The sequence below is a fragment of the Bacteroides sp. MSK.20.12 genome (assembly GCF_019052435.1).
GTDB lineage: Bacteria > Bacteroidota > Bacteroidia > Bacteroidales > Bacteroidaceae > Bacteroides > Bacteroides xylanisolvens.
In genome coordinates, this window is the sequence record NZ_JAHQVH010000046.1 from 1 (window position 1) to 49,711 (window position 49,711).

Here is a 49,711-nt window from a genome sequence, read left to right on the forward strand (position 1 = left end):
GTCTTGACTTTCTTATTTACCGGGCGTAAAAAATCTGTTTTTTTATATACCTTTGCAATATACCAATTAGCTGACAACAGATATGATATATACAAAAATAAAGACATAAAGAGATTTTTCAGAAACATAAATATGTTTCTGAAAGAATAGAAACGGGGTGAAATCTGCATAGATTTCACCCCGTTTTGTTTAATATATTCGCGTTTTATTAGTGAATTACCCAAAATATCGTTTATTATAAATGTAAGACCCGTTTATAATAAACTGTTCCCCATTTTATTATAAACGTCTCATGAGTTTATTAATGTCTTGTATAAGAAAAAGAAAATAACGTAAAGGTAGTAATGGTATCAACGAGACAAACACAAATATATCTACACATTTATAGTAATGAACGACCTTTACAATTTGATTCTTTTTTATAGTTTATTCCTTTGGATATCGAGCGTAAAAGAACCGATCTTAATGGGAATTATTTAGTTAATGAACGAATACATTCCACTTCTTCCGCCCAACCCAGTTCACGATCAATAGTAACCGGATCAAAAGTATCTGCCTGCTACATCTCCATTTGGTTGATTGCCGTGCTCGGAATAAAATCACACCCACGAAGCCATCCCCATTGCTTATACCACTCATTAGCCTGCTCTTTTGTCCAAACTTCACGAACAGAAACAGTTTTCTGACTACAGGCAATCAACATAATACCAATAAAAAATGAGAGTAATATCTTTTTCATATAATCGTTTTACTTCAATACAATTACAAGGAGTCAATCGTATCACTTCACCGGCTTTTTCATTTGCACGATATTTTGAAAATAGCAACGCACCTTTGACAAGGTTATCTTGTAATCTCAAAAGGTACCCGAACTGAAACACCCGTTTTCATTAGTTCAGTGATATTAGGAAGAACGCGTTTCTTAAAGGATTCCCAACCACGATTGTCCATTTGTGTCCAACCTGCTTCTGCCAGTGCAAAAGCACGTGGATATGTCATGTATGTAGCACGATTTATATCGATAATGGCTTCCCCCCATAATGGTCCCATTACTCCCCAAATATGCTTCTGTGCCTCCAAAGGACGACCATATCCAGGATCTAATTTATATGCACGTTCTAATGTGGTAATAGGCATCCCCCAATTATTATATTCCGGTAATTCTCCCTTATATTGTGGATAATCAAAATATGTATATTCGCTAGGGGCCATAATTACATTGTGTCCTTTCTTGGCAGAAAAATCCAGCCCTGTTGGAGTCATACCTTCACGCCAATTGACTAACGTTACATCTTGAGGATATGGGAATAGATAATCGTCAGCAGGCGGATACACATTGTTCAATTCAAGCCACAATATTGGTTTCTTTCCATATTTGCGAACAGATCCTAAAATATTTTCAAAAAAAGGAATCATCAACTGAGAAGGCTTGGTATATTTTCTCTTTTCCATCAAAGTACGACACAAATCACACTGTGCCCAATTCTTAGGTATATCAGCCTCATCACCTCCTAAATGAATTAACGGAGATTTAAACATCTTAGCAACTTCTCCAATTATATCATCCATCACAGCATAAACCTCCTCGTTACCGGCACAAAGCATCATGTGACCTGTCTTACCTATAATTTTTTCAGTTTGACGCTGATGAATACAAGCCAAATTTGGATATTTTGACAATAAAAAAACCGTATGTCCCGGCATATCTACTTCTGGAATCACTTGTACATGACGCATAGCTGCATAATCTACCAATTCCTGAATATCCTTTTTGGTATAGAATCTTGCACCTGCCAGACTAGGATGACTTTCAATCCAAATACTCCAACCGTGATCATCTGTCAGATGAAGTTGTAATACATTAAATTTGTATTTAACCATTTGGTCAATATAGAATTTAATATCATCAATAGGTAAAAAGTTACGTGCCGGGTCAAGCATCAATGCACGATAATCAAACCTCGGACAATCATCAATTTCAACAGATGCTATTGTTTTTTGTTTTGTAGCACAAATATCACCCGCCAAAATCTGATCCAAAGTCATCAATCCATAAAATACAGCAGCAGAAGTAGCTCCTTTAATTACCAATCTCTTTTCATTTACACTCAATTGATAATGCTCTTTTGTTTTTAAAGATTTATCAATCAATAGCTGTACTACTGATTTTGAGCTCTCTGTAGAACGTTTCACATTGATTCCGAATCTCTTATTAAAAATAGAAGAAAGCGTATTCAACTCAAACTCCAAACTATCAGTCTCAATATAACAATTGACTTGATTCTCTAACACCAACACCATGTCTGAATCTGATGTGACCTTATTGGGCATCGGAATCAATGCAGAAAGATTATCTTGTGCATAGATACAACAAGGTATCATCAAAAGCAGAAATAAAGCCACATTCAGAAACTTATTTTTCATAATACTTAATAAATATTTTTCCATTTATTCGTTGTTGTAAATTCTTTTTTAATTATCAGAAAAAGACGACAAATTTTATTGGGTGTATTATCTTTCTCTTATTTCAATAGTCCTTCCACCATTACAGGAAAATGATCTGAAGAGTACTTATTATACTTTATATCATCATCAATGGTGTGATAAGAAAGTATTTTTATTTTTGGAGTCACAAAAATAAAATCTATGCGCTTAGCTGTTTTTCCAGTTTTGTCATAGGCATAAAAACTACCGGACGGTCCTTTAGGAGGCGTCAGAGTACATTCATACGAATCCTGTAATAAACTATCTTTCAGGAGAAGTTGTATCGGTTCTTCGTCCGGAGTGGCATTAAAATCACCGGTGCAAAAGGTTGGTCTACCTTTTGCGATTTTCCTTACCTGTTCCAACAACATGAACGAAGATTGTCGTCTTGCTTCTGTTGCTTCATGATCCGTATGCGAATTAAACACATAGAATTTCTTCCCAGTCCGGAGGTCTTTAAAATATCCCCAAGTGCAAATCCGACGACAGCGTGCTCCCCAACCATAAGAAGGTATATCCGGAGTTTCCGAATACCAGAAATCACCATGTTTCAACACCTTAAAGCGATCTTTTTTATAGTAAATGGCACAATGTTCTCCTTTATTATCCCCGTCACGGTCACGACCGATATAAGAATATTCGTTCAGAATCATCATATCCTTTAATTGAGAGGTACGCCCTTCCTGTATGGCAAACATATCGAATTTATTCCGTCGCACAACATCTACCAATGCGTTCAGACGGACTTCCCAAGCCTTATCCCCCTTGTCTCCTTTGGTACGGATGTTATAAGATGCAAGGCGAATAATATCTTCTGGTTTCGTTTTGTCTAAGTTGAAAGATTTTGCCGGAAGACCTCCGGCAAAAAATAAAATCAAAAGTAGAAAATAATATTTCTTATTTATAGAACACTTCATATTACAAATCATTAAATATCAATTTATTTACTCCATTTAAATACCGGATAGCCGTTGCCTCCTTCTTTCCAAAGAGAAGAATCCCAGTTTGTGACAGTGTTTTTCAGCTCGTTAGCAGATTTAGCTACTCCCTGAAAACTACTACCGGACGGTGATGTCTCATCTGATACGGTAAATATAGTTTCTCCTGCTTTCAGAATCATACCGTCATAAGCATAGCAGTTTTCAGCAGTAACATTATTGTTATGTCCTCCCACTATACGTCCTATTTTTGCCTGGTTTGAATTGTTTAACAAGGTATTACTCCATGCCACACAATTCTTGATATTTAGTGTTCCGCTATCCATATTACCGACTATACCTCCAACCCAGCCGCCTTTAGTAGCACTGATGTCACCACTTACATAACAATTTTCAATATATGAAGTCGTGTTGCCAGCATGGAACCTTCCGATAATTCCACCTGCTTTGCCGTTATCAGTATTTATCTGATCAATAATAGTAGCAGTGGTATAGCAGTTCTCAATACGTCCATTACCGCCGAAGATACCACCAATTCCGCCTGCTGCTCCCGACCCTTTCAGTATTCCGGTAGTATAACAGTTAATGATTTTACCTGTGAATCCTACCGCACCGCTATTTAATCCTACATAACCGGCTATAATACCGATACCTTGGTTAGTAGATGAGATATTTGCATCGACAAATCCTACATTCTTACATTCTCCACACAATACGCCAAAGAAACTGGGATAAGAACCGGAGTCACAAGTCAGATTTCTAATTACATGATTGCGTCCATCAAAAATTATCCATTTCTCGTACGGACCATCTCCATTTAAAGGCGTCCACTTGATCCCCTGCATATCAATATCCGCACTCAAAACAAAGTAGGTCGTTTGTTTTCCAATAAGGACTTTGCTCATGTTCTGAATATGGGTGGTATTAGCAATCACATAAGGATTATTTTGAGTCCCGTCTCCACTAGCAAAATCACCTTCTGGTTCATTGTCATGTCCTCCATAACTAGCATAATCTCCTCTATCCAGTTGCCACTCCAAAATAGGGAATCCCATATCTATATTCCCAACATTATGCCATGGAGTCCCCCAATTGGCAATTCTATTCTGCAAAGTCAGGACACTTTCGCCTACTCCATCATATTTTCCTGCCGAAACGGAACCTGCATTATCCTCCGGAGCAAATCCTGTACAAATCATATCCTCCCATGCATAACATTCAGATGCGACAGGATCCGCCTGATGCCCACTTTCACCTTGAGACAAAACTCCACTAATACGTCCTGATTTGGCAGCGGGTCCCGTTATTTTCCAGTTCCAGGCAACACAGGCAGTTATTTTTGCTCCTTCGGAAGGAAGGGCAGCAATACCACCCACTGAATTGGCACCAATTAATACACCTGTAGAGTAGCAATACGACACTTCGCTGTTTTCATACATAGAACCTACAATACCTCCACATTCATCTCCTGTAGATATAACCTCTGCTGTAGAATAACAGTTTTTGATATAACAAATCTGTCCTCCATACGGTCTACCCATACGGGAAGCTATTCCACCAGCATACTTTCCTTTCACTTTTCCGGAGACGTAACAGTTTTCCACCTGCCCTGTCTTCTCTACAGCGTTCGGAGCTTTCACTCCGATATAACCGCCGATAACCCCTGCCCCACTATTAGTAGCTGCTTCTACATGGGCATTATAGAAACCGACATTTTTACAAGTCCCGGCCAAAATACCAAAAAAACTAGCATACGCTTTGTCTGTACAGGTGAAATTCTTTATAATATGGTTATTTCCATCAAAATAGATATAATAGTCACCGTTTGAGTTCAATGGTTCCCAATTAGATACAGACTTCATATCAATATCAGCCCCCAACTGAAAGTAAATCATCTTTCCTTTCACCAAGGCTTCACTCATATTCTGAATCTGTATCACATCCATAACGAGGTAGGGTTTGTTCATTGTTCCATAACCTTTTTCAAAAAGCCCGCCTGCTCCGTCACCCTCATCTCCGTCATCTATGTCTGTGTTTCTATCCGGCGGAATACGGCTATAGGAATCCATCGGATTAAAATCAGAGCATGAGAAAGATAAAACAGCCATCCATAAAATGGTCCAATATCTCATTACCGAATATGTACTTATATGATAAAATTTGTTTTTCATAATCTTCATTTTTATTTTAGATTTCTACTACAATCACCATAGGATAATGATCGGATAAAGAACTGACAATAGTGCGGGTAGAAAGCACCGTAGCATGTTTCACAAAAATAAAATCAATTCTGGTCTTTTTAGAAGGAAATGTAAAAAGAGCACCATGCTGAATGGTTGCTTCCCGATACGCATCTTTCAATATACCACTTTGGCAAATCGTAGTGGCTATTTCGGGAGCATCAGGAGTCGCATTAAAGTCGCCGGTACAAAATGCGGGAGTATTGTCTTTTGCTTTATCGGAAACTGCATCCACCAGCATTTGACATGCATGTTTTCTGGCATTATCAGCCAAAGGCATGTGAGTTTCAAAAAGATAAAATTCTTTTTGAGTCTTGCTATCCTTGAATTTTCCCCATACACAGAAACGTTTGAAATTTGTTTCATCCCATCCGTTGGAAGGAATTTCCGGAGTTTCGGAAAACCAGAAACGTCCGGCATCCAGTAATGTGTAGCGGCTCTTCTTATATAAAATGCCACTCATCTCTCCTGCCTTATTATCGTCATTTCCAGTGTCACGACCATAAGCGAGAATCTGATAATCACTCGCAAGTTGAGTTCCTAAGTAGGAACGTTGTTCCCAACTGGCTTCTTCGAATCCACAAATCTCAAAATCGTAGTCTTTGATTAATTGTGCCACACGTTCCCGTCGGTTAGTCCATCCTGTACCAGTCTCCACCTGTAAGTTATAAGTTGCTACACGCATGGACGTTTCAGTCACGGGGTCTTCGTCTTCCTCGCCATCTCCTGTATCCCACGTGAAATCAGGATAGTACAATGAATTGTCTTTATTATCTTCACAACTGCTGGCGAAAACAGAGAATATGAAGGTAATCAATGTGTATATTACTATTTTTTTCATAAATCTATTATTTATATCTTTTATACTTGTTATTCATTCCATCCCGGATTCTGGGTTACGACACCATTAGATAAGGTTATTTCCTGTCTTGGTATCGGATATAGATAATCACGGTTCTCATTCCAGGTACGGTCGATCCAACTGTAACACAATAAATTGCCATAATTACCTTCTGACAATGAGGTGCCGCTTCCATCGGAAGCCAATTTTACATACGTCACACTTCCAACATTGGGTTGCGAAGATGTGGTGTAGAAACAGACATCATTTGTTCCGTCTCCATCGATATCATACGCTTTATTGATAGCTGTAGCAGGAAGATAAAATCCTTTAAAAGATTGGGCCATACATTGCCCCTCTTTCCAGCGCATCAAATCATAATAACGGAAGCCTTCCATGACCAACTCTATCGCACGTTCCCGTCGGATTTCCAGAATCACCCCTTTATTATCTCCTGTGATATTCACATAACCGGTTTCCGGAGCACACATATAAGGGTCCGGAGAAAGGTTTGCTGCGTTCATATTCAGTTTTCCCGTAACTCCTGCACGTGTCCGCAATTTGTTTACCGTATTGTCGATATCAGTTTGCGTCAGTGTTCCTAATTCTGCCTTTGCTTCGGCATAGTTCAAATAAACTTCTGCCAATCTGAACAGAGGAAGGTCATTGCTTGAATCACCTGTATAGCTCATATTATCATTTGCATATTTCAGCAGGTGGTATCCGGTCATCGTGACATTCATATTTATATTTGAAGTACGGATTGTTTGCGCTAAACGCGGATCACGATTGACTATTTCATCCTTGAACTCCATTGTTGCATAATTGGGTTGGTCGGTGAAACGGTTGCCATTCTTCATTAAATAATAATTGACCAGTTTTTTCGAAAGTCCGGGACGGCCTAATGTCGGAGAATTCTCAAATGCCTGTACTTTATGAACCAGACTCAAATCATTATTATAATCCCTTGCCAATATGATTTCCGCATCAATCGCATTCTCTGATTTAAAGAGATTACGATAGGACTGTGAGCCGGATTGATACAATGAATATCCTCCGGAAGCAGTCATAATTTCATTAGAGGCACTTACACAGTCATTCAAGTATTTCTCATAATCACCCAATCCATGATATTTACGATAAGTACCTTCAAATAATCCTACACGTGACTTCAATGCCTGGGCAGTCCACCAGGTTACACGATAAAGTTCTTTTGTCCGGTTGGTTTCTTTAAAAACCTCTATGGCAAAATTAAGATCTTCCATTATCTTTCCCATCACAAATTCGCGTGAATCCCTGGCTTTGTATAAATCGGCATCATCCGAGCCGAGTACTTTATCGTACCAAGGTACATCTCCAAAACGTTTCACCTTTTCAAAATAGAAATAAGCACGGAAGAAGCGTGCCAGGGCTTCATATTTGTCGCGCACTTTCTGGTCTTTACAGTTTCCCAGATTATCCAATAAAAAATTAATAGATCGCAGTGCACTCCAACTCCATCCTCCACCCGTTTCCGGAATGACACGTTGTCCGCTAACTTCATCGTCCAAAGGTGATACGATCAACACATCAGCATTATCCTTGTAAATATCGCCATCACCCGGGAAGTTATTCAAATAGAATTGATTACTGTACAACTGTAATTGCTCTTCATTCGTAAAATAATCCTTAGTCGTCAAGCGATCTTTCGGATTTATATCCAATATGTTTTCACAAGAAGCAAATAACAACGACAGACCAACAGTCGCCCACAATGTATATTTCATTATTTTCATACTATATTCCTTTATATTCGTTATTATCAGAATGTTATATCTACACCAAAAGAGTATGTCTTTGCCCAGGGATAAATATTTGCGTCACTTTTACTTGTTTTCCAGCTGTTACTTGCCGATGCTTGTTCCGGATCAATATAATCGGAATGTAGCTTAGTAAATGTCAGCAAGTTCTCACCACTAAAGTAAACACGTATTTTCTCGAAACCTATTTTAGAAAGCCATTTATCCGGCAATGTGTAACCAATAGAAAGATTCTTCAACCGACAATAAGCGAGGTTCTGCAAATACTTAGTATTAACCACTGCTAATTCACGATTACTTCCGAGAGCCACATATCCTCTGGGACGTGGGAAATAAGCATCTGTATTTTCTTCACTCCATACCTGGCTCATAAAGTCGGAAGGAATAAAACTAGCGTATGGTCGGGAATAAGGTCCCCAAAACATGGACGTTTCAGCACCAGGATACCAATTTTGTTTGCCAATGCCCTGAAAAAGAACTGAAAAATCAATTCCATACCAATCTGCAGAGATTCCGAAATTATAATTATAGCGCGGCAATGAGTTACCGATCACTTTCATGTCTTTCCGGTCATTAGCCGATGTTGTCTGCTCAATCTTGTTGTTACCATCCAAATCGACAAATTTGAGGTCACCGGCATGAAGTCCATTATCCAAAGCGCTTGCATTAATCATTTGGTTAACGAACGATTGGTCTACTTTATAATTCCTTGCTTCTTCATCCGTTTTAAAATAACCGTCTACTACGTATCCCCATATTTCGCCTAACTGCTGTCCTTCGTAAGGATCGGTCAGCGTCCGGTTGGGATTATCATATTTTGTCACTTTGGAGGTGTTATCTCCGATACCAGCCATTACCCGGTAGTTGAAAGGCTTGCTTGCCAAAGTAAAACTATCTCCCCAAGTAATAGATGCTTCCCACCCTTTCGTACGCAAGTCTGCCACATTCATTCTGGGAGAAGAGGCACCATATACGCCAGGCAAAGTCTTTCCTGCCATCAACATATCTTTGGTATCACGAATATATGCATCAAAAGATACATTCAAACGATTATTAAGAAAACCCAAGTCCAAACCTATATTTTTTGTGATTACAGTTTCCCAGGTCAAATCGGTAGAGTTCGGAGCTGACTCATAGGCATAATCGCCTTTCGTAGTATCTCCGAAAGCATAGTTCATTACCGCTCCGGTATTAATCAGTTGCAGATAGTCATAATAGCCTACTGTTTTCTGATTTCCCAATGATCCGTAAGACAGTCTTAGTTTCAGATTACTTACATAGTTTTTGGCTTGTGTAAAGAAGGCTTCTTCACTGACACGCCATCCGGCAGAGAATGACGGGAAGAAACCGAAACGATGTCCTCGACGAAAACGGGAACTACCGTCATAACGTCCGCTGGCTTCAAATAGATAGCGGTCTTTATATCCATAATTCAAACGATAGAAAAAACCAAGAATCGCATATTCCTCTTGTCCTCCGGTTATGGATATATCATCACCTTTTGCCAGGTTAAAATCATCGAGAGATTCAGAGAGTAACCCGTTACGTTTCATTCCCAGTTTCTTGAAATACTTATAATCATAGTTACCTCCCACAATGACCTTTACCGAATGTGCATTTGCGAAGGTATTGTCATACGTTCCGTATAAGTTGAAAGTTTGGCGTATCTGGTTGTTTTGTATTTCCGACAAATAATTGCCTCTGGTACGTCCGTTATCCATTGTGATTGTTTCTCCCGGATTTCTGGAGTATAATACATCTACGGAACGATTCAAATTCTGCTGGTTGTAATGTGCCCAGCTGTAATTTGCACGAACCTCAAAATGCTTGATGGGTTTCAATACGGCTTCGAACGTAGTTACAAACTCATATTCACGATCCTGGTTATGGTGGCCGCCATTCAATAATACGGCACTAACACCATCTGCCACTTCTCCTGTATCTGTCAGACCTGTTCTATAAACCAGGGTTCCATCCGGATGCATCGGCACAATACTTGCCAAAGCATGCCGCCCGGCTCTGGTGAAAACGTCATTTACTCCCGATAGCCCCGGATAAGTATATTCAGAATGATAATAAGAAGTATTGTTACTTAATTCAAACCAGGAAGTAATATTGGCAATGATCTTTGAACGGAACGTATATTTCTTAAAACGGTCCGGATCTATTCTGATAATTCCTTTCTGATTATAGTAGTTGCCTGATAGCATGTACTTCACTTTTTCGGTTCCTCCTGAAACCGTCAAGTTATGTTCCCAAGTGGGGCGGGTATTATCAAACAAACAATTATACCAGTCAAAGTTGCCATAATATTTATACTCTCCGTTTTTTTCTACCACCCATGGTCGGGAAGGATCTTCCACTTTATCATTACGGCGAATCCATAATTCATGGTAATCTTCTTGGGTATAATGTGTATAAGGGACGCCCTGATATGTTTTGTAGAACATATCATTGATACCGGCCGAATAATAACCACGCGTCTCAAAATCCGTAGAAGTTGTCGTTTCACCAAAACTAAAACGACCGTTATAGCTGACATTGGTCTTTCCTATCTTTCCATTCTTGGTTGTAACCAAAATAACTCCATAAGCAGCACGGGCACCATATACGGCAGCAGCCGAAGCATCCTTCAAAACGCTGATGGATTCTACGTCATTGGGGTTTACCTTATTTATATCTCCCTCGATTCCATCAATAATAGTCAGAGGTGCTGCATCCGCACTAATGGAGTTGACTCCACGGATATTGAAGCTTCCCCCTTGTCCGGGACGTCCCGAACTAAAGTTTACGTTCATATTCGGTACAGAACCTTGCAGAAGCTGTGATAAGTTAGCAGCAGAACGGGTCGTCAGTTCATCACCCGAAACGATAGCAACGGCACCAGTCAGGTTTACTTTCTTTTGCGTACCATATCCCACCACTACCACTTCTTCCAGTGTCTTACTATCTTCGCGGAGAACTACTTGGGATAGATTTCTGCTGGTAGCAGCGTAATTAACCGTAATATATCCGATGTATGATACTGTAATCGTACTGTTTTCGGGAACATTAGCCAAAGTATAACGTCCGTCTACATTCGTTATTGTACCCAAAGAGCTGCCTTGCACCATCACACTGGCGCCAATAATCGGCTCTCCTTTTTCATCGACTACCCGACCGGATATATTTCTTTTGTTCGCATTACTGGTCTGTTGTTCAGAATCCGTAACTTTCTCCTTCAAATAAATTTTTGTTTTTCCGATCTCATAGTTTACGTTAGTACCAAGAAACAAATCATTCAGAACTTTAGATAGTTCCTGATTCTTTGCTTCTACCGTCACTATTCGATCCGGATTGACGATCGTACGGCTATAAGCCACCGTAAGACCTGTTTGCTGTGTAATAGCAGAGAATACTTTCTCCAGCTTTACTTGTTTAAGATTCATTGTCACCTTTTGGGCAGAAGCGGAAACGCTTATGATAATCCCCAGCAACAATACGAGCAGAACTTTGTGTTTCATACTACTTGCTTTGATTAAAGTTAAACTTAGATTTAAAATCTCATTTATGCTTAGTAGACACACAAGTCAAAAAAGCGGGTGAGAGAAAAAAGAGTTTTTTTGCATAAACCTAATTTATTTCATAACATTCTTATCCTAAAACAGTAAAGGCTGCGTATATACACAGCCTGTCCTCATTCTATTATCCTATCCAGTATATTTTACTTCTTTCCGTCCTATTTCATTCGGACTGTCACTTCTTTCCGTCCTTCATCATATTCAAATTTTACCGGCGCAATCTTTTCCAAATCCTGAAGCACCTTCTCCAGTATCGTATTATCCGAGGTCAACGTATATACATATTTCGATGCCTGCTCATCCTCTATCTTAAAGTTTACATTATACCAGCGGTTCAGAACCTTGACCACTTCTGCCAGAGGAGTATCTTTAAAAGAAATCACATTGTCTTTCCACATTGAGACTTGCTTTGAATGATCGTTCTTGATTATCCGGCACTGGTCACTTTCTTTATTATATATCAGTTTTTCACCCGGCAGTAACGGGTATTCTTTTGCAGAGGAGAGAGTCAGGTTTACATGTCCTTCATCCAGACAGATCACAATGTCTTTATTCTCCGGGTAGGCTTGTACATCAAAAGAAGTACCCAGTACATGAACGGAAGGTCCGTTCAGATTAACAATAAACGGACGTTTTTTATTCTTGGCTACCACGAAATAGGCTTCTCCCACCAAGAAAACTTCCCGCTTACTCAATCCGAACTTTTTAGGATACTTCAACCAAGAATCTGAATTGATATAAACTCGTGTCCCGTCTTGAAACATCATCTGTATCCGCTCTCCTTTGGCAACACGAATTTCCTCATACTCCGTAGTGCCGAATAAATCCACCCGGGAATTGATCTGTAAATAAAGACCTATCAGGAAAATAACGGGAATCAAGATTGCAGCCACACGGAAGCAGATACGTTTGATCTGTTTGCGTGATATGTTCTTTTGGATCTGATGGTACATCTTTTCTGAAGGTATAGTATGGTCCACATATATTTCTGCCGTTTCGGCTTTTAAATATTCTGCCTCCCGAGTCATCACAGCATCCAGGTAAGTGTTCCCTTCTTCTGTGGCAAACCATTCCGCCACAAATTTTGCATCCTCCGGTGTAGCAACTCCGGCAAGCACTTCTTCTATTTGTTTATCAGTGGGTCGATTCATTCTCTTTTTATCTTAAATAGTGGACACTTAAATATGTCATTAGTGTGACAAAAGTAACAATTATTAGCATTTTACTTAAATGAATACGTAGCATTTTCAATGCTTCCGTATAATGCGTTTTGACTGTATTAACAGACAGATTCATCCGTTCGGCTATTTCCTGATTCGTTAGTTCCTCTTTCACTTTCATCAAACAAATACTGCGTTTCTGTGGCGGAAGCATATCTACCGCTTTATAAAAAGAGGCCATCAATTCTTTCTTCTCCAGATTTTCTATCAGATTATCTTCGTAGACAGGCGTCGATTGTGCTATCTCATAGTTCTTGCTGATTGCACTATTCTCATTACGAATCAGATTTAAGACATGATTTTTCGTCATAGTGAACAGATAGTTTTTAAGGCTGATTCCTACATGTAGTTCCGACCTAAATTCCCATAAACGAGCAAAGACATGTTGCACTACATCTTCTGCCATGTCTGCATTCATTAAATAACGGTAAGCTAATACATATAGCAGCTTATGATATCTGTCATAAGCCTGTGTAAAAGCTCCTTTATCTCCTTTTTCTATGAAGGAAAAGAGCTTCTCGTCATCTGTATTAGTATATTGAGCTGATTTATCTAACATTCCTTGGATTTTGTTTAATTGTTTTTCCAAAAGAACAAAAGGCGTATTACAATTAAGTGTCTTTCACAAAACAAAAGTAGTAAAATTTAGAAAAGGTGGTGCATATTCCAATAAAAAAAGTCCCCGATTAACAATCCCCCATTAAAAAGAGGAACCGTTAATCAAGGACTACTCCACTAACTAATTAACAATGTATTATAATTGATAGGTAACAATTCTTTCTTCGGGTGAATCGATCCAGAGCCGCCATACTCCTTCCGACACTTTTTCCGGTGTTCCGATATTTGCTTTAGGTGGACGACGGCTTTTGATGGTCAGATAGCCTTTCCCTTCTGTTGCTTTCACTTTCATCGTTTTGCTGTTCATATAGACATGGATATTGCCATTCGGAGTGGGCACAGTGCCTTCCATCCATTTCAATCCTCCCAACACAGGAGCAATAGCAAACTCTTTATATCCTTCTTTTACAGGTTTCACTCCCAGATAATATTTGCCCAACAGGTAGATAGGACTCGCTCCCCAGGCATGGCACAAACTCTTTCCGTATGGACGGCCATACATGGCAAGATGTTGCGTTCCGGTTTCTTCCGGGTTATATTTTTCCCAGAAGGAGGTAGCACCTTCCTTCAACATTCCTCCCCAATAGGCTTTCATTTCTTTCATTACAGCATCCTGTTCGCCAAGAGCACAAAGGGCTTCCAGTTCGTAAAAACGCATATAGGGAGTCGTTATTTTCAGAATACTGTCATTCAGCAGAACAGACTGTTTAATGGCTTGTTGCTTATCTTCATTCAAATATTGAAAGAAGACAGAAAACATATTCGCATAGCGGGTGACCGCATCACTTTGCTGACCGTTGACGCAGTTATGTACAAATGCCTGTTTCTCGTTATTCCAGAAGGCAGGTTCTAACTTTGCTTTCAAAGCAGCAGCCAGTTTCTCGTATTTCTGTTTGCCATTGGCATCTCCAACCAGTTCCGCACACAAAGCCATTGTTTCCAGACTCCTGCAAAATAAAATTTGTTCAAAAGAGAGTTCGCCTTTCTTATCCAGATAGCCGTCCGCCCAGTCCACAAATACCCAGTCGCCCGTCATGCCTTCTACCATGCCATTCTTATTGGTACGTCCCAACACGTAATCCATCATTGTTTGCATACGTGGATACAGTTGGTTGACAAAATGGCGGTCGCCACTATACATATAATAGTCATATACGCTAAGAAACCAGTAGAAAGTATAGTCCATGATTGTATTACTGTGGCTGGTTACAGGGTCCTTGCCACGAAGCAACCAGATTGTACGTTTGACGGACTCGTTATCAAAGAAAAGATAGTAGTTCATCAAATAACTTTGGATGGCATCGCCACTCCATACCCAACGGTCACGTTTGATACCGTCAATGAAGAATTCACGGGTAGTGAGATGCATGGTGTATGCGCCAACTTCCCAAATACGATTCAGTTCTTCATCATTGCAACGGAAATTTCCGCGGTATTCTTCAGGAAGATATTCATATTGCATGGAGACTTCTCCAATCTGTACACCCGGCTCGTGAGTTACATAGACATAGCGGAAGGCTTTACTGTTCTCCAATGTATATTCGTTTTCAGAATTACTCAAGGGAGAAGTGCTGCGAATGGCAAGGTCGGTCACTTGTCCCGGTTCGATCAAGAGTTTGTCCAATGTTTCGCAATATGCTTTATCTTTTGCTTCTTCCGGGCTTTCACCATAATAAATTTCTATTTTTCCTTTTCCGGAAAGATTCTTCAATGTGATAAACCCGAATGTTTCTTTTCCAAAATCATAAAGGATACCTCCTTCGGGCTGTTCTGTCTTCGTAACAGGTTGCTGCGGTTCACGCATCAGACTGAATTGGGAAGGACGTTGGGTAGCTCCGTCAAAGTTCCAGCATCCGGCATCCATATAGATAGTGGCAGATGTGTCACTCGCTTTTCCGCTCTCGTCAATCCATTCTTTATCTTCGTAAGTTACACGCCAGGAAGAGTCTGAATTCACTGTTTTTCCCTTCACATAAATAGTGGGAGGAGTTGCCTGATTCCAGACTTTGATGTTCAGATTATGTTTTCCGGCCGGAAGCAACATGGTTTCCGGCATACCGAACTGGAGCTTTCCATCCAGTTTGACGTTGTACTTTCCTTCGGCAGCAATAAAGATTTCTTCCGGCTCGGAAAGATTCAGTTGCTTGCTGAATTCTACGACAACATAATGACTGTCCGTTTTCCAAAAAGGAGGAAAAAATGCACCTCGTTCCGTACGACGGTTATTCATTTGATTTCCCAGCCAGATTTCGTAGTCTCCCGGATACCATATCCAGGTCTGGGCAAATGTGCTGCTTGCCAAAGACAAGGCACTAAGCAATATCATATATTTCTTTTTCATTTTTCTTTCTATTACTAACAAACTGAATCGTAAGAAATAATTCGTTCCACAGTGGTTGACGTTTAGTTCCACATCTGTTTCCCTTTAGTTCTACAATTGTTTTCCTTTAGTTCCATATCTGTGGAACGAATCACGTATTACAGTTAAATGACTTGTCAATACCTACTGGATATTTAGTAAATCCTTATATCCTGCTTCCAGTCCCGCACGTTCACGAACATCATTATCCACCTTCGGGCCATTGTTCTCCCATACATTTCCCGGGCCATTGGCATTTTGCAGATACTTCTCTCCTTCTGTCCAATTATCACGTACAGTAATAAAGGAAGAACCTTCATCCGTATAAAGATAGAACCAATGATTAGGATCGTGTACATATCCCGGTTTATAAATACTATGCACGCAATTCTCCGTTACATAACTTTTCGGCTGCGAACCGAGTGTGTAAATACCTGCCACATCATACATGTGTTTCGCATAATGATGAATCAGATTGGCATGTACTCTGTTATTACGCATACAATTCACAGTTTGCGTCCATCCCCAACCAAGGCTGATGCCACTATAAGGCACTTCACTGATTTCATTATGCTCGATATTGACGTCCCCTACATATCCCGCAGCAATGGCAAGACATCCCCAATCTTCATTGCCTATTTCCGTGAAATAGCAATTATTGATATGTTGCTGTGTGCATACTTCCCGACGGTCAGCAGGGTCGTATGGCAAATGCGTTTCATGGGCAGCCGGAGAAAAACTGCCGACTAACAGACCATTTCCGGCAATATCGCGGAAGAGACAGCCACGAACAACACCGCCTTGCACCGCTTCTTCATAATCCAATCCGGTCGAGCCTAAATGCTCGAACCGGCAACGCTCGAAATCAATCTGCTTTGCAGCAACCACACGAACAGCAGCTGCGGGACGTCCCAACCATCCTTGGTTATCCAACGGATGATTCAAGTAGTTCCGTTGCATTTTCGGATCAATCCGGTAACCATCTGTCAGATACATACCTGCTTGAAGAGGTACATGTCCTTTTTCTGACGGACGCATCCACGTAGTATAGGAAAAAGTAATTTTCTCGAAACGAATATGACACACAGGACGATCCACAGTTCCTTCCACCCGTACTAATGTCTCAACAGCAGGCACAATCACTTCCGCCTCCTGCATCTTCTCTCCTTCCCGTGGATAATAATATACTTTACGGGCATCCATATCATGATACCATTCTCCAGGTACATCCTGCAATTCGCGGGCATTTGTCAGATAGAAAGCAGAATTATGTCCGTCCGTCGTCACCATCGGACGCGGCCAGAGATGCTCAAACTGAATCCGGCTTTCCGGTTGATGAAAACGTATTGCCGCGCTATCTCCCTGCACTTCAACTGAACGAATCCGAAGATTGGCAACACACCACATCTGATGTAATACCATCTCGGCATATTTAGCTTTCAAATTCCCTTTATTATCAATAAGTCTGCGAATGGAAACTGCAGGTACATAAAGAATTTCATTCTTCTCATCCACACTGCAAATGCGATTCATCTTTTCGAAATCTTCCACATCACGGGCACGAACTGCCTTTTTTCCATTCACCCACAACTGGCGGAAATCCAATGGACGTCCATTAAATACCGGTACATCTGCTACCCAAACTTTCCCTTGCTTCTTCCAGCCATTTATGCTGATTCCTCCACTCAATATCACTTTTTCATCGCCTACCGAACGAATGATTGTGGGCGATTCTTTGGTTCCGCTATCTTCCGGACGGATAAAAACCGGTTCATGGAAGGCATACGTTCCACCTTCCATATAGATTGTGATTCCACCTTGAATACGATTATCCTCTGTCCTGCGCCATTCTCGTGCTTGTCGTAAGGCAGAAGTTAGCGTGGCTTTAGGAGATTGACGAGTTCCGTCGTTGAAGTCACTGCCCTTGGGAGAAATCCATATCTCACCGGCCAATAGCCAGTGACTGCACAAGATACATATAGCCGTTACAAATAACTTTTTCATGATTTTTTTCATTTCTGTATACTTAAACAATCCGGATTATCTGGCAAGAGGCATCCATACAGTCATTTCTCCCTTTCCTCTGTTTCCCCAGGCATAATAAGGAATCAAGCGGATATTTACTGTCTTTTCAGCCTGAACAACCGGCCGGTAAAGCACTCCTTCCCACGAAGTTGCAGATGCCAGACGTGCCACTCCTTCAAGTGCAACAATCGGACTGCCTTCAATTGTGATTTTCTTCGGAGTTAGTTTTATATCAGCGGGAATCAATACGTCATCAATCTTTTCCCCGTTTGCAATATCCATACTTTCCAAACAGTAAACCAACGGCCCGCGCTTCACAACCACCTGATTACGAATCTCCTCTGCTAACGGATGAGCTTCGAGCAAACGGACAGGCATATCCATCACCAGCTCCACTACATCCCCCTTCTTCCATGTACGATTTACTTCCGCATACGAATTTGCCTTTGCATTGGTTTGCAGCGGCTGTCCATTCACTGTGAGCGTAGTCTTTTCGCACCATTCAGGAATACGTAAGAAGAGCGAGAAAGCACCTGCCTTACGAGGAACTCTATCCAACGTTACACGTACCTTTCCTTCCCAGGGATAATCCGTCTCTTGTGTTAATGCCAGTTCTCCTTTGTCTTTCCAAGTCGTAGTCAGCGTATTTGCACCATACAAGTTACAGTAAATGCCTTCCGGACTCAATGTGTAGGCGTAATTCTGTGCCTGACACAATGTACGCAATGTATTCGGCGGGCAGCAGAAACAACTGATATATTCCGTCCGTTCTTTCGGCCAGCGAAGCGTGTAAGGAAGATCGGCACTGATACGAAGCGGATTGGTATAGAAATATTTCTTTCCATCCAAGCTGATACCGCTCAATACACTATTATAAAGACAGGTTTCTACCAGTTCGGCATATTTCGCATCCCCTGTCACTTCCAGCATACGCCAGTTGAAAAGCATATTTCCGATATTGGCACATGTTTCATTGTGCGCTGTATTATTCGGCAACTGATAAGGACGTCCGTAGCTCTGATGTACCTTCTGAATACTATCCGGCTCATAGCAAGTCCCGTCCGGTGATGTTCCATCATAAAGAGCACCGCAAGCTCCGGTCACATACATCTTCCGGGTGACAATATCATTCCAGATACTAGTCAGATTTTTCATCAATTGTTGTTCGCCTGTCTCGGCATATACATCCGCTACTCCTGCATACAGATAATTTGCACGTACAGCATGTCCCATTGCACGATATTGGTCGCGGAAAGGAATACGATCCTGATTATCATCCGTTCCGTTTTCCACCATACCGCGAATATCAATCAGGTTCTTCGAAAGTTCCAGATAACGGGGATTTCCTGTGGCACGATACATTTCGACCACTCCCATATAATGTGAAGGGCAAATGGCATTGCGAGCCAGTTCGGCAGAAGCCGTTTCGTAAAAGTGGCAAAGAAAATCCGTTGCTTTTACGGCAGCATCAAAAAGAGTAGTCTTTCCGGTGGCACGACGATGCACAATACCCGCCATCATCAGGTGTCCCAAGTTATATGTCTCAAAGTTCAGCCGATTAGCAAAAGCTCCTTTTTCATTCTCGTCACCTACTTTCGTTCCGATGACCGTTTGTTTATGCTGATCCCCTAATGCATGAGAGTCAATACCTTTATTCAGTTCTTCGATAACAACAGGCGTATGTATATAACCATCTGCACGTTGGGCTTTTACGACACAAGTAATAAAGTTATCCATTAACTTATCCAGTTCCGGATCTTTATTGACAGCATAGACAGAAGCCACACCCTCCATCCATTTATACATATCTCCGTCATGGAACGGAGGTCCCCAATGTTCACCCTTACACACACCGGCAGCAATCTCAAAATTACGGAAACCGTGAGAGATCTCCGGCGTGTTCCAAGTGTTCCACATACTTTGCAGGGAAGTCCGGCTAAATACCTGAAAGCGATCTCCCCAGAATCCATCTGTCCAATGTACGGCACTGATTCCGGTATTCGCCATCTTCGCAAAACGGCTCTGACTCATATCCGTCAATCCATTGCTTTGCGCAAGTGCTCCCGTAACGGAGGCGGAAGCTAAAAGAAGTAACAGTTTTATCTGTTTCATTAATATGGATAATTTAAAATTTACACAATATCTTTATAAAAAGACGTGATTATCCGTATTTTGTACTCAATAAAACGAAAGCGAAGATTGCTAAGCAACCCTCGCTTTCAGTAAAAAAGATCTGTATTAATCTTTATTTCTTATTTATCAGGTGTATAATTCAACTCCGCCTTTCTCGCCTGCGAATGTTGAAATTGTCGTGCAACCTTATACTCATGTCCGTCTTTTAATAAATAACTCCCTGTCTGCTTGAACCAAAAGCCGACATTCGCATCTATACATTGCTGCCGGATATCCAATACCCACTCGTAATCACATACCCGGACTTCTTTGCCTGACTCTCCTCCTGCCACTACCTGTTCCACCCACTCTCCCAGCTCACCTCTGAAATCAATCCGACTAAGAAGCGGCTCGCAGATAATGATTTTATGTTTAATATGGATTTCTTTATAAATAGGTAAACGATAATCCACTCTATCTTGGTTCTCCATCGTGCAGCAGATGGTCACATTGTCATAGCCATCTCCCCAATCGGGAGGCAGACACTGTTTCAACCGGTCTATCCGTTTAGTGATAAAGAGGAAACGAAGATCCTGCCGTATCCGCATCATCTCCCACGCTTCGGCACGCCATTCATCCGCATCTTCAATGAGAAAATCTGAAGTAAAACAGGTATATACCAAATTCCCTGAAGGTATCTTATACGTACCATTCTTTTTACGCTGCAAGGGTAAATCGAACTTTTCTGTCTTTGTCACCACCGAACTGTCTTTTCCATATTTACCATCCGTCCGATATACATAGCAATGACGGCAGCCTTCACTTAATTTGTGACAGCCGTGCCAAAGATTCCACATTGAAGCTTTTTCACCCATCTCCTTTTTTCTTCAAAAATATATTTAATATTACATATACATAACTATAAAAAGAGTGCACCTTATTCTTTATCAGAAAAAAGGTGCACCAAAACACAAACAAAACAAACAATAGAGCGACCTTCACAGGCAGCCGATCCACGAGGGATCTTTATCTTAATCTGCCCATCTTGACAAGGGCAACATTCACATTTTCAGATCATGTAATTCAGAGCATCACAGCAGAAATTTTCGCCCTCATGCTGCTTATATGTCATATACAAATATTATTATACAATTTGCTCTATTAAACCCGATGTCACTTTACAAAGATAACACTATTCTATGTATTTCTATGAAAATGCCCAAAAAGAATTATTCTTTTTCTCATTCCAAACTTTAGCTATAAGCCAAAACATACAAGCTGAATGTCTAAAATCCATCATTTCACATATCGCTCCAGCCCTTCCTGCAGGAACTCTATATATTTTGGAATATCTTCATTATATGCATACGACTTATTCAACGGATTACCGTCATTATCCAGCAATACATAAAAAGGTTGGGCATTTGCTCCAAACTTCACCCGTTGCAGATAGCTCCATTTATCGCCTACTGTTCGTAAAGTGCGTTCCGTTCCATTCTCCACAACATTTATAGGCTCATTCAATGGAGTTTTATCATCCACATACAAAGAGATAAGTACATACTTATCATTGATGATACCACCCACTTTACTATCTGTCCACACAGCCGCCTCCATCTTACGACAATTCACACAACCATATCCAGTAAAATCGATCATCACAGGCATTCCCTGTTGTCGTGCATACTCCATACCGATTTCATAATCCTTGAATTTGGGGTGGACCTCATTCGAATATAAATTAAAGTCCTGTGTCATCACAGGAGGAGCAAATGCACTAACAGCTTTCAAAGGTGCCCCCCAAAGTCCGGGAATCATATATACAGCAAATGCTAAAGAAACAAGCGCAAGAAAGAAGCGCCCCACGCCTACCCTGTTTTCATCACCGTCATGCGGAAACTTGATCTTTCCCAACAGATATAACCCCATTAGTCCGAAAATCACAATCCATAACGCAAGGAAGGTTTCCCTATCCAAGATTCTCCAGCCATAGGCTAAGTCCGCAACCGACAAAAATTTCAAAGCAAAAGCCAGTTCCAGAAAGCCCAATGTGACTTTAATTACATTCATCCACCCTCCTGACTTAGGCATTGATTTCAGCCACGAAGGAAAAAGAGCAAACAGTGTGAATGGTAAAGCCAAAGCGATGGCAAAGCCTAACATTCCGATAGCAGGAGCAATCACGCTACCTGTCATAGAAACCTGTACGAGCAGAAAACCGATAATCGGCCCTGTGCAAGAGAAAGACACTAGAGATAACGTAAATGCCATCAGAAAAATGCTTAATAGGCCACTCGTCGCTTCCGCTTTGCTGTCCACTGCATTGCTCCATTTAGAAGGTAAAGTAAGTTCAAATGCCCCAAAGAAAGAAGCTGCAAAAACAACCAACATCAGGAAGAAAAGGATGTTGAATACGGCGTTTGTTGATAAAGCGTTCAATGCACTGGCACCAAATATTAAAGTAATTGCTAATCCCAGTGTTACATAAATCACGACAATTGAAGCACCATAAGTCCATGCATCCCGAATCCCTTTCTTCTTATCCTTGTTTCTTTTCAGGAAAAAACTCACAGTCATAGGAATAATCGGCCATACGCAGGGAGTGAACAAAGCCAATAATCCGCCAAGAAATCCAGTGACAAAGACATACAACCAAGATTTATCCTCTTGAGAATGTTCTTCACCTAACACCTGCAATTCATTGATTACCGGTTTCCAAAGATCACTTTCCGATTGCTTCTCTACCACATTTACCGGAGCCTCTTCTTTCCCTTTTGCAACTATTAAATCTGCTTCTGCTTTTTTCCCATATTTAAAAGGAATTTGAATCGGAGGTAAACAGCTCTCATCGTTACAAGCTCCAAACTCCAGAAACCCATCCATAAAGTAATCATTTCCTGTAAATTTCACTTTTTGGATAAACTGTACCGTATCTTCAAAATAGCGCACATTCATCTCGAACATCTTATCATAGATGCTGATTTCTTTTCCAACAGGTTGCAATTTACCCATTGTTTCTACATGATTACTCGCATTGATGTTGAAAGTAGCGGAAATGGGCCCATCATCCCCTAACCCGGTCGAATACACATGCCATCCTTTCTCTATCGAAGCAGTAAACACGATTTCCGCTTCCGTTTCAGATGTCATTTTCAACTCATTTTTGAACTTTACAGGTTCTTTGATTTGTGCTTGTATATTCCCGATTGTGTACCAACTCAATAATAAAAATAAAATAATTCTCATTTTTCTAAGTTCTAAATTGTAATCTATTAATTTCTTTTTCACCCTTATTTTTTCAAATAGCAAGCATCTTTAGGATATATGACTTCACATTTGAGAGGATAAAGAATAGAATGATGATCCACGTAATTTATTGAGTCCGGATGATACATGCTATAAACAGTTAACTCCAATTGGGCAGACTCTCCCGCACGAAAGACACGAGGTGCAGAGTCCTCGATATAGCTACGATCGATACGACGAAACTTTAAGAAGTTCTGAATATATGTAGTTTTAATATCACAAGCCACACGATGTTCAAATGTCGGTGCTTGCCCCATGCTTATATCATATCTATAGCGTTCTAATCTATTTTCTCCTGTTGGCTGACTTGGTTTACTTGGAGGTAAATTAACATTTCCTTCATTCACTTTTCCCTCTTCTGTAGAAGTCACATTATAATCAGGACGATAATATTTGGAAAAATAAAAATACCTCGCCGGGATATTTCTATTATTAGAGACTCTTGCAGTAACTTTATAATTCCCATAGTCATTAAATTTAATTCGCACATGTCCATTGTTTACTTGTACTATCGAAACACTTTGTGCTGTATTATTATCAAACGCACTTTCTTCTACGGTAATTTTAAAGGTAGGTGTAAATCCATCCTCCTGATACGCCACTTTGAAATCATAATACTCTCCAAGTTCAATACTACTTGGAACTGTAAAGGTTGGTTTATCATAAGCAGCATTAAACTTCTTTGTATATTTATATTCAGTACCATCTATAGCATCAGTTACTACAAAAGTAACAATACATTCTCCCGCTTCTACGAAACATAAATCGAATGAGTTCTCACCTGTTTTTTTTAATTCATAAGATCCTGGATTGCTAATTGGTTCTGCTGTAATTGTATATTTGGGATTATAGCACCACTCATACGTATATGAAGTTGTAACAGTATATTTCACTCCTATTTTTAGTTTCATTGTACCCTTGTTGTCTTCAGGAGTCGGGTTATAATCAATTTGAGTTTTAGCCGGATTCAATTGATATAATTCAGGAATAAGAACTTTATCTTCAAAAGAAAATCCATTCCAGAGATTTTTATTTGTTGCTAATCCCGATTCAGGTTGCATAATAGAAGTATCATATTCACTAGAATGTTCTAATCCAACCAAATGCCCTATAGCATGCATCAAAGCATACTTCTTTTGGTCTTTAGTCAATTCTGACCAGTATTTATATTTAGTATTTATATATATTTTATTTCCAACGTTACCATTTATAACTCCAGCAACACGTATGAATTCCGATGAGCTCATAGAATTTGCATTATCTTGGAATAAAACATCTATTATTGGACGGTTATGGGGTGAAAACGTATCAAAATAAGTACTAAAATGTAGGCAGCATTTGCTCAATTTATTCCATTCCGCTACAGCTTCTTTAAAAATAGTTTCATTACTATATTGGTTATCATAAAGTATCAGATGCATTCGATAACATTCAGGATTTATCCGTTTTTTATAATTCAAACGTGCTTCAGATTGTTCACGTAATTCTTGTAATCTTGATTTCTTAAAAATAAGTTCTGACTCAACCAAATAAAAAGAATCACAATCTACTATTGCTATGGTATCATACCCGTGAGCCGCTAATATTGCTTTATCAGCCTCAAGAATAGAAGAATAACTTTCTAGTCCTCTGGTTTTTATTTTCTCTGAAGTTGTTTTATCTTTAATTACCAACTCCTCCAGATTGCTACTGCATGAAAAGCAAAAAGAAGCCAGCAAACAATAGAACAAGAAACTCATCATATTTTTATCATTCATAGTATTCTTTTTTTAGTTAATTAATTATTTACCTGCGTAATAGAACGAAACCACTTATACTCCCCCTCTGCTCCTTCTCTCCATACTTTCAATTGATATGGCTTGGTTACAAAATATTTGTTTAAAGTAGGATTGTAAATTCTTACAGCAAAATTGTATGTTCCTTCACCACCATATAATACTATAACAGTCGTATACCAATTAGAATCAAATATTTCCTTCATAGCCCCATCGGCAGGTACAGGTCTATCTATCCAAAATCCATACTCATTCCCTTGATAGGCACCTCTCGGTATGACTATCGGATATTCAGAATCATAATTTACTATTGATATGTATGTATTAGACAAAGGACATTTATCACTCTCCCCAATACATAATAATTCACTTAAAGGTAGTGTTTTTTCGTAATGAGAGGTTGAATACCAGTTAGTTACCACATTATCCACGACTTCATATTGTGATTTACTTTCAGAATCATCATCCGAACAACTACTTATTAATCCTAACATTCCAATGAATATGATTAATTTATATAACGATTTATTCATCATAATATTCCATTTTGTTTCTATTCATTTATGAAGCAAAATGGGGATGCTCTCACTAACACCTTATCGAGAAGCATCCCCTTTAACTTAAGAGAAAATTTATTTCACAAGAGATTTAGTCTTACTAATATAAGTTTTCTACTTCCGGCTTGTTGTAAATGAGCGAGCCAAAAGTTCCCGCAGGGCGTTTCAAAGGTACAGATGGTACTCTGATGATTTCATCTTTTGAAGAACGTGTCAAAACAGCTCTTCCACTACGTTTCACCGGTTCTCCTGTAGTCGGATCCACCCCTTGAACATCGCATAGCGCCCAATATAATGGATAATTGAAATCAAAATTGTCCCAATCTCCGAAAGCATAAGGGAATACATTATCAATATCATCTTCATAGCTTGAGTTTTGATTATTCAACATGACATCCGGGTCAATACCGTCAGCATAATCTCCCCAGTCTTTTGCATTGAAAGAACGGAAAGTAATTGGAGCAAATTCATAATATTTATTTCCATATTTATATTCTTGCACTTCCATTCCTACGTTCTTTCCTTCCGTGCGGCTACCAAATAATTTCACAGGAAAATCGATGCCTCTTAATCCACTAATTATCAATTCACTGGCGGAAGCCGTTTCTTCCGAACAGATGATTCTTACAGATTTAAGATTTAGATCATCACCATCTCCAAAACGGATATATTCATCTGCACCGGAATTACGTTGCATTCTCATAAATACATCCGAACGATGTGATGTACCAGCGATAGAAGCGGCTAAATAACGAGCTAATTCAACAGAACCTCCATTGTTAAAACGTAAATCCAAAATCAAATCTGTGATGCCTTCAGCCTTGAACTGTTGAATTACATATTTCAAGTCTTCCTCAAAATTCAAATCAAAACCTAGATAAACTAAATAACCGATATTGAATTTATTCTCTTTTTTGTCTTTGATAAACATTGAGTTCAAGATAGGACTATTATTATAACTACCAGTGGTTAATGTAGTAGTTCCATCCACCAAATCATAGTCGCCCCGGTTTTCATCAAAGATTTTACGCCTATAGCCGATCTTAAAAGTTTCACCTCCACCTGCATAAAACAAAGTGCTCATATATTGCTGGTAATTACTCTTATTCAAAGTCGTACCATTCACAGCAACGATTACATCCCCCCGTCTCAATCCGGCTTTTTGAGCAGGAGATTCTAGATATACATATCCAATGGCTAATCCAATAGTTGTTTTATCCGGCATGTAAGAAGAGAAAAACGTTCCAAGTCCCGATCCTACAACACTTGTTGCACGAGTATTTGCACGAGTTCTACTGGAACCAGTTTCCATAATATAAGAATAGATATAACGCTTGCCTGCATTGACTGAAAATGCACGATAAGTTCCGCCATCCTCTATATTGGTTTTCATTGGTAAAAGATAAGTTGACAGAAAATTATCATAAGAAACCGATGCATAATCTACATCTAGTGTATTATATTCTTCTTTAAAGAGATAATGTTCCTTCAAAAATTTATCCATATACTCATTAAGAGCTAGATCTTCTGCTGCTCCGGATCCTCCTCCTTGTGTGATAGTACATACTGTAACAGGAGTTTTATATCCCTCCACTTGCACAACCACAGTCAATACTCGCTCTTTTCCGGATTCGTTTTTATTAATTTTCACCTTTAATCCCCCTTTACCGGCAGCAGAATTACCACTGGTATTAGTTATAGTAGCCCAATCTGCTCCTGTAGAATATTGTAGAGAAGGAGTCCATTTTCCAGAAGCCGTAAACGAAATTTCAACAGTCTCTCCATAAATAGAAACCGTCTTTTCCGTTTCAGTACCAATCGCAGTGATTCCATTATCAGTATCACCGACATCTCCCCCGTCGTCGCTATCTGAACAATTACTGAAAGCAATCAGACACAAGGCAAGCAATACTATACTATAAAAGCTATTAAATAAGTTTTTCATCTATCATTATTATTAAATTAGAAAAATTAAAAAGATTATTGTGCCGGAGCTTCTACTACGGTTTTAGAAACCTCATAAAAACGTCCTTCTTCATCCATCCAGGTTATATTGATATTAGTAGGTAATGTTCCGTAAGCACTTCCCGAATAAGTAGTTGTTTGTTTTACTCCGTTTTTCATTACATACCTGATTTGTTCATCATACATACCAGTCAGATAATCTGCCGGTCCGGCAAATACATAAAATACTTTGCAGGCAGCCTTAGGTTTCACAGTGTAAGAAACGGTATAAAACTTATCTTTTTCTATCTTGTCAATCGTCACTTCCGGCACACTGGCATTCCATAAATCCGGGTCTCTGTCTTTTCGCACGTAAGTCGGCTTCGCACTGGTGTATTCCTTCTTTGTTATGGTTGAAGAAGGGTTACCATCAGTATCAACTGCTATCATGAACAGTACATATTCCGAATTAAATGCTATGTCCTCGATCACCAGTTGATGATTTTTCAGTTCAGCAGCAACAATTTCAGTAACATTATCATTCATAATTAATGCTTGTTTTACCATTTCTTCATTTCCCCAATACGGATAGTTTTTGAAATCACTCAATTTCATGTGAACATAACGGAACTTTTCCGGATTTCCAGTCGGGGTCAACGTTAAAGTCGTAGACACAGTTCCTGCCTCTATTGCCACGTCTACCGAGATTGATGAATTATAAGATATTTCTTTGGAATCAGCCTGTACTTTGACTAATGACCCGAGTTGCCCTTTTTCATTTAATGCTACTGCAATAAAAAAGCCTTTTGTTCCCGGTTCTAAAGAGGCTCTTTCAAAGTTTTCTACCTCTTTGGAAGAATCTCCATTTTTAATAAGATAGGAAATAACTTCCTTGTCGGTACCATAATTTGCCAGAGTTTGCTCCTTCATATAAGAATAATAGAACTTATAACAGTCAGTTCCGGGAGTAATAGTCGCACTTACACTTGAAACCGTAGTAACAACACTATTAATATTTATCGTCGCTGTCCCGTCATACGTCAACGCAGGCACAGGAATCTCCACAGCTACCAGTTCTTCTGTTTTATACCCTTTTTCTTCTTTATAAGGAATAGCCCAAAGTACATACGTTGTTCCAGGTATTACCTTTGGAAGAAAATCTAACACCTTACCTTCCAACGGCCCGTTATAATCCGAATATTGTTTAGTTCCTCCCCCATAAGCCAGATCTTCAATAACTCTTTCAGGTGAATAATTCGGCTTATCTATAATCCCTGTATAATAAACGTCACAACCCTTTCTGATTGCAGAAACCGTTGCACCTTCAAACGTTATATCCGAAACCTTCAGTTCTACTGTTGCAGCAGTCTTAATCACGCTGGCAATCACGTCATCAGGCAAATATTCACTACCAGCTTCAGATGGAGGTACTGCCCAAATCATATATGTCTTTCCGGCTTCAGGATCCTTACCTATCAGTTCTGCCAATGGAACTTTATCAAGAGCTGCTGTCTTCATGTACATACGGGCAGCATATCCGTTCACTAATTCAGCTACGGCCTCTGCACTATATTCATTAATTTCCAGCACTCCCAAATAATACATTTCTACACCATTCGTCAGAATAGTAGAAACCGTTTGGCCTTCAACAGATATAGTAACAGGAGCCTCACCTATTATTACCGGAATCTCCGAGATTATGCTCTGCCCATTAGACGCAACAGCCATTATTGCCACTTTGCCCCCCGTTTCTGCATACTGATTCTCTGCAACAGGAGCAATAATAGTCAATCCCTTTCCTGTCAATGAAGCTTTCCAACCGTCAGGCTTCGTTACGGTATACTTAGAAATACCACTCATTTCAACCGAAATCAGTTTCTCCTCACCGTTTGCAAAATATTGTTTTCCCGATAATATTTCACATTTCAATTCCTTAGATTTCGACAACTTTAATATTGTGCCATCTTTCAGAGTGAAATATGCATAATCATCATCCTGACTTACTCCACTGAAAAGAGAGGTATCCCCCGTCCCTTCGCCGGATGCATACACACCCGTAGGTTCCCAAGTCTTTCCACCGTCTGTCGAAATCTCCCACTCTTTTGTATTCGTATTAATGCGAATTTTAGGAGCAGCAGCCGTCACGGGCATCATATTCCCTTCTCCATCTTTCAGGAATGTCTTCTTGCCGTCTGTACTGGTTATTCCCCAATAATAAACGCCATCTTCTTCGTTTTTTATCACAGTTATTTGCGGAGCATCTTCTCCGTTTTCACCATTACGAATAGTTACTTCCGTCTTATCTGAAAACTTAATTGTATAACTTCCGTCTTCATTCTCCAACACAGAAGCAATTGATTTATTTTGAGATAAAGCATCAGTCAGCGTCTTCAATGTGGAAATATCAGTTTGTACACTTTGCAAAGAAGCTTCTAACTTATCCATGCGATCTTCCAAACCGGAAATCGAATTCTTCAAATCATCGTCATTATAACATGACGAAAATGTCATAACACATACAGCCAGGAAACACATACATTTTCCTATGCCACCTAAAAATTGATTTCTTCTCATACCCATAAAAAGTTTAATGATTAGAGAAAAACCGCACGATAGATTTACACACTATCGTGCGGTAAATTAGTTTTGCCGATGTTTATTTGGAGTGAGGATGTTTACCCAATTTCTTCAAATCAAGATAAATAACACTTTCACTTCTCATGACTCCCGGAGTATTCACTTTCACTTGTTCATTAACAATCAATTTTGCAGGAACCCGGTTATCTTTCTTCACTACTTGAGGTTTCGCTATTCCCTTTATTCCTTTTTTCAATTTCGGAGCATCAGGGAATAATACGGAAGGATCAGTAATAATACCTTTTTCTTTATCATAGAATACTGTATAAAGGTCGCCAATTACTTCATTTCCGTCAGCATCGGCACCAATAGGCACACATAAAGCAACCAGTCGTTTGGCTTCACTTGTCTTATCATACGATTGAGTAGTTGAGTTGACACCTGATAAACCATAATCCAGACAATGCTCTTTCCATACATCCATACATTCCTGATAAGTATAATCACCACTTGCGGAATAGTTATCTTCTGTAATGGTATAATATAGTTTGGCAACATCCTTCACAATAGAATACTGAACTGTAAAGTTATTCAAATCACTCATATAGGCATTCAGTTGCATCGTTGGATTCGGCCCTGCTATAATAGCTTCAGTCGTCGCTTTCACAATCTTCACATCTGTCAATACGCCATCCCAGTCTTCTGCCATATAAGCGAATGTGTATTCCGTTCCAGGATCCAAACCGGTCCATTTAAAATTTTCTACTCCTCCATTCGCATTCGCAGCCCATATATTTGAATTTTCTGACATCAGATATTTAATCAGTTCAGCCTTATTACCTTCTTCAAGTAAATCCGGCGTCATAATGTATTGATGATAATATACTGCCGCTTCCTGATTATAAGTATAGGTTAATTTCAGGCTTGTCCGTCCCGGATCGGAAATGGCAATATCTATCGTAGCTTTAGATGCTCCCGGATTATCCGTTACTCGTGCTTTGGTAGAAAAAGTTTCCGTCTTCACTTCTGATAATTGTCCATACATATTACGACCTACATAAGCAACAACATAAGAAGTATTAGGATCAAGAGCATGTTGGTAATCTGTAGTTGCATACGAGCCTTCCTGACTGAAATTTATATTCTTAATCCCCCATCCTTCTTGATCTAAAGCTTGTGCCAATGCCGTCATTGTTGCTTCATCGGCATTTTCATAAGGTGCCCAGTCAGCAGCGCTGAATATACGATAAAACATGGCATAACAAGTTTTCTCCATTTTTACATCCATGTTAACAATAGAAGCACCTGTTTTTGCAATCTTCAGGTCACATTCCGCCTCGTCCGGATTATCAGGAATTTCTTTCAATTGGAAATCCTGCCGTACATAATCTCCTTTATTCTTATTCTCATCCAGTCCGATAGTAGTAGCCGTAAATTTTCTTTTCGAATCGGCATTATATCCAAAATCAACTATATATAATAATTCTTCTTCAGGTACCTGTGCATCTTCTGATGTCTGTGTCCAGTGTCTCATAAAGTCGATATACATATTCTGTCCATAAGCTTCAATAAACGCATCGATAGGTTCGGAATCCGCACAGAACTGATAGAAATACTTGCAATCCTCATTGGGGACATATTGAATGGCAGCTGCCTGATAACTTGCTTTAACATCAATTTCAACACGAGGATGGCCTGCTACATCTCCTGAAGGAGTTTTCAAATAACAGATTTTCATATCAGCCGGATTTTGTCCGCCTTCATCATTACACCCTACCGTTATAATCAAATATTCTGCTCCCGGCACAATCTCCGATTGAGCATATTTGGAATTTGTCCAGTCAAACTCTGTATTCGGGTAACTATCTCCTAATGTTTTCCTGTTGAAAGTATAAGCACCGGCACCCTCCGAATTATAGAGAGCTTTCAGAATCAAATCTTCGATTTCTTCTTCACTTGCACCTGAACCGCCACTTTCAAATAAGTAGTTATACATACGACATAAAGGATAAACATCCAAACGATAAGATTGCACCTTATCTCCCGGGGTACATTCAAACACAAAGTTGTTGGTAGTTTTGCTAGTCACTTTGATGCCTACCCCACGTTCACCACCATCCACTTCGTTTTCTACCCATCTGATTGGAGTTGGTACAGGAGGAAGTGGTACATCCGGGGTCACCGGCACGTCAGGTTCCACAGCAGGTTCATCCTTATCCGAACACGATAGCACCATAGGGCTTATAACTAACACCAGCCCTAATAAAAATAATAAGCTAATTAATTTCTTCTTCATAATTCTAAGTGATAAATGTGATTAATCATTTACATATTCATAATCGGCATTGCCGTTTATTGCTTCGCAAACAGCCAAATTGTTTACATAGCCGTTTTCATCCATTACTAATGCATAAAAAGAAAGATTCTCTGCTTTCCATGTATCGTCTAATGCCACAGTATACTCCTTAACTTCTTCCTTATCTTCTGCAATTTGTCCCAGTTTGTCACCTTCTACAGAAGCAGAAAGTAATTTGCGGACTACATGATTATGTGTATAGTCCCGATAGTTGCCTCCGTCATTTTGCTGATACTTCAATCCATTTTCAACAACATACAATACCAGGCGGTAATCAGCCGTTTTCTCCGAAGTCACTTTCACAGTAACTTTAGCTTCGGAATCAACCTCATTATAAACAGAGCTGATAGCTACTCCGCAATGAGCGGGGTATTTTTCCAAAGACTCATTAAATATAGCCCGCATGACACTATAGTTTTCAGATAGCCCCATTGTCCCACGCATATCAACCACGCATGAAGGATAACCGGAGATAGCAAACTTTCTGGAAAGAATCGATGACTGTTCAATTGTCATTGGATCGGCACTTGTCCCATCAACATGAAATGACATCAGATAAACAATTCCCTCGTAACTCGAACTTATCAGATAATTCAGGCGGGTCATTCCTGCCGGACACATGGCACACCATGTTCCGGTGAACTCCATTGCGCAGATGCGTCTCACAAAATTGGATACTGTACCTGATGTACTTTTTGCAACTACTGTTATCAATTTGGATACATATTTGCCATAAGATGCTTCAAAAGCGTAGGTTCCGGCTTTAGAAGTAGAAAAGGTATTTCCATCCAAAGTTTGTCCGTCCATCACGGAACGGATGATTGCATCAGCAGTTACATCTATTCCCGCATGCATTACCGTAAAGGTTATAATATCCTTTCCGTCCGCAGTCAACGTATTTTTATCGACGCTCAAAATCACTTCCGTCTGCTCCGAATCATCGGAATTGCCTGAACAGGAAATCCAGCATATTCCCACACAGCACATACAGACCAGCAATATTATTTTATAGACATTTATACACATAACTCTTCTTTATTCGTTATACAAGTAATCTGCTGATTCTCCAAGTTTACACTCATTTACATTGTTACACGTATAAGTCTTTCCTCCATCCAAAGTTGTCAGCATCGACACTATCACACGCATATTATCCACATTCCATCCTGGTTCCAATTGATAAGATCGTTTCATGGTAGATTCCACTCCCGCATTTACTTCCCCATTAAAACGGTCGCCGTTCAACGATGTGGACACCACTGCACGTACCACATTATTATGCGTATAATCATTCGCGCCATTCGTTTGAAAGTATTTGATTCCATCCTCTACCAGATAAATCAAACAACGATAAGTGTTTGTTACGTTGGAAGTTAATTTGCCAGTAATCTTCACTGTACGGTCATAAGCATTATACACAGACTCAACAGCTACCCCACAAGAAGCCGGATAGTTACTTAATTCTTTCTGAAGCTCTTCTTCAATCTGGCTCTTGATACTGATCATTTCTTTAGTACCCTTACGCAGATTGTAAAAGAAACGAGGCAGTCCCGAGAAATTACCGAGAATATTAGTCCGGTAATTATTGGTAGCTGCTGTACTCATGGGATCCGTCATTCCTCCGAAATCCATGTGGAAAGAAGCGATAGCCAATCGCCCCGGTTGTTCAGTCTGAATTGCTTTCAATGTAGTGCTAAGCGCCGGACAGGCCTGGCACCCGATAGAAGTAAACTGCATCCCCAGTAATTTATGATAATAGCTGGTTCCTCCTGATACGGGAGCAACCTGAACGGTCACTTCATTTTCACTGACCATTGCTTTTCCTTCATAATAGCGGGCTTTAAAGACATACGTACCCGGCACTGAAGTGCTGAAAGCACGAACACCATAATCCAGGTTTTCCTCTCCCGATTCCTTTACCAAAATCAGGTTCATTGTGCTTTCTTCACTTACATCTTTTGTACCCAGTTTGACCGTGAAGGTCACTTTTTCTACTCCATCTGCCTGTATAGCCGTCTTATCAGCTGTAATACGCAAAATGCCGTCATCCGTCCCTCCATTCTCCGTTTCGTCCGAATTGCCGGAACAGGATGACAGCATTGCTAAACAAAGGATCATTACAATTGGTAGAATTGTCGAGTATATTTTTTTCATAAGCCTCAATCATTATAGAGATAGTCTATGCTACCATTGATAGAACATTCGGTTATATTATCCACCATATACGCGTCATCCACTTTACGCAATGCATAAACCACTACACGCGATGTGGCAGGATTCAGGTTCTTTGCATTAGAAATGCTGAAAGTTGCGGCAGTGTGCTCCTCGTTTGCACTCACAGTAAACCGTCCGTCGGTTGACATCGACAGGTAATTGTTGGAAATAGCTCTTACTGTATAATCGTACGAGGTCTCATTTCCTCCGGATGCTGTTAAGCCATCAGTCACCAAGACATAAACAAGGTCATATTCTCCTCCCAAGCTCGACTTCAGTGCGGCATCCACCGTAATCTCACCCATAGAAGAATTATAAGATGTATTTACCTTAATTCCACAGGTTGCCGGATATTGTCGGATTTGACTTTGTAAAGTCTGTTTGATAGCACTCACGTTCCTGTCTATCGACATGACTTTCAAATCATAGATACAGGTAGGAAAACCGGACGCTCCAAAACGGCCCATGATTGTGCTTGTCTGTGACAAATGGAACGGGTCAGTGGCGGAACTGCTGGAAGAATGAAAAGCCATTTTTACCATACGTCCCGGCATCAGTTCTTCCACTTTCTTTAATGCCGAAGTCATGGCCGGACAATAAGTACACCAAGTTCCCGTCATTTTGAAGACACCTACTTTACGATAGAAAAGTTCATAATTCTTACGATTCTGTGCGGTTACGGAAACTTCATCCGACTCCCAGTCCAGGTAATATGCCTTAAACTTATGTGTCCCGTTCTCTACTGCCGAGAACGTATTGGTCCGTCTCTCCAAATAATCACCGGTAGTTACATCTTCAAAATATACATTCTTCATATATTCGGAAGTCGTCAGTACTTTTCCATTGGCATCAGTCACCGTAAAAGTCGCCACATCTGTTCCATTGGCTTCAATCTTGGCTTTATCCACAGTCAAAGTAATAGGTCCTGTCACTTCGCCGTTATCCGGCTCTTCACCATTGTCGTCAGAATTACCGCTGCACGCTGTAAAACATCCGCACAAGCATATCAGACTTGACATAAAAAACATTGTAAATTTTCTCATATTCTATATTCTAATTAATAAATGTTTCGATGAACTCAAAATGAAGTAGTTATAGTCAGGTTGGCACCTGTATATTTAGGAATCGTCCGGCAAACTCCACCAGAGCAGACGTACCCTTCCTTGTTACGACCATAACTCAAGGCTATACGCGTACGTGACTTGGCATAACTGGCTCCCACATTGTAATAATGGATTTTATCCTTGCCGTGATTATACATATCACTTCCGTAAATGCTCCATGCCGGAGCAAAATTTATCTCCAACAGAGCTGCCATCCAGTCCTTCTGATCTTCTTTTGTAGTTAGATATTGCAACTCCATGCGAGTTGAAAAAGAAGGCGTGAACTTATATTGCAAATCTGCTACAAAAATATTCGATAGATTAGTCGTTTTATTCGCTCCGTACGAAGGGCTATATTCTTGCATAGAATAAAGCAAGTTCATTTTGAATGACTTTGTCCATTGCTTTTCCACATCAACACTAAAGTCACGAAATGCCAAGTTACCTATCTGGGCTGTTCCTTCTTTTTCTAAAGCATAATAGGTAGAAAAGTTAGCATGTAATTTCAAACCGCGTTTACCTCCAATGACCGTTCCTCTTTTGAAATGATAAAAGACATCCAATTGTCCGCCCATCTCACCGCTAACTGCATTTGTCACATCTCCTATTTGTGGAGTATGAGGATGCAAGTTGGTCAACATATAGGTATATTGCGTACTCATAGCCGGGACATAATTCAACAGATTCGAAGTCGAACCATTACCGGCAATAATCTCACTATTCATCCATTCCAAACGGCGCCCGGTCAGATTTACTCCCAACCCATTGCCGCTATATCCCAGCTCCAGCAATTGCGCATTGGCACGTTTCCTTGCATAAAGTTGGTCATCATGGATGAAATTATAATATTTATTGCCACCGTCCACATATTCACCTTTCGCTGTAAATCCGGAGCGTTCAAAATTTACCCGTCCAGAGAAGCCATTCGAATAAGGTTTTCCCCCTTCTTCTTCGAGGTCGATATTGATTTTCTCATATCGGTTCAATGCCCCTCCTTCGATACTCAAGGACGTATTTTGCCAACTAAGCATTTCAGATAAGGAGAAACTTACATCTACGCCACGTACTTGTGTGTCGGAAAAGTCCATACCAAAACGTGGAGTTCCCCAAATGGCCTTCAACCTTACAATATTCTTGTAATTGTAAGTAAAACGTGCTCCCATCACCGCATTATTCAAACCAAGCATACGGTCCTCCCAACTACGGAATAGCAGTCCACTCCCAAACTGCTCATAAAATGTACCCGCTGTTACGGAAAAATCCTTGTCGGCCCAAGATACGTAATAGTTGGTTAGTTTTGCTTTCTCCAATTCTGTCGGGTATCCCACCAGTACCGGTTCATAGGCTTCCAACTGTACACCTACGGCAAACTTACCTTGATAGTAATCCAGTTTCAGATAATTGTTCGAACCGAAATGATCTTCCGGAGATTCTGCTTTTGTCTTACTATCATCCTTGTAGTAAATCGTATTCGTTTCAAAGCTCCCTGTCAGATAACCTTTTTTGTTATCTTGCTGCGCATAGGTTAGAGTAGACACTAACGCTACTAAAGCCAACACCTGAATTCTTATTCTAGTCATGTCATTGCGTTTATCTATGAATAATAACAGTTTCTATTTCTGTAGTTTTTTTATCGCTTTCAGTAGTTCCAGCTCACTTCCCGGCGCATACCCGGTGTGTGAATAGACAATCTTCCCATCTGCATCCACTACATATACCTGTGGAGTCAGGCTCACATTCATAGCTCGCATGAATTCCTGATTTTTATCATACAACATGATAAAATCATCCCATCCATGTCCCTCTGCCAATGCACGCGCTTTAGCAGTAGAACGGCTGTCATCTGTCGAAACAGCTACTACACGGAAATTAGCTTCTTCCAACCAATCGGGCAATTGTTCATTTATAGCGTCCAATTCACGAATACATGGTTTACAGGTTGTTGCCCAAAAAGAAATAATCATAGGTGTTTTGTGATTAACCAGGGAGGAGGTATTTACCTGTGCTCCTTTCGTATTTTCAACCTTGACTGATGGTATTTGTGCCATGGTACAAGTTAGAAAAGCGAACAACAGCGTAATGCAGACAATTAATGCTCTCATAAGTTCTTTTTATTTGTTATGTTAATAATCTTGTTTTATCTGATGTGTTCCATCTTACAGCCAAATAGCCTGAATTTCTGTATTTGTATCAAGCCGTCCTTATACATATCGCCTATCAAATTGGCATTCTCGAAAGTGACAGTTTTAGTTTCAACATCATATTCTCCGCGATATACGTCAGAAGTACTTCCGTCCAAAGCCAGTCTCCTGAAACGAATAGTATACGGGCCATAAGAAGCGACATCTTCACCCGGCACAATGGACAGGTAGGTTTTCTGCGCCTCCGAATCATATTCATAATGCAACCGCCAACTAAATTCCCATTCAATATCATTATCCGGATCAAATCCATTCTTATTCGAGCAGACTAGATAGTGCTCGTATGCCTCCGTACCTTCTTCCGCTGTATTTACTCTAACGGAGAATCCCACTGGCACATTGGAAACATTGGTGGCAGAAGCCGTTCCGGTAAATACCCAAGTTCCTGAAAGCGTTTCATAAAAACTGGAATCATTGTCTTTGATAGTCACCGTCAGTCGCTTGTTCTCACCAATAGACGCCCCTTTCACATCGGCAATTTCAACATCAAAAGAACGGTCGTCATTAACAAGCTTGTCATCAACGGTCTTAAACTCAAAATTCATTGTTTCCTGCCCGGCAGGAATAAGTAACGTTTTGGTTGTGACAATATAGTTTTCATCCTCTTTGGCGTTATGATCTTTTAATTCGAACGTCACACGAATAGTTCCGGTATGTTCGCCCGTCACAACAACAGGCACAGTACACAAACCGGCAGATTCTTTCACCGTCATTGCAGTTTCCTGCAAGTTTACCGTAGCCGCTCCGGAATTAAACTGTTCCTCATCGTCCGAACAGGCGGCGATCAGAACGGCACATAGAAAAAGGGTGTATATTTTCAGATAGTTCATTTTACTCAAGTGTTTGATAATTTACGTTATTCATTGATTAATATCCCGGATTCTGCTGACCTGCCAATTGAGGGTTGGCATCCATTTCTGTTTTAGGAATAGGCCAAAGCATCCGCTGGTCATCCACAGGTTTATCCAGTCCGTCAGTACTTGCTTGTCCCGGGAAAAGCACCAGTCCTTTGCTTTGCGGTTTTCCACGCTTCACACCTTTCCCCCAACGTTTCAAGTCCATCAACCGGTATCCCTCACCTACAAGCTCCCGTTCCCGTTCGTTCATGATTTCATTTAATAAAGCTTCCTGATCGTAGGTTGCATCAGTCCATCCCTCGATTCGCGCTTTTTTTAATGCATTCAAAGCGTCATTACCCTTTTTCACAGCAGCTGCCGTTCCAATCTTTGCATTAGCTTCAGTGGCAATCAGATACATTTCAGCAATTCGGAATGGTTTCGGCTGATTCAAATAGCGTGTTTCGCTTCCTAATGCATTGTAATATTCATTGCCCGGATATTTATTAAAGAAATAGATATCCGCCGCATTACCTGACGATACGGTTAAGTGGTATTTCCCGAAATAAGTCTTTAGCCGGATATCTTTTTCATTGTATAGGTCAATCAGTGTTTGTGTAGGAATATAATCCTTCTTTGTAGTCGGATAACCGATAAAAATAGTCCCCAGAGGTACACCGGCATCGTCGGCACTAGTCATGGCAATCTGCCAGATGGTTTCCGTTCCCTTGTCATTCTTCCATACGCTTTCAAAATCTGTTGCTGTGTTCGATAATGGATATCTGTTCGAATTAACTAGGTCACCTGCATATTTGGCTGCATTTTCATAGTCGTCCATTTGCAGGGCAACACGCGCTTTCAAAGCAGTCACTACATCTACCGTGATATAATTCCCACAATTCTTGGGAGCCGTGTTGACTGTCACGTATGCACCATTAATATACCTGTCATAATCAGCAATGCCATTTTTTGCAGTCTCGATACGTTCTTCGGCTTCTTCGAGGTCCTCCAATATCTGTTTGTAAGTATCTTCCAATGAAGATCGTCCCGGATATTGGGTAGCAGAAAGTTTAGGCTCATATTTTACCTGAAGCGGCAGTCCCGGAGTACTTGCTGCGGTAGCTACATCGTAATCGCGGCAAAATAAAGTAGCTAGATAAAAGTAGCAGTATGCTCTTGTAAAATACGCTTCCCCCTCATACACATTAATCTGTTGTCTCTGGGTTTCAGTCAATTCGATTTCCGGATTCTCATCGATCTTACCTACCCCGTCAATAAAGAAGTTGACACGTCCAATAGCGGCATAGTAGTTCGACCAGATTGTTTCTACGGTAGAGTTGGTGCTCTCGAAAGTCCAACGGTGCAACTCACCATATTTATTAGAGAAATCCGCCACTGCATTAAAGGCATCTGCCTGAACTTCCGGAGCTAATACATAGCTTCCTCCTGTCAGTCCTAAATATACGGAATATATACCGGCACGTGCTTCTTCAAAACCGACTATGGTCGTTAACGCTTCTTCTGTAGGAACAGCATCGTATGGCATTTTATCCATATCACAAGAAGTCACCCCAAGTGTCAGTATAGTCAATGCTATCATAGATATTTTCTTCATATTCACCATTCTTTATGTTTTTAGAAAGTTAGTTCGACTCCGAAAGAATATTGTTTCGTATTGGGATAGTTACCCAATTGGATATTACTGTCTACTTCCGGGTCATATCCTTTATATTTAGTCACTGTGAGTAAATTACGTCCTACAAAGTAGATTCTGGCGTTACTGATTACTCCTGTTTTCTGAATCAGTTTGGCCGGAAGGGTGTACCCGACAGTCAGGTTTTTCATACGCATAAATGAAGCATTTTCCAGTAAATGCGTATCAAACTGCATCGGGGAGTCGGGAGTGGCAATTCTGGTTATATCTCCCGGCTTCTGCCACATGGTAAGCATTTCTACAGTTTGATTGTCCGAACCTGCAAAAGTGGGATTCTCTGTAAAAAAGCGCTCATTATTCAACATATACTGGCCTAGCATAAAAGAGAAGTCGGCACTAACAGAAATCCCTTTCCATCCGAACTGGGTGCCAAAGCCACCGGACCATGGTGCATAGCGTTGTTTGCCGACAAAAACTGCATCTTCTTCGGAGTAACTCTTCGTCAGATTTCCATTTTTGTCGTACCACATATTATATCCGTCACGCGGATCGACTCCTGCCCATTTCACATAGTAATATTCTCCCCAAGGTTTGCCGACCTTCATTTTTAAACCAGTATCGGGCAAGGTATATTCATCCAATCCGTTAAACAGTTTAGTTATTTCATTCTTATTATAATTCAGGTTTCCGGAGACACTCCATGAGAAATCTCTCGTTTTCAGAATATCCACTCCCAGAGTAATATCGAAACCACGATTACGCATACTTGCTACATTTTCCACACTACTACCATGTCCGGTAGTGTATGACAATGGATAACCCATCAACATATCGTCCGTCTGACGGTTATAAAATTCCAGTTCTACAGAAAAACGGTCAAACACTCTTGTACTGATGCCTACATTCAGTGTTTTCATGCTTTCCCATGTCAGGTTATCATTTCCGACGGTAGAAGGAGCAATACCCGGTTGTCCGTTATACAGCAAACCGGAGCCGACCAATGCCAACGCATTATAGGCGCTGATACCGGAATTACCAGTTGTTCCATAGCTCACTTTCAACTGTAAACTGTTCAACCATGAAACGTTCTGCAGGAAATTCTCTTTTCTCATATCCCACATGGCTCCCAAAGAATAAAAGTTTGCCCACTGGTTGTTTTTGGCAAACAGAGAAGAACCGTCCCGCCGTGCTGCCAAATCGACATAATAGCGATCAGCGAAACTATAACTGATTGTGCCGAAATAAGAATTGAAAACCTTGTCATACATCGAATGTATCGGCACTTCTGACTCTGCTCCAGCTGCCATCAGCATCATTCGTGAATCTACCATTTTTTTAGAAGTTGCCGAGAAATTCTCATTCTTTGTGATAATGGACTCCTGACCGGCCAACACGGTAAAAAGATGCTTGTCTGACAGACTGAACTTATATTCCGCCGTATTGGTGAAAGTAAATGAATAATAACGTTCGAAAGACTCGGACGCCACCCCTGCCCCTTCAAAGGGGCCTTCCGGATAGGCTTTATGGGAGTTACGATAATCAAAGGCATCTACTGCCTGCGAGGTACGTATATTCAATCCTTTTATTGGGTTTATATTAAAGAAGGTATTGCCATTGATACGTACCGTACTCCGGTCATTCGGTTGAAGTTCTGCCAAGTAATACGGATTATAATATCCCATATCGTCAAAATAGTCCAATCGTTTTCCATATCCTGTAAAGTTACCTTCTTCGTCTGTCAATATCTCGTTTATTGTTTGGTCAGGACGATAAATACGGGCAGCATACGCTTTATTATAAACGCTATTAGCTTCCGTTCCGAAAGTTGTCGTGTTATATTTCTGATAGGAAAGGTTCACGTTAATCCCGGCTTTCAGCCAGTCGGTCACCTTTACTTCCACATTACTGCGCAAAGTCTCACGGCGCAATGAGGAATCATCCATAATTCCCTCTGTATCATAATGTCCAAATGAAATATAATAGTTGATACCTTCGGAACCACCGACCACATTTACATCATATTGTTGTGTAGGAGCTGCATCTCCGAAGAAGACATCCGCCCAATCTGTAGATATACCATTATCTATATAGAACTTTTTCCGTTTTTGAAATGTAGTATCGTATGCTTTTCCCGGATCCAGCATTTCCTGCAGGTTAAGCCATTGTTCGGTATTCATCATCTCTATGTTATCCCCAGTCATTCTCGACCAGCCATATTGCGCATTGATACTAACACGGGCTTTCTGTCCCATTTTTCCTTTCTTGCTAGTCATTATTACTACCCCGTTAGCAGCACGAGAACCATATATAGCTGTTGAGGAAGCATCTTTCAATACGGTCATGCTTTCGATGTCGTTCGGATTTAATGCTGTAAATGCTCCGGATGATATAGGTGAACCGTCGAGAATAAAGAGAGGTTCTGTATTTGAATTGATCGAGCTGACTCCACGCAATCGCATTACAACACTTCCACTTGGTTCTCCACTGGGAGTAAATACTTGTAAACCGGCAACTTGACCTTGTAATGCATCTCCGGCATTAGCAACCGGTCTATTGGCTATCTTGCTATTATTTACCGTTGTTACCGAACCGACTACAGACCCTAGTTTCTTTGCTGATCCGTAACCTACCACAACAACTTCATCCATCAGTTGTGTATCAGACTTTAAGATAACTCTAACAGTCGGTTGAACAGAAACCGACTCCGTTTTCATACCGATATAAGAGATTTGTAATATTTTTGCTGAATTTGGCACATTCAATAATGTGAAATGCCCGTCTATGTCTGTTATTGTACCTAAGTTAGTGCCTTTTACAACAATTGAAGCCCCTACAACAGGTTGTTTGTCATCATCGGAAATCACTGTCCCCGTGACTTTCTGCGTTTGAGCTGTTATCAGCCCGATACCTATAAAAAGGTATCCAAATAGCAGCGCTAATTTTTTCTTCATAAATCTCTTTTTAAATTATTAAATAGCCCTAAAACATTTAAACTCACTTTTTACACTTAGATAAGTTCTATCAGAACTTAATTATAATCCATTGTTTTTGTAGTGTTTTTACATCAAATATGTAATTCTGGAAAGAAATGTTGCTTGATTTTACTTTTTCAATCAATTTAGATGACTATTCCATAAAAAAAATATGTCTTTTCGTTGTTTTTTGCAAAAAGAATATATACTTTTGTTCCATTATATAATACCAAACCGGAACTGTTAATAAATACAATCCGAAAAAGAGATATAATTTGTATTTTAAGAACTATATATTTATTTTAATAAGAATAGAATATGAAAAAGCACTAAGTTCTGATAGAACTTAGTGCTTTTTCGTTTTAAGGAGCTATTATTAGCCATTTTACTTGGATTTCCTTCCTATTCTACTTTTCAGTTACATTATAATTATATTTTAAATCTCCCTTAAACATAAAATAAAATCAGAAATATAAAAGAGGCTCATTTAAACTATGTTAAATAGACTTCATCTAAAATTTCTTCATATATGACACTCTGTATATTTCTTTATATAGATAAAAACAAGTAAATATACAACAGTACTATTTATTTACATCAAAAACAAACAAGTTATTTTATGATTTCAAAATTTCGAGAAATTTATTCTAGCTTTATCTCTTGATTTTAAGGAGCACCTCGTTGCATTAAAACCAACGAGGTGTTTCTCGGTGTGCAACGGGTCGTTCCTTTAAAAGGAACGACCCGTTGGTTTAAAACCAAAACCCACTTATGTAACTATCTGAAAAGCAAAGCATTACAAAAGCGTCCTCCCGGCCTTTCTTTTTAAGTAAAATTTTCAACAAAAGAAAACGGATACCAATATCAAACACGGTACTCCACTGATAAATATTTTACAAATCAAATCTAAAAACAATGGTTACAGTTACTTTTCAGATCAAGCCCTATCTAGCGGCTTACATGTACATGCGCTACAAAAATCACCTCGACGTACCTCCAGACCGCTCTTCTTCCTCACTTTCCGCGATCCATCTTCTCGACACCCAGCCCATCTACCACTTTCTCCACCAGCTATCCATTCCCCACCCTCCCAACGCCTCATGGCACGAAACCGGAAATATTACCTTCACCCTCCCCCATCCCAGAAACGGTAAAAATCCAAATGTATATAATTATATAGGTCATAACAGTGCACTTATCATTGAAAAAGCAATGGAAGTAGAAATGAGGGCCGAACTTTATGAATTTCTACTGGAAAATAAATACTGCCACGGCATCATGTTCAAAAAATCAATGGAAACTTTTGTCGAACATTATAATATGGTAGGGTTAGTGGAAGAAGAAAGTTTAATGAGGGCGTTTCAGAGGTGGAGAAAGATGATGAAAGAGGAGAAAAATAGGTGATTCTTTTATAGGTTCCATATAAAATGGATCGTTTTTTATTATTTTTGTGTGCAACAAAATGTCTAAACTATGGAATTGAATGAATTTTTAATCGAAATAGACAAGGTATGTCTTGTTGAGCAAGAACGGATGAAGCAGAAGCAACGAAACGGAGATTACTTCAATGTTTTCAACATGCTTGGACTATGGTCTGATGAGGTAAGATTACATTCCGCATTTCTTGCAGAGTTGTTAAATCCAAACGGAAGTCATGGACTGAAAGATGCTCTACTTAAAGAATTCCTTGCAGCTATTGGCTTAAACAAAGATTATATTTCCAACTGTAAAACCAATATAGTCGAACGATACATTGGTGAGCGAACAGAGTCCACTGGTGGGCGCATTGATATAATCTTAGAGGATGGAGAACATGCAGTAATCATTGAGAATAAGATATATGCTATTGATCAACACCATCAGTTACTGCGATACAACAACTATGGAAAGCAACACTTTCCAAAAGGGTTCAAACTGATTTATCTTACCCTTGATGGTCATGAGGCAAGCAAAGATTCATTGGGAGACGAAGAGATTGACTATCATTGTATCTCATACGATGAGCATATTCTCTATTGGTTGTCGCAGTGTGTTATGTTGGCATACGACAAACCGTTGGCAAGAGAGACTATTTCACAGTACATAACACTTATTAAACAAATAACCGGACAAGATATGAATAAAGATAGTAGTGATAAAATAGTAGATTTAGCCATCAATAATATAGAGGCTGTTGTGGCCTTGATGGATAACAGAGCTGAAATTAGCAATAGATTAAGGAATGAATTCGTATTTAAACCATTAGGTGAATTCGCATCCCAAATGGGCTTGTTTTTTGAAGTCAAAAAAGGGAATGAAGGTCCGGCTATATTATTCAAAAAACAAAATTGGTCTCATTATATAACTGTAACGAGAGATAATGGAAGAGATTCGGATTGGAAGAATCTTTATATTGGTGTCTCAAAATCTTATAAATCTGCTGGCGAAGATCGAACTTTGCCTCGTGTTCAACTATCATGTTTTTCTGGACCGGATTCAGCAAACAATGAATGGTGGCCTTATGGTTCTGAATGGCTTCCTTGTAAAGATTGGCACTCCACTAGTAGTTACTTACCCATGCAAACTGGTGAGGTCGCCAATTGGATTATCAACAAAGTTACGCAAATAATAGAAGAGATAGAATCCAGAGACTTGCCCATGTAGTAATTCAAAAAAATGGAAGATTGTATGAAAATTCCTGTAAAACAGACGATTATGAAAGTATACACTCACTTCTATCCAATATGATACGACGAACCATATTATACCTTAAAGACATAAAACAGAATAAGTATTATAATATACTTACTGTTATTGAGAATATTTTGGATGATATGCAGGATTACAATCCATCAATGTCAAGAAAATGTTTTCTCGATCGTGGTAGAGACGATGCTCCATTCCGTACCGGACTACTAATAGAGGATATTGATACCGACATTCTACCTCAAGCTCCTATGGATGAAATTACTATATATGGAATGCCTCTTTATTTTTTGAATGATTCTTTTATGCAATACCCCTCTGGTAATCCCCTAGGAAAGCTATTTCTAGAATTGGAGAAAAAAGAATTGATTACTTTACCAGATATATTACCTAAACGCAAATGTTCTTTCAGACTGAAAGGTTTCTTTGATCCTAATTCTCAAATGCTGAAGGAACTTCTTCAGTTGAAAGGTTTGCTCCCAAAACTCTCATATCTCACAAAGAAACATTTAGGATATGACATTATGGAATATACCAGCCATATCGGTAATGTATATATCCTACATAATAATGAGATATTTCGGAATATTGACTTTCGGGTATCCGAAAAACCAAATGGACTTCATATGCAAATGAAATTCAGGAAGCCATATGTAGATTCTTTAAAGGTAAGAATAACGCAGTATGATAATGAAAGTAACATTATAACTGAAACGGATACAGTTATTGATTGCAGATCAGCGAATATATTTATTCCGCTACCATTCTTCTCACTGCAAGTTGGCATAAAGATATTCAATAACGATGGTGAGCTAATTTGGATGAATAAACGTGTCTTTTTTTTAGGAAAAGAATTCAGTTATGAAACTTTTTCATCTAAAGAAATTGAATTGGAGAAAAGTGAATCAGATGGCAGCAAAAGAACTGTAACTGTAACAAAAATCGCCTTGAATGGTAAGAAAAGAAGGAAATCAAATAAAAAATTAAAGGATAACCTTGCTGATGATGAGTCGCGTTGTTTAGCTGAATTGAATGAAAAACACATGGAGTTTGTATTTTTTAGTGCAGATACTAATCAGAATAAAGAAAACAAAGAAAAGGCAAGAGAATATGTCATGCAACTACTCAACTCTGCAGAAAACGAATGTCTCATTTGTGATCCTTATTTCAAGAAAGAAGATTTCGAAAAGTACATATTCTTTATGGAAAAACTTGATGTTAAAGTGAGAATTATCAACAGTGAGAAACAGTTAGGTAATATAAGCGCACCAGATTCCGAAGACTATCTATTAAAATTGAACGATTGCATCAACTACTACAACAGAAAAGTAGGAAGAGAGGTAGCAGAATGTCGTTCGCTTACCAAGAATCTGTCTATTCACGATCGTTTTATTATCATTGATGATTGTGGCTAGCTTATTGGTTCTTCATTAAATGAGTTTGGCAACAGAGCATCTTCTATTTGCAAGATACCACAAGGTAGTTTAGAATATATGCGTAAGAACTTTGAAAGATGGTGGAATGACACAGAAAACTCGGAATCACTTGACGGCTATATCCAACGCAAAGTTAAGCTCAATGCAAGCCCGGAAGGGAAGCTATTAAAACATATTACTCATTTGACCAGAGTTTTGAACTCACTGAAATCTCAATTAGCAAAATAAAGACATTATGAATCTGGATATTGAAATTCCGAATAGAAACTTCCATGAATTATGTAATGTCATAAAATGGAAGGAAGCCCCACATACATATAATAAAGAAGAGTTGCAAGCAAAATCAATAGCAGATGCACTTTACAATAACATGACACTCGATCCTGACGATGTACTCAAACGTTCCCATTCTTGTGCTCATGGTAAAGAAGAAACGTTCAATTATCTATTATTAGGAAAAAGTGACGAAGAATTGCAAAACGATGTTTCACAAATTTATCATTGTCACTCCTGCTATATATTTTTACCTGGTGAATATTATATACTTTCTAACAGGTTACTACGAGAAGGCAATTATTTGCAATGGCTCACTCTACTACAAAACTTAAAACATTTATTTCTGCAATCGGCACTTATTATGGAACTTAAAGCAGAGCAACATTTTCTTGCAATACTCCATAATCTTGAAAAATACCATTTCGAATATCCTAAAACAATGGCTGCCTTGATAAGAGAATATTGGTTCGAATGGAGTCAACAAGTATCTGTAAACCTCCATTCTTATACACTGAATGAAGACAATGATTATTATAAGAGCTTTCTTCAAATTCAAAGACAAGGTGAACTCAAATACAATAATTGGAAGACTCATTTAAAAGTTCATGTAAAAGTGATATTTGAAAAACTACGAATATGTTTCACAGAGCAGGAACTAACCAGATGGGCAGCAACACTGAAACAAAGAGATGGCAGGAAAGATGTACATTCTGAAGCATATAATAAGTTGACTAAATTGATAAAGGATTATATTATTAATAAGTATAATGCAGCCTATTTGGATATAGATACGGGAGACTTTGACTACTTGATACTTGTGATAGATATACTCCTCAATGATGAAGAGCCCAATGTATCTAAGTTAGAATCGGCTATAAAGACTATCATTAATAATATAAAGAATAATACATATAAATGGTATCCAACATTGGATTCTAACAGTATTGCTAATCTCAATACAATGATCAATGCAATAACGCATATGGGAGATTCCGGCAAGTTACTATTAGAAAAGGAATCGAAATTATGCCATATTGTGTATGAGGGATGGAATGCGACGCCAGAGAATGATCTTTATGATAAGCTACAATCAGAATGTTTCATATTCTGCTGCCAACTACTGCTTATTAGTGCTTCTGAAGCTTTCAATGATGAAATAGAACGAGAGGTATTTTGGAAGAAAGTCACAGATAGTCTATTTCGCCAAATACATGTCTGCGATAATAAATATTTTATAGAACGGTATTACAAACATGTACTGATACTAGCTGCCCTTATCATCAATCAAAAATACAAGAAAGGAGAAATGGAATTCCTGAACAAAATAAAAATGGAAATCATTGATGAGAATATACAAAAAGAAATCATATCGCAAGTTTTGCATAAGAAATAGGATTTTCATTTTTTTCTCGTTTAAAAGAACATGTCACCACTTTGAAGGATTGCCCATAGGTATGAGTAAAGTTCACTTAATCGCACACAATTGTATTAGAAATTAACAGAGCTATATGTTCTTCTCTATCTAATATTTACAATGAATATAGTACATATTTTAGTGTAACCATTCTATTTTCCGCCTTGACATAAGTTGTTAGCCGCCATATCTTTGCGCCGTAACCTTTA

Annotated in this window: 30 protein-coding genes and 1 pseudogene; 4 read left to right on the forward strand and 27 right to left on the reverse strand. The window is 39.4% G+C overall.

Annotation, left to right across the window (positions count from 1 at the left end):
* Positions 1-487 precede the first annotated feature (487 nt).
* From KTR06_RS19580 to KTR06_RS19710, 27 genes and pseudogenes are all read right to left on the reverse strand, one after another.
* Positions 488-739, reverse strand: a pseudogene (locus KTR06_RS19580) (1,4-beta-xylanase); the annotation flags it as partial.
* A gap of 104 nt (positions 740-843) precedes the next feature.
* Complete coding sequence (locus KTR06_RS19585) at positions 844-2,424, reverse strand: beta-N-acetylhexosaminidase (protein WP_004318359.1); 1,581 nt, start codon at positions 2,422-2,424, stop codon at positions 844-846.
* A gap of 98 nt (positions 2,425-2,522) precedes the next feature.
* Positions 2,523-3,413, reverse strand: a complete 891-nt coding sequence (locus tag KTR06_RS19590; protein ID WP_004318361.1) for an endonuclease/exonuclease/phosphatase family protein — start codon at positions 3,411-3,413, stop codon at positions 2,523-2,525.
* 11 nt (positions 3,414-3,424) lie between these two features.
* Positions 3,425-5,593, reverse strand: a complete 2,169-nt coding sequence (locus tag KTR06_RS19595; protein WP_120070955.1) for a hypothetical protein — start codon at positions 5,591-5,593, stop codon at positions 3,425-3,427.
* 16 nt (positions 5,594-5,609) lie between these two features.
* Complete coding sequence (locus KTR06_RS19600; protein WP_115484777.1) at positions 5,610-6,503, reverse strand: endonuclease/exonuclease/phosphatase family protein; 894 nt, start codon at positions 6,501-6,503, stop codon at positions 5,610-5,612.
* 29 nt (positions 6,504-6,532) lie between these two features.
* Positions 6,533-8,278, reverse strand: a complete 1,746-nt coding sequence (locus tag KTR06_RS19605; protein WP_217290727.1) for a RagB/SusD family nutrient uptake outer membrane protein — start codon at positions 8,276-8,278, stop codon at positions 6,533-6,535.
* Between the two features lie 26 nt (positions 8,279-8,304).
* Entirely contained in the window at positions 8,305-11,805 is a 3,501-nt protein-coding gene (locus tag KTR06_RS19610; RefSeq protein ID WP_217290728.1) for a TonB-dependent receptor, read from the reverse strand.
* A 215-nt stretch (positions 11,806-12,020) separates the two neighbouring features.
* Positions 12,021-13,013, reverse strand: coding sequence for a FecR family protein (locus KTR06_RS19615; RefSeq protein ID WP_217290729.1), 993 nt, complete (start codon positions 13,011-13,013; stop codon positions 12,021-12,023).
* 7 nt (positions 13,014-13,020) lie between these two features.
* Positions 13,021-13,641, reverse strand: coding sequence for an RNA polymerase sigma factor (locus KTR06_RS19620; protein ID WP_004310318.1), 621 nt, complete (start codon positions 13,639-13,641; stop codon positions 13,021-13,023).
* A 195-nt stretch (positions 13,642-13,836) separates the two neighbouring features.
* The gene (locus KTR06_RS19625) at positions 13,837-16,041 is read right to left on the reverse strand and encodes an alpha-L-rhamnosidase C-terminal domain-containing protein (protein ID WP_192918779.1); all 2,205 of its coding nucleotides are present in this window, start codon (positions 16,039-16,041) and stop codon (positions 13,837-13,839) included.
* 162 nt (positions 16,042-16,203) lie between these two features.
* Complete coding sequence (locus tag KTR06_RS19630) at positions 16,204-18,063, reverse strand: right-handed parallel beta-helix repeat-containing protein (RefSeq protein ID WP_151923441.1); 1,860 nt, start codon at positions 18,061-18,063, stop codon at positions 16,204-16,206.
* A gap of 36 nt (positions 18,064-18,099) precedes the next feature.
* Positions 18,100-20,196: a glycoside hydrolase family 127 protein gene (locus KTR06_RS19635; protein WP_151936235.1), complete on the reverse strand. Its 2,097-nt coding sequence runs from the start codon at positions 20,194-20,196 to the stop codon at positions 18,100-18,102.
* Positions 20,197-20,336: 140 nt separating this feature from the next.
* Entirely contained in the window at positions 20,337-21,071 is a 735-nt protein-coding gene (locus KTR06_RS19640) for a DUF5131 family protein (RefSeq protein WP_217290730.1), read from the reverse strand.
* Positions 21,072-21,492: 421 nt separating this feature from the next.
* Positions 21,493-23,442, reverse strand: coding sequence for a cytochrome c biogenesis protein CcdA (locus KTR06_RS19645; protein WP_217290731.1), 1,950 nt, complete (start codon positions 23,440-23,442; stop codon positions 21,493-21,495).
* A 44-nt stretch (positions 23,443-23,486) separates the two neighbouring features.
* Positions 23,487-25,259 (reverse strand): hypothetical protein, encoded by a 1,773-nt coding sequence (locus KTR06_RS19650; RefSeq protein ID WP_217290732.1) that lies wholly within the window; start codon positions 25,257-25,259, stop codon positions 23,487-23,489.
* A 20-nt stretch (positions 25,260-25,279) separates the two neighbouring features.
* Complete coding sequence (locus KTR06_RS19655) at positions 25,280-25,813, reverse strand: hypothetical protein (RefSeq protein ID WP_254306446.1); 534 nt, start codon at positions 25,811-25,813, stop codon at positions 25,280-25,282.
* 121 nt (positions 25,814-25,934) lie between these two features.
* On the reverse strand, positions 25,935-27,779 hold the full coding sequence (locus KTR06_RS19660) for a S41 family peptidase (protein ID WP_217290733.1): 1,845 nt from the start codon (positions 27,777-27,779) through the stop codon (positions 25,935-25,937).
* A gap of 35 nt (positions 27,780-27,814) precedes the next feature.
* Positions 27,815-30,358: a PL29 family lyase N-terminal domain-containing protein gene (locus KTR06_RS19665; protein ID WP_371745222.1), complete on the reverse strand. Its 2,544-nt coding sequence runs from the start codon at positions 30,356-30,358 to the stop codon at positions 27,815-27,817.
* Positions 30,359-30,434: 76 nt separating this feature from the next.
* Positions 30,435-32,651 carry a hypothetical protein gene (locus tag KTR06_RS19670; protein WP_217290735.1) on the reverse strand — a complete coding sequence of 739 codons (2,217 nt, stop codon included), beginning with the start codon at positions 32,649-32,651 and terminating at the stop codon, positions 30,435-30,437.
* A gap of 21 nt (positions 32,652-32,672) precedes the next feature.
* Entirely contained in the window at positions 32,673-33,737 is a 1,065-nt protein-coding gene (locus tag KTR06_RS19675) for an Omp28-related outer membrane protein (RefSeq protein WP_149939236.1), read from the reverse strand.
* A gap of 9 nt (positions 33,738-33,746) precedes the next feature.
* Positions 33,747-34,865 (reverse strand): Omp28-related outer membrane protein, encoded by a 1,119-nt coding sequence (locus KTR06_RS19680; protein ID WP_118220074.1) that lies wholly within the window; start codon positions 34,863-34,865, stop codon positions 33,747-33,749.
* Between the two features lie 5 nt (positions 34,866-34,870).
* On the reverse strand, positions 34,871-35,968 hold the full coding sequence (locus KTR06_RS19685; protein ID WP_118220073.1) for an Omp28-related outer membrane protein: 1,098 nt from the start codon (positions 35,966-35,968) through the stop codon (positions 34,871-34,873).
* A 35-nt stretch (positions 35,969-36,003) separates the two neighbouring features.
* Complete coding sequence (locus KTR06_RS19690) at positions 36,004-37,608, reverse strand: DUF6029 family protein (RefSeq protein ID WP_217290736.1); 1,605 nt, start codon at positions 37,606-37,608, stop codon at positions 36,004-36,006.
* A 33-nt stretch (positions 37,609-37,641) separates the two neighbouring features.
* A complete protein-coding gene (locus KTR06_RS19695; protein WP_055235047.1) occupies positions 37,642-38,130 on the reverse strand; it encodes a peroxiredoxin in 489 nt (162 codons plus the stop codon).
* Between the two features lie 35 nt (positions 38,131-38,165).
* Positions 38,166-39,059: a Calx-beta domain-containing protein gene (locus KTR06_RS19700; RefSeq protein ID WP_151929238.1), complete on the reverse strand. Its 894-nt coding sequence runs from the start codon at positions 39,057-39,059 to the stop codon at positions 38,166-38,168.
* A 37-nt stretch (positions 39,060-39,096) separates the two neighbouring features.
* Entirely contained in the window at positions 39,097-40,680 is a 1,584-nt protein-coding gene (locus KTR06_RS19705) for a RagB/SusD family nutrient uptake outer membrane protein (RefSeq protein WP_229077673.1), read from the reverse strand.
* Positions 40,681-40,700: 20 nt separating this feature from the next.
* Positions 40,701-43,670, reverse strand: a complete 2,970-nt coding sequence (locus KTR06_RS19710) for a TonB-dependent receptor (protein WP_004313109.1) — start codon at positions 43,668-43,670, stop codon at positions 40,701-40,703.
* Between the two features lie 936 nt (positions 43,671-44,606).
* Between KTR06_RS19710 and KTR06_RS19715 the strand changes: the two genes are divergently transcribed.
* From KTR06_RS19715 to KTR06_RS19730, 4 genes are all read left to right on the forward strand, one after another.
* Entirely contained in the window at positions 44,607-45,095 is a 489-nt protein-coding gene (locus tag KTR06_RS19715; RefSeq protein ID WP_008775756.1) for a hypothetical protein, read from the forward strand.
* 69 nt (positions 45,096-45,164) lie between these two features.
* Complete coding sequence (locus KTR06_RS19720) at positions 45,165-46,334, forward strand: PD-(D/E)XK nuclease family protein (protein WP_212135202.1); 1,170 nt, start codon at positions 45,165-45,167, stop codon at positions 46,332-46,334.
* A gap of 80 nt (positions 46,335-46,414) precedes the next feature.
* Positions 46,415-47,791 (forward strand): VPA1262 family N-terminal domain-containing protein, encoded by a 1,377-nt coding sequence (locus KTR06_RS19725; protein ID WP_217290737.1) that lies wholly within the window; start codon positions 46,415-46,417, stop codon positions 47,789-47,791.
* Positions 47,792-48,047: 256 nt separating this feature from the next.
* The gene (locus KTR06_RS19730; protein ID WP_217290738.1) at positions 48,048-49,481 is read left to right on the forward strand and encodes a hypothetical protein; all 1,434 of its coding nucleotides are present in this window, start codon (positions 48,048-48,050) and stop codon (positions 49,479-49,481) included.
* The last annotated feature ends 230 nt before the right edge of the window (positions 49,482-49,711 follow it).

Coding starts and splice junctions, on each gene's coding strand:
- KTR06_RS19620 (WP_004310318.1), bottom strand. CDS start 13,641: ATGTTAGATAAATCAGCTCAATATACTAATACAGATGACGAGAAGCTC.
- KTR06_RS19715 (WP_008775756.1), top strand. CDS start 44,607: ATGGTTACAGTTACTTTTCAGATCAAGCCCTATCTAGCGGCTTACATG.
- KTR06_RS19625 (WP_192918779.1), bottom strand. CDS start 16,041: ATGAAAAAGAAATATATGATATTGCTTAGTGCCTTGTCTTTGGCAAGC.
- KTR06_RS19675 (WP_149939236.1), bottom strand. CDS start 33,737: ATGTGTATAAATGTCTATAAAATAATATTGCTGGTCTGTATGTGCTGT.
- KTR06_RS19700 (WP_151929238.1), bottom strand. CDS start 39,059: ATGAACTATCTGAAAATATACACCCTTTTTCTATGTGCCGTTCTGATC.
- KTR06_RS19665 (WP_371745222.1), bottom strand. CDS start 30,358: ATGGGTATGAGAAGAAATCAATTTTTAGGTGGCATAGGAAAATGTATG.
- KTR06_RS19730 (WP_217290738.1), top strand. CDS start 48,048: ATGAATCTGGATATTGAAATTCCGAATAGAAACTTCCATGAATTATGT.
- KTR06_RS19605 (WP_217290727.1), bottom strand. CDS start 8,278: ATGAAAATAATGAAATATACATTGTGGGCGACTGTTGGTCTGTCGTTG.
- KTR06_RS19640 (WP_217290730.1), bottom strand. CDS start 21,071: ATGGGTGAAAAAGCTTCAATGTGGAATCTTTGGCACGGCTGTCACAAA.
- KTR06_RS19670 (WP_217290735.1), bottom strand. CDS start 32,651: ATGAAGAAGAAATTAATTAGCTTATTATTTTTATTAGGGCTGGTGTTA.
- KTR06_RS19645 (WP_217290731.1), bottom strand. CDS start 23,442: ATGAGAATTATTTTATTTTTATTATTGAGTTGGTACACAATCGGGAAT.
- KTR06_RS19720 (WP_212135202.1), top strand. CDS start 45,165: ATGGAATTGAATGAATTTTTAATCGAAATAGACAAGGTATGTCTTGTT.
- KTR06_RS19585 (WP_004318359.1), bottom strand. CDS start 2,424: ATGAAAAATAAGTTTCTGAATGTGGCTTTATTTCTGCTTTTGATGATA.
- KTR06_RS19685 (WP_118220073.1), bottom strand. CDS start 35,968: ATGAGAAAATTTACAATGTTTTTTATGTCAAGTCTGATATGCTTGTGC.
- KTR06_RS19690 (WP_217290736.1), bottom strand. CDS start 37,608: ATGACTAGAATAAGAATTCAGGTGTTGGCTTTAGTAGCGTTAGTGTCT.
- KTR06_RS19600 (WP_115484777.1), bottom strand. CDS start 6,503: ATGAAAAAAATAGTAATATACACATTGATTACCTTCATATTCTCTGTT.
- KTR06_RS19630 (WP_151923441.1), bottom strand. CDS start 18,063: ATGAAAAAGTTATTTGTAACGGCTATATGTATCTTGTGCAGTCACTGG.
- KTR06_RS19610 (WP_217290728.1), bottom strand. CDS start 11,805: ATGAAACACAAAGTTCTGCTCGTATTGTTGCTGGGGATTATCATAAGC.
- KTR06_RS19725 (WP_217290737.1), top strand. CDS start 46,415: ATGATACGACGAACCATATTATACCTTAAAGACATAAAACAGAATAAG.
- KTR06_RS19655 (WP_254306446.1), bottom strand. CDS start 25,813: ATGATGAATAAATCGTTATATAAATTAATCATATTCATTGGAATGTTA.
- KTR06_RS19680 (WP_118220074.1), bottom strand. CDS start 34,865: ATGAAAAAAATATACTCGACAATTCTACCAATTGTAATGATCCTTTGT.
- KTR06_RS19695 (WP_055235047.1), bottom strand. CDS start 38,130: ATGAGAGCATTAATTGTCTGCATTACGCTGTTGTTCGCTTTTCTAACT.
- KTR06_RS19590 (WP_004318361.1), bottom strand. CDS start 3,413: ATGATTTGTAATATGAAGTGTTCTATAAATAAGAAATATTATTTTCTA.
- KTR06_RS19615 (WP_217290729.1), bottom strand. CDS start 13,013: ATGAATCGACCCACTGATAAACAAATAGAAGAAGTGCTTGCCGGAGTT.
- KTR06_RS19635 (WP_151936235.1), bottom strand. CDS start 20,196: ATGAAACAGATAAAACTGTTACTTCTTTTAGCTTCCGCCTCCGTTACG.
- KTR06_RS19660 (WP_217290733.1), bottom strand. CDS start 27,779: ATGAAAAACTTATTTAATAGCTTTTATAGTATAGTATTGCTTGCCTTG.
- KTR06_RS19595 (WP_120070955.1), bottom strand. CDS start 5,593: ATGAAAAACAAATTTTATCATATAAGTACATATTCGGTAATGAGATAT.
- KTR06_RS19710 (WP_004313109.1), bottom strand. CDS start 43,670: ATGAAGAAAAAATTAGCGCTGCTATTTGGATACCTTTTTATAGGTATC.
- KTR06_RS19705 (WP_229077673.1), bottom strand. CDS start 40,680: ATGAAGAAAATATCTATGATAGCATTGACTATACTGACACTTGGGGTG.
- KTR06_RS19650 (WP_217290732.1), bottom strand. CDS start 25,259: ATGAATGATAAAAATATGATGAGTTTCTTGTTCTATTGTTTGCTGGCT.